Here is a 57,671-nt window from a genome sequence, read left to right on the forward strand (position 1 = left end):
GACGAACTTGCCGGTCTGGGGCCGCTCTTTCGCGTCCCATTCATACTCGCCCATCCTGAACTGCTGCGTGACGGGTTTGTCCGCGAACTTTTCAATCCCGTCCGGCCCGAACACCCGCCACGGGACCGAGATCACATCGGCGTCTTCGCCCGACCCGGCAACCAGATCCTGAACCGACCCGTCGCCCATGTGGATGTTGAGGTATTCATCCACGTCACAGACAAACACCCATTTCGCATCCATCACGATATCATAGCGTCGGCTGGCCTGCCGCAACGCACTGCGGTGGATGCCAGCCTTGCGCACGATGGTGTTATGCTGTGTGACCAGCCCCATCTCTTGCAGGCGCAGCAGGATATCCACCGTCGTGTCGGTACAATCATTGGTGCAGACGAGGATATGATCAAAGCCCAGCGTCTTATAATGCGCGACCCAATCAAGGATATAGGGGCCTTCGTTCTTCATGGTCGAGACAACCGTGTAGGTGTCTGTGCTCATCTTAGCCTCATACCAGCGGGTCATTCGTTGCCCGCCATTGTTTCTGTTTAAGAAAAAGTACCGCATCATCGCCTTATGGCGCAAGCAGCATGGCCACGCCGCCACGGATGATGGAAAAACTGACGCAAAAGTCACGCAGGCTACCCAAATGGGATTTCATTGCGTAGGCTGACCTTAATCGACGCACACTAACAAGACGTTGACGTGATTGAGGACATGCAGATGCCACGCACCCGCGAGGTTGGAACGCTTTGGATCGGGGGGCCGCTTTCCTGGATGGAGCAGTTGTGCCTCAAGTCCTTTGTGGACAAGGGCCAGAAGATCACCCTGTTCAGTTACGAGGATATTCCCAACGTGCCGGACGGTGTGATGCGCCGCGACGGGCGCGAGGTGATCGATACCGACGATTTTATCAAGTACGAGCAAAAGAACAGCTTTGCGCTTTTTGCCGATTGGTTCCGTCTGCACATGATCCACCAGAACCCCGGCATGATCTGGGTGGATACGGATGTCTATTGCCACCGCCCGATGGACTATGACAGCGATTACGTGTTCGGCTACGAACTGCCCGGTGAACACCGGGTCAACAACGCGGTTCTTGGCCTGCCCGCTGACAGCCCGGCCCTGAAGCAGATGCTGGACTTCACGTCAGACCGCTTTTCCATCGCACCGTTCCTGCCGAAAAAGCGCCGTGAAGAGATGCGCAAGAAGGCGGAGCGCGGCAAGCCTGTGCACATCACCGAACAGCCGTGGGGCGTGTGGGGGCCGATGATGGTCACGCATTACGTGCATGCGCTTGGGCTGGAAGAGCATGTGCAGCCGCTCAATGCGTTCTACCCGATCACGTTCCGCGAGCGGTTCAAGTTCATGCGCCAAGCGGACATTGCCGAGGGGCTGATCACCGATGAGACCACCGCCCTGCACCTCTGGGCATCGAACAAAAAGCAGCTGGGCACGCTGCATAACGGATTACCGCCCAAGGGATCGTACCTTGAAAAGCTGGTGCAGGAACACGGCATTACCCCGGCGCTGGCCCCGATCAAGGCGCGGGGGAAGCAAACCTTTGATGGGGCGCTGATTGATGAGGTTGATTTGGAGGAGGTCAGCACTGTCGCCGATCTGACCGGACAGGCGCGCAGTTTCGTGCTGGCGCTGCACCACAAGTTCGACTGCGACATTCATCTGGTGAACACAAACCGCCGCGCCAAGTTCAAGGGCGAGGACATGCCTTGGCTGGCGGACTACATCACCTTTCTGACGGACAACGAGGTTGATCCAGACCGCATCAAGGTCATCCGCTCTGAAAAGGATTTGCGGTCGGTTGATGTGCTCTGCAATCTGAACGGCTTTGGCGATCAGTGGAAAACGCAGTTTCTTGAGCCGTTCTTGCAATGCTGCGTGCATTCCGACACCCGCGTGTTCATGGATGTGCGCAAAGGCTCTGGCGCGTTTCCGTTTCTCAAGGCGTATGGCAGCAATACCAAGCTGTCCGAGCGTGAAGATGACGGTAAACCTGTCACCCGCATCCGCGTGGAACCGAACCCGCCAGAGCCTGTGCAGGATGACAGTTGGGACGACATCGCGCTGCAGCTTGCGGGCAAGGACGGCTGGTATCGGCCCGGCACAAACGGGCACAGCTTCCTCTACGTGCCGCGCGACCCCGATACGTTGGTGGTGACGTTCGACAACCTCGACATCGCCATGACCAAACGCAAAGATCGCCGCCCGTGGGGGTATTCCTTCATCAAGGATCAGGATTGGTCGATGCTGGGTGTGCTTGCGGGCGGCTGGACCTGGTATCGGGAGCAATGGGTCTATGACCAGTTCGATGATCTAAAGAAAAGCGGGTTCTTCAAGCAGTTCAAACGCGTGGTCTTTTACGGCGCGTCAATGGGCGGCTACGCGGCCTGCGCGTTTTCACCTGCCGCACCGGGATGTGACGTCGTGGCGATTTCGCCCCAATCGACGGTGGACAAAACCGTTGTACCTTGGGAAACGCGCTACAAGGTTGTGTGGGACCGGGACTTCACCGGGAAATACGGCGATGCGGCGAAGGTCAGCAAGGCGGCGCACCGGGTGTCGATCCTGTTTGACCCGTATGAGCCGCTTGATGCCCAACACGCCGCGCGGTTCACGGGCAAGAACGTGCAACACCTGCGCGCTCCGCTTTTGGGGCATCGCCTTGGCAGTTCCTTGAACCAGATGGGCATCCTTAGCCCGATCATCCTTGGTGCGCTGAATGGCACGCTGACAAGCGAAGACTATTACCAGATGCTGCGCCAGCGCCGCAGCTTCCCACGCTATCAGCGAGAGCTGTTCAAACGCGCGGTGGACAAAGGCCATACCGATCTGGCCAAATCACTAGGGACCTATATTCTGGAACAAAATCCCAATCGTGCTGTGCGTTTGGGGATGAAAGAGCTGGGTTAGCAAACCAACCGTAATATTCTGATAAGACCTTACCTGAACCTTAACGCGTCCTGCGCAGCAGAAGCCATTCCGGTGTTCGATCCGGTCCGTCCTGAACAAAGCCTGCCTTCTCCAACACCCGGACCGACGCGGCATTGCCTTGTTTAACACGCGCGATCAGGGCATTCAGGTCCGGATGATCCGACAGGCAATGCTGCGCAAAGCGTTGAACGGCGGCGCTGGCTATGCCCTGGCCCCAATACGCCCGGCCAATCCAATAGCTGATCTCGGCCGTGTGATGGCTTTCTTCGTTTCTACCAAATTCCACCCGCACCTGACCAACCGGCACATCCTTTAGCAGGATTGCGTAAACCCGATGATGAGGACTGTTATTCGCAATCTCGATCAATGACTTGGCCAAATCTGGCGAGAGCGGATCAGGATAGGATTCTGGCATATGCGCCCAGATATGCGGATCATCCAACAATTCTACAAAACGCGCGATATCAGATGCCGTCCACGCGCGGAGGTTTAGATCATCTGCGTCGTTTGAGTGTTCTGCACGCTGATCATGAACGCCGGAATGGGCCAGATCATCCTGAACCTGTGCCGTGACCCAACCGCTTTGCAGCGGATCAAAGGCAATTGGAATATTCTTCGACCGGCAATATGCGATCCCTTCGGGACAAAGAACGCCGTCCGACCGGGGTCTTGTGACAGTCAGCGGCGTACCGGACGGCAGAATGTGGATGTTGTGATCAAAAACATGCGACATGCAGAACCCCGATTTACCTTTTTCAAATGGGGACGCAAATTTAAGATACAAGGCAAATGCACATTAAAATCTGGAAACAGATTATTCATTGTGCCTTAAAATGTCCGAGCCAGCCTTGCGTCATGCAAAGCTGGCTCATCAAAACTCTTTTCATGAAATGATCTGTTATTTGACTTTTTCAGGCTCTGGCTGATCGACTGCGGGTTCTGGATCGGCCGCTGCCTCCACAACTGGATCTGTGTGGGGATCTGGTTCAATGACCTCGCCATCCTCGGCAGCGGGGGCCTCGGGGGACGTGTCTTCAAGCGATCCAACGATCAGTGGAAGCATCTCGGCACCTGCGGGCAGAACGGTTTCGCTTTGCGGCGGTGTCTTCCAGCTCAGCGTGTCAAAGCTGTTGCAGGTGCTACAGATTGGCACCCATTCGGTGTGAATCGTATTGCAGTTCTCGCACACCCATTGCGGACCACGCGGCGCGGTCAATGCACGCGCCAGCCAACCCCGGACGACAGCGTCAGACGCACCTTCCCCGCGTTCAATCGCAGCAGCGATTGCAAGCACGCGTGTGTCCGGATCTGTTTCCGCCAGAGTGCCCAGGGACCGGCGCGCTTCGGGGAAATCTTCTGCAGCAAGGTTCAGCTCGGCCAAAAGCAGTTTGGTCTCGCGATGCTCGGGCCGTATCGCAGTCAGTTGGCGAAACCGTTTGAGACGGTCTTGCGCATTTTCATTGGGTGCAATTTCAGCGAACGCAGCCGCCAAATCAGGATGGGGTTGAGCTTGCCACGCCTTCTTGAGCAAACGAACCGCATATTTGGGCCGCCCTTGCGCGATGTGGCTGCGTGCCGCCATGGCCGCCGCCGGGATCAGGTCGGGCGACGATTTATTCGCCGAAATAGCGGCTTCCTGAGCCTCTATCGTCTTGCCTTCATCCAGAACGTCTTTTGCTTCTGACAGCGCAAGAATGGCATCCCGACGTTTGTGCACATCACGCGGCAATGCCCCATGCTTGAGCTTTGCATTCAACGTTTTCCGCGCCCCCGACCAATCGGCAGATTGGGCCTGAAGCCGCAAAAGTGTGTCCTGGACCTCTTCATGCTTTGGTTTGATCGCGAATGCGCGTTCCGCCAGTTTCAAAGCGGTTGTGGTGTCGCCCGCCTCGAGCTTTTGTTTCATCAATCCGCGCACACCCACAAAACGGGTGGAGTCGTTCTGCACGAGGCGCTTATAAACCTCCTCGGCTTTCTTCTGATCTCCGGTCATTTCGGCCGCTTGCGCCGTGATCAAATCGGTCAATTCGGGCTTGTGCAGGTATTTTTCAGCTTTGGTCGCCTTCGCCATGGCCAACCGGCCTTCGCCAGACGCCAGCGCCATCAACCCCTCGCTTAATGCCTGGAACCCCTTGCGTTCGCGATTGCGATCAAAGTAGCGCGATATGGCTGTTTCGTCCCCGTTGATGAACCTGAGCGTCGCGATGAGCAGTGAAAACAGTTTGAGAAAAATCCAAACAGCAAGAATTGCCAGCAAAGCTGCGATAACCGATTGAAGCGGCCCAAGTGTGAATTCAACGCCGCCGGCGGTGATCTGAATGCCACCGCTGCTTTCGATCAGGTAGCCCGCACCAAGTGTCAGGGCCGCGACGATAACAACAAACAGAACGATCTTAAAAAGAGACCAAAGCATCAGACGCCCCCCTAATTATTGAAGTAGCTGCTGGACAAGCGCGTCCGCGGCTGTTTTCGCCTCAAGGCGTGTTTGTGCGCTGGCCTGCCAATCCGCAAGTGCGCTTTGCGCCACCTCGGGCAGCGCAGAGATTTCGTCCAGCGCCGTGCCAAGATCACCCGACCGGACGGCTGCTTCCGCGCGTGACAAGACGGCATCGGGGTCGTTTCCCTCTCGTGGGGCAACGGATCGCGCACCAAGCTGGTTTGCAAAGAACGTCGCAACGCGGTTTGCGCCTTCGGCCGCTTCGGTTTCTACCTCACGCGCTGCTGAAAGTGCCGATCGCGCCGCATCAGGAAAGCGTTCAACAAGCGTATTTTGTGTTGCAATCCCGTCATCGGCCTGCACTGACAAGGCCTCTGGCACATCAACGCCATTTTCGGACAGCACAGAAATCGCATTTGCGTATCCGGCCCCGGTTTCCAGCGCGGTTGTCACCTCGGCCAAGGCGGCACGAGACGCTGCGAGCCGTGCCTGTTCTTCGGCGTTGTCTTCGGCCTGAACGGCCTCCTCTGCCATCTGTGCAACTTCGGCGCGTTGCGCTTCTACCTCTGACTGAAGATCCGCCAACGCACGTTCATAAGCGGCAATCGCTTCGGGCGAGACTGCCTGTTCCATGGGCTGTCGTTCAAGCGCATCAATCCGTTCGACCATGCCATCAAGACGCGCAGACAGATCAGAAGCCGTCGATTGCACCACGGTGATTTGCTCTTCCAGCGGCGTCAGGTCCACAGTTGGAATTTCAACGTTTTCAAGAGCATCGACACGGGCAGAGATATCACTCAGCGCAGTATCCTGCGATGCCACGGCATCGCGCATTTCCGTTTCAAACCCATCCTCGGCGGCCTCAAATGGCCACAGATCCTGTGAAATATACGCGGCTGTGCCATATCCCAGGGCGGCAGCAACAACACCACCGATCACCATAGACCCGAACCCGCCTTTGCGTTCGACAGTGGTTTCGCGGATCACTTGTGGCTGCACGTCGTCTTCGCGCGGCTCGACTGGGATTTCGGGATCGTCAATTGTGGTGTCGACTGACTCCGCCTCTGTGATCAACCGTTCGGCCTCTTCTTCGGTCAGGTGATCCTCCGGCGTGTCGTGTTCGGGTGAAGTTTCGCCCTCAGACACACCGTCATCTGTCGCCGTGCCATCAATTGTCTCGGGACGGTCCGTATCGGTTTCGGCGTCATTGCCGGTCACTGTATCGGTTTCGGCAGCGGCAAGGGTATCTTCGCCTTCAAGCGCCTCAATGCTGTCCGGGTCATCAAGGCGCTCTGAATGTTCGACCGTATCATCCGTCATATCAGACGGAACAGTTTCGGCATCAGTGTCAGCTTTTGCAACCAAATCCGTTTGATCCAGCGTTTGAGCCGCGTCGTCGTTTGGCTCTGATGGCGCGCTGGGGGTCTGATCGTCGGAAGCGTTCACCACGTCTTCGGCCCCGACCTTACTTTCGGCCTGTTCTTTTTGTGTTTTGTCCGTGCTTTTGCGTTTCGCCACCGCTTATTCCTTCGAATCTGTCAAGTCTACAAGACACGACTGTCAACTATACCTTACAGCCGACGCTTGGATCGCTCAAGCGTCACGGCCTCTGTGATTATTTCTTCCACCAATCGCACCATCTCCTTGCGGCTGGGTGCTTTGGCAACCCACGTCCTTATGCCTGCGGTTTTGGGCAACGCATCGGCCACCGCCGGGCTGATCGCTGCAAACCACATTGCGCCAAGCTGCTCCGATTCGCTACTAAGCTGACGCGCTGTCCTGGGTGAGAATACCGGGGCTATGATGGGTCTGTCTTGCGACAAAGCTTCCTTGGTTGTTGCCGAGAATGTTTCAAGTCTTTGTTCATATAGAACAGCCTCCTGCGTTTTCACGCCAGCTTTTGTCAGCCTTTGTGCCAACGGCTGGATCGCGACCTCGCCGCGCAAATGCATTAACGGGCCTTCGAAATTCTGTTCGACAACCAGATCAAAAAGAAGGTCTGCGGTTCCACCCGCCACATAAACCGAAAATCCAAGGGCCCGCGCGGCGCTGGCTGTTTCTTCGCCAACTGCGATTACAGGAACATTCAGGATTGGCCCGCCCAAAGATTGATAGGCGTCTACCCCATTGGCTGAGGTGAAAATCAGACCTTTGATGCCATCCAGATTTGGCAACGGCCCGGTCACATGAATCGACAAAAGCGGATTGATCAATGGGTCAACCGACGCACGGCACTGACCGGACAGAGCGTCCCAAAAGATGTGTGACGACGCCGTCGGGCGCGTCAAAAGTAAGAGCGGGCGCATCGCAGCCATACCGTCCCGGTTGTTGTGAGCAGCACCCAAGGGTGGTAACTGGTCCTTTGCATGGGCGCAACGGGAAGTCTGATGAAACAGAACCTCGCAGTTCTAGGGCTGGAAAGCAGCTGTGACGACACGGCAGCAGCCATTGTGCGCAATGGTGTGATCCTGTCCTCTGTCGTTGCTGACCAGACCGAATTGCACGCGGCCTTTGGCGGTGTGGTTCCCGAAATAGCGGCACGCGCGCATGCGGAAAAGCTTGATCTGTGTATTGAACAGGCGCTTGACGCGGCAGAGCTGGGGCTGAGTGACATTGATGCAATTGCGGTGACAGCCGGGCCAGGGCTGATCGGCGGTGTGCTGTCTGGTGTGATGATGGCCAAGGGGCTAAGCGCGGCAACCGGAAAACCTCTGATTGGAGTCAATCACCTGGCCGGACATGCACTGACGCCGCGCCTGACAGATGGGTTGGGCTATCCCTATCTGATCCTTTTGGTGTCTGGCGGTCATTGCCAGTTTTTACGGGTCGATGGCCCGACAACATTCGCGCGTTTGGGGAGCACAATTGACGACGCGCCCGGAGAAGCTTTTGACAAAACCGCACGCTTGTTGGGGCTGTCGCAACCGGGCGGTCCGTCTGTAGAGCGCCGCGCGAAAGAGGGAAGCGAAACACGCTTTTCATTTCCTCGCCCGCTTTTGGATCGGCCTGGATGTGATCTGTCATTTTCGGGATTGAAAACCGCTTTGCTGCGTCAAAGGGACAAACTGATCCTTGATCAGGGCGGCTTGCATGAACACGACATCAACGATTTATGCGCCGGTTTTCAAGCTGCGGTGCGCGATGTGCTGGTTGAGAAATCCCGCCGGGCCCTAACGGCATCGGACCGGATCACCGGATTTGCCGTAGCCGGCGGCGTTGCGGCAAACAGCTCGCTCAGAGACGCTTTGCACGACCTGTCCAGCCAGCATGACCTGCGGTTTGTGGCACCACCGCTGGCGCTCTGCACGGATAATGCCGCGATGATCGCCCATGCCGGTGCAGAAAAATTCGCGGTAGAGGGGGCAGACGACCTTACGCTGTCCGCGCGCCCAAGATGGCCCCTGGACACCAATGCACCCGCCGCGTTGGGCAGTGGCAAGAAAGGTGCCAAGGCATGATCGGGGTCATGGGTGCCGGCGCATTCGGAACCGCTCTTGCCATTGCATTGGCGCAGACCGGAACGCCGGTCCTGCTTTGGGCACGATCTCCAGACCATGCCCGCGCCATGGCACAACAGCAAAAAAACGACAGGTATTTACCAGACACCGCTTTTCCAGATCACCTGTCCGTCACGAACAGCATCGACGACTTGACACACAGCCGGGCGCTTTTGATTGCCGTGCCGCTTCAACAGCTGCGTGGGGCACTTGCCGTTGGCCCATTACCCGACGCGCCGCTGGTGGCCTGTTGCAAAGGGATCGAACTGTCCACAGGTTTGGGCCCGACACGCGTCATTGCCGACTCTGCACCCAATGCGACAACCGCCATTCTAACCGGTCCCAGCTTTGCCGCAGATATTGCCATCGGCAGGCCAACGGCGTTGACACTGGCGTGTGCTGAGCCTGACGTTGGGATGGTTTTGCAAGACCTGCTCACAACGCCCACACTTCGACTGTACCGGACAACCGACACGGTTGGGGCTGAACTGGGCGGGGCGTTAAAGAACGTGATCGCAATTGCATGTGGTGCGGTTGTCGGCGCTGGTTTGGGTGACAGCGCACGGGCGGCCACGCTCACACGCGGGTTTGCGGAAATGCAGCGGATTGGCGCGGCGTTTGGTGCACAGCCCGAAACCTTGAACGGGCTGTCCGGGCTGGGCGATCTTGCCCTGACTTGCACCTCTGATCTGTCTCGCAATTATCGGCTTGGCCTGTCGCTTGGTCGCGGTGACCGTTTCAATCCGAACATCACCGTCGAAGGCGCGGCAACAGCGCGCGCAATGCTGGCGCTTGCGGAAAAACACGGCCTGGATGTGCCGATCACAGAAATGGTGACACATCTTCTTGACGGTTCAACAACAATTCCCGACGCCATTCACACGCTCATGACACGCCCATTAAAGGAAGAATAAATGCTCGTTGCTCTGATTGCCCGCGACAAGGATGGGGCCCTGGAAATCCGCAAAGCAAACCGGGATGCGCATCTGGCCTACGTCAAATCGACCGGTATCGTGGAACAAGCCGGACCGCTTTTGGGGACCGATGACCAAATGATCGGCTCCTTGATCGTGCTTGAGGTCAAAGACCTTGCCGAAGCGCAAAATTGGGCCAAACATGATCCCTATGCCAAAGCCGATCTGTTTCAGAGTGTTGAACTGATCCCATGGAAGCGGGTTATTGAAAAATGAAGTATTGGCTTTTCAAATCTGAACCCTCTGCCTGGTCATGGGACCAGCAAGTCGCCAAAGGCGATGATGGCGAAGAATGGGATGGCGTGCGCAACTATCAGGCGCGCAACTTCATGCGCGAGATGGCGATCGGAGACAGGGGGTTCTTTTACCACTCGCAAAAAGAGAAATCGATTGTTGGGATTGTCGAAGTCATTGCCGAGGCGCATCCCGACAGCACAACCGATGACGACCGCTGGGAATGCGTCGATATCAAAGCCGTGAAAGCTGTGAAACAGCCCGTGTCACTGGACCAGATCAAAGCTGACGAACGGCTTGCCGACATGGTCTTGGTCAACAATTCGCGCTTGTCGGTTCAACCGGTCACAGAAGACGAATGGCGGATTGTCTGCAGTTTGGCCGGGTTGACGGAATAATGGGGCTGGCGTCACAGTGTACGAAACGGACCAATTGTGCTGCTAATCATCGGCGAGGACCTTGATGTCGTTTATATCCGTTGCCATGGCCAGCCTTGCCGCATTGGTTTTCGGCGCAATCTGGTACAGCATTTTCGCGAAATCGTGGAGTGCAGCGTCTGACGTCACTTTGGATGAAAACGGCAAGCCCACGAACTGGAAAAGGCCGCTTCCTTATATCATCGGTATCCTGTGCGCAGTGATTGTTGCGGCAACCATGCACTATGCGTTCAATATGCTGGACATTGTCACACCGCGCAAAGGCTTTACCTCGGGTCTTGGCATAGGAGCGTGTTTTGCAGCGCCCTGGATTGCCACGAATTACGGGCTTGCCGGCAAGCCACTGACACTTATCGTCATAGACGGGGGGTATGCGATCCTTGGAAGTGCAATCATAGGCACCGTTCTGACATTGATCTAAACTGCGTCGCGATAAACCGGAGGGCTCCGGCAAGTGCCGAAACCCTCCGTCCCCGCGCTCCCAAGTCACCACGCGCGTCAACTGATCTGGTTTCGGCCGTCCTAGCCGTCATCAATTGTATACAAGACGTTGCGCTGATCACCAAATGGCAAATGCGGATAAATTGACTCAAAAGAAAAAGGCGTCCGGAAATGGACGCCTTGTCTCGTGTTTCAAATGGCACTTAGCCGTAAACCGCTTCTTTGCCAAAGTGCTTTGTTAACATATAGTAAACGACAGCGCGGTACTTGTTGCGCTCGGATTTGCCATATGTCTCAAGTACCGAATGAATTGCATCCATAAGCTCAGGCCCATCAGCGAGGCCCAGCTTTTTCATCAAGAAATTGGTCTTAACGGTCTCCAATTCTGAGGCCTGTGATCCAGCGACTGTAGACGCATCCGCATTGTAGATCGCAGGTCCGCAGCCGATGGTTACTTTCGTCAGCAAATCCATGTCAGGCGTCATGCCGCATTTGTTTTTTAGATCATCCGCATATTGCGCGATCAAATCGTCTCTCTTGCCCATCACTGTCTCCCTTTGATTATTTTGGCATCCCCAGAGGTCCGGCCCCTAAAGCACGCGAAAGGTGGCAAAAACGCATGGTTCAGGCAACGAAAAATCACGTTTTGCAGTCTATCAGCGTATTTTCCCGCCAAAGGAGTTCCCAAAGCCACGCGTTGCTTGTCCCTCCAGACAAGCCCCACCTGCTCTGACACCGCGCAACTCTAAGGCGGTGTAGTCGTCCCGCTTGTGACAAATTCTAAAGGCCGAATGGCGTGTCGAGCACACCGACAACCTGCAACAGGAATGCGCCATCCGTCGGGTTCAAAGCATCCTGATAATGATCATCAATGGCAAGAACGGCATCGTCGATACTGATATCAGAACCATCGAACAAAGACATGATCAACGACGCGTGGTCCACGTCCGACATACCGCGATGGACTGCGAAATACGCGCCGATATCAACCTTGTCCTCAAGGTACTTTCTGTCTGCCAATCTCTGGTCTGCAAAGGCCGCATCATCGTCAACATCCGACTCTGACGTGACCCCTTCCAGAACCTTCAGAATAAACTGATCCCGAGACACGGTTTCTTTTTCTAGGGCATCAACCCAAAACTCAAAACCAGCCTGATCCGGCGTGCGGCCCAGAACATTGTTGTAAACCGCTGTTGCAAACGCAGAGTGAGACATGTCTGCCGAATAGGTCGCGCGGCTTTCTTCCTGATCAGCGAAAGATAACGCAATGGCGTCCAGCGACATCCCGTCGGCGCGTGCCGTACTCCAGAAATTCAAGCCGATAGCGTCGGGCGCGCGGTTGAAATAAGCGATATAAAGCTCGACCAGTGACTCAAGCTCTGCTGTGTCCAGGCGGGCCGCCCCGCCGATTGTCGCAAGATCCAACGGCCCCGAGAAAGCTTCTATTTCCGTTCCGAAATCAATCAATTCGACAGACTCCAGCACAACCATACCGTCTGCACCAAGTGCATGGTTGTCTACCAAAACCTGATCGGATTCGATGATCACAGTATAGTTTGACTGATTTCCCGCAAAAAAGGCGGTGTCTAAATCGTCGTCACCCCTGATCTGCGTCACACCCGGAGCGGCGATCAACGTATCAGAGCCCGACGTCCCGATAAGACTGTTTTCGTTCGATGCATCGTCAGAAATCGATGGCGCATATTGATCAGAATTCGGCCCGTTCAGGGACGTTGAGATCACGCTGGGCTTTGTGTTGCTTGTGACCGATTTGCTGTTGCCAAGCAGATCTTCATAAAAATACACGACGCTCAATTCTGCATCCAGATCTGCCCATGCCACATCATAGCTTTGCCCGGTCGCCCCGGGAATCGCCTCGCCATCACGCAACCATTGAAACGCGACAGTGCTGGGATTGATGCCATTGTCGTCAAATACGCCATTGGGGCGCGCGGTCAGCGTTTCACCAACTACAGCCTCACCAAGAACCGCGAAAGGATTGAACGGCTGGTCATCTTCAGGCTTCAGAGTTCCAGCGGGCGGGACGGCTGGTTCGGGATCGCTGATCAGAACCTCCAATGTCCCGCCCAGATCCATATAGCTGTATTGAATGCTTAGAGTGTGCCCAACATCCACGGTACTGACGTCATAGGTCCGGCCCGTTTCTCCTATGATCGGCTCTCCATCACGAAGCCATTGAAACGCGGCAGTTGTATGGTCAATCCCGTCCGCGTCACCGATTGCGTTGGGGCGCGCAATCAAGGTTTCCCCGACATACGCCTCGCCGAGAATCGTGACAGGTCCCTTTGGCGTATTGTTTTGGACATCAACCGTTTCCATGCCGTCGTCTTTCTTCATTCACTCAAGCGGCTTTCCGCAGGGGTCGTTCCGTGCAAAGCGGCATACACAACAGGTATCGCGTCTTTTCAGCGCGACACGTATTTGCCACACCACGCAGCGCAGTTTGCGATACAAGTCCAGAAAGCACCGTTTACTGCTCGGTTTGGGATAAGCCCCACACTCTTGCTTCAGCGCCCGCACTAACATTTCACACGTTCGCCGCAACCACGCCATCCATCAGGTCGGCGATTTTTGGCCGGTTGTGGCATTGTGAACAAGCCAACTGGGCATCTGCGCGCAGCCGATAGGCCAAATCTGCCTGACACCGCAGGGTGGCACGACGCGTTTGGCTGATGTTTACAGGGCTAAATGGCGTTCCCGACAGCTAGTTAAGAAGACCCAAACTCGTTGCGACCGCTGGATCATAACTGGGCTCCCGGCCCGTCTTTTTCGTAAAACTGGCCGTGGCGGACTTCATCGCGTCCTGTAAGGGAAAGCCAGGGCCGACATAGGTCACGTCAAGGCGGGACGGCTTGGAGTGAACCCGGCGAAATACCGTCACATCAGGTTTTTTGTCGAACCAAAACCGGTCGACATGGTCAGCGCGATATTTCCAGGCTTCGGCAATCACCTTATCCTGCAATGCCTTACTCGTAACGGTTTTGGTCACAAAGGGTGAGCCATGTCGCGTCATCTGCGTTTTTCCCGTATCAAAGACAAGCTGGTTCTGTCCGGGACCACGCCGCGACCCCAGATACAAAGCCATGATGGTGCGGCACAGCTGTCCGTACCCTTTGTCGACGCGCTTTGAGAGTTCATTCTTGTCGGTCTCGATAAATCGGTTCTCCGATACGAACAGGCGGATAAAAACATCAAGATCAGCAGGCTTTTCAAAGGGGAGCTTAGAGAATTTTCCAAAAACCGTGTCGATTATATTCTGGCCATAGGTTGTGGACTTGAACACCATCGACGCATCATCAATCGCGTTAAACAGATCGTCTTTGATCGTTTTGTACTTTGCATCAAGCATGCTTTGGTGGCTTGCAATATAGGCGTCATACGCTTTGTCGAAACCTGCCGCTGCCTGGCTCATAATAAATACAGGTGGCGCAAACTTTGCGTTGGATGAGACCTCGGCAATCAGCTTGCCAGGACTTGACGCGGGACAGAACGAGGTAACCGCATCCTTACCAGTTGAAAGCAGGCTTGCCTTTTTGAGAAAGGTGTCACTGTCGATGTCAGGATCAGACATTCCATCCAAGGCAGCTTTCATATTCTCGCGCCAGATCGTGATGATAAAATCAAGCTGATCGCCAATTTGTTTGCGGGTCGCATAATGGGCCATAATAATACTCCTTAAAAATATAAAGGAGCCTAAGCCTCAATGGCGCGCCGAACAAGCATAACACGACACGAGCCACCAGTTGGTCCCGCTCGTGCCGTTTGTGGATGTCGTTTTTCTCTGCCTTGACCCTTAAATCGGAACAGGACAAGGCAGATTCAAAGTCAGTAGCGATAATGCTCTGGTTTGAACGGACCTTCAGGTGTCACACCGATATAGGATGCCTGATCCGATGACAGTTGTGTCAATTTCACTCCGATCCGGTCCAGATGCAAACGGGCCACCTTCTCGTCCAGATGCTTGGGCAGGATGTAGACCTGATTGTCGTAGTTCTTGCCGTTCTTCCAAAGCTCGATCTGGGCCAGCACCTGATTGGTAAAGCTGGCCGACATCACAAAGGATGGGTGGCCAGTCGCATTGCCAAGGTTCAACAAACGGCCTTCGGACAACAGGATGATCCGGTTGCCCGAAGGCATTTCGATCATGTCCACCTGTTCCTTGATGTTGGTCCATTTGTGGTTCTTGAGGGACGCCACCTGAATTTCGTTATCGAAGTGGCCGATGTTGCCGACGATGGCCATGTCCTTCATCTCGCGCATGTGTTCGATGCGGATCACGTCCTTGTTGCCGGTGGTGGTTATGAAAATGTCCGCTGATGACACCACGTCTTCGAGCAGGACAACCTCGAACCCGTCCATTGCCGCCTGAAGCGCGCAGATCGGGTCGGCTTCGGTCACTTTCACGCGCGCACCTGCGCCGGCGAGGGACGCGGCAGAGCCTTTGCCCACATCGCCATAGCCGCAGACAACAGCCACCTTGCCCGCCATCATCGTGTCGGTCGCGCGGCGGATTCCGTCAACGAGGCTTTCTTTGCAGCCATATTTGTTGTCGAATTTCGACTTGGTGACAGAGTCGTTCACGTTGATCGCCGGGAAGGGAAGTTGGCCGTTCTTGTGCAATTCATAAAGGCGATGCACGCCGGTGGTGGTTTCCTCGGACACGCCTTTGATGGCGTCGCGGGTCTTGGTGAACCAGCCGGGGGTTTCGGCCATGCGTTTGGCGATCTGCTTCTTGATGACTTCTTCCTCTTCGGATTGCGGCACCGGGATGATGTCTTCCCCTGCCTCAGCACGCGCGCCGAGCAGAACGTAGAGTGTCGCGTCGCCGCCATCGTCCAGGATCATGTTGGCACCTTCGGGGAACATGAAGGACTGGTCTAGGTAGTCCCAGTGTTCCTCGAGCGTCTGACCCTTGATGGCAAAGACCGGCACGCCTGCTTCGGCAATCGCGGCTGCCGCGTGATCCTGCGTGGAGAAGATGTTGCACGACGCCCAGCGCACATCCGCGCCCAGCGCGGTAAGCGTTTCGATCAGAACCGCCGTCTGGATCGTCATGTGCAGGGAACCGACAATGCGCGCCCCGGATAGTGGTTTGCTTTCGCCATACTCTTCCCGCAGCGCCATCAGGCCCGGCATTTCGGTTTCGGCGATGTCCAGTTCCTTGCGGCCGAACCCGGCCAGTGCAATGTCTTTGACGATGTAATCTTTGGCCATTTGTGGCGCTCCTGAATGTCGTACTGTGTTGCGCGAGGAGGTAGCACGGGGTTGCGCTTGCGGCAATGCGGTGCAGATTGCGCATAACAGCGGATGAGGCGAGAATGGCAAAAGCCCCAAGAGCGTGGCAGCGGATGTTATCCGGACGGCGGTTGGATCTGTTGGACCCGACGCCAGTGGACATTGAAATCGAAGACATTGCCCATGGCCTAGCCTTTGTGGCGCGGTGGAATGGGCAGACATTTGGCGATTACGCCTATTCTGTCGCGGAACATTCTTTATTGGTAGAAACGCTGTTCACACGCCTGTCCTCCAAGGCCACCGCGGCAGAGCGGTTGACAGCTCTTTTGCATGACGCACCCGAATACGTGATCGGGGATATGATCTCGCCTGTGAAAGCCGCGGTCGGACCAGGTTATGGCGCGCTTGATGATCGGTTAACGGCGGCGGTGCATATCCGCTTTGGCTTGCCAGCGGTGACGCCGATCAAACTGAAAAAACAGATCAAAAAAGCGGATCGGATCAGCGCCTGGATGGAAGCCACCCAGATCGCCGGGTTCACGCGCGACGAGGCGGACAGGTTTTTTGGAGCGCCTGATCTGGATTTGATTGCGGATTTGCGGATTGTCCTGCGACCGCCTGTTGAGGTGCGACAGGAGTTTACAGCGCGGCACGCGTGTCTTTTGGGACAGATGTAAGTCGGACCGACCGTCCGACCTACCGAGGAGACCGTTTTGCCAATATGCGCTGCAATGTTCGACGGTGCATATTGAGCCGACGCGCCGTTTCAGACACGTTGCGATCACAAAGTTCGTAAACGCGCTGAATATGTTCCCAACGGACACGATCCGCGCTCATCGGGTTCTCAGGAGGCGGTGGTAAATCATCCCCTTTGACCAACAGAGCGTTTGTTATATCAGTCGCGTCAGCAGGCTTGGACAGGTAATCCGTCGCACCGATTTTGACAGCGGCCACCGCTGTGGCGATGGCCCCGTATCCGGTTAAAACCACCACACGGCTGTCCGGGCGTTTTTCCCGGATCACCTCGACAACGTCCAAGCCGTTACCGTCTTCAAGTCGAAGATCCACAACCGCATAAGCAGGCGGTCGCGCGGTTGCTATGGCCGATCCGGCGGTAACTGACGGGGCTGTCTCGACATCAAAGCCACGTTTCTCCATGGCTTTGGCCAGCCGACGCAGAAATGGTTCATCATCGTCAACTAGAAGCAGGCTCTTGTCTTCGCCCAAATCTTCCGCTGTGCGCTCGCTCACGTGGTTCCCTCCGGTTGCGATTGAATTAACGCACTATTACTGGGGAATTTTTCAACATCAACGATCAAATGATGTGCCGCTAGACTGCATTTACAAAGCACGCGGTCCGATCAGCAACATCCTGCGGACTAAGATCGCGGCGGAAGAACTCGACAAACCCATCCTCTGGCATCACCAGATAGCTGAATGTCGAATGGTCGACGAGGTAGTAATCATCGTCTCCCGGCTGACGGCGATAATAGGTGCGATAAGCCTGGCTGGCAGCGCGTACCTGCTCTTCAGAGCCGGTCAGTCCAATCATGTCTTCGTGCAGATTTTCTGCGAAATCCCCAACAACTTCGGGCGTGTCGCGGTTTGGATCAACCGAGATGAACACAGGCGTCACATCCAGCCCACGCTCTTTCAGAATATCAACCGCCTCTGCGTTTCGAACCGTATCAAGAGGGCATACATCGGGGCAGAATGTATAACCGAAATACACCAATGACGGTTTTGTGATCACGTCCTGGTCGGTCACGGTCTGCCCTTCGGAATTCACCAAAGTGAACGGCCCGCCAATTGTGTCGGTGCCACCAGCCACTTGTGTCGACCGGCACGACGCATATTTGTCACCGCCCGATGATCCCGGCGCAAGCACATACCAAAGCCCGCCAATCACTGCGGTAACAACCACCACTGCTGAAATTGCTGCCAATCGTACCATTTTGCCCTCTCTGTTGTCGCAAAAACAAAGCACTTCTCATCAGGTGAGTCATGATTATGCTCGGCATCACTTGAGGTAAGGATTTTCAAACCCGAGACAAGCGGCGAAAGGGCGCAGATGACGCAATCCGATTTCGGACTTTTTCACGAGCGCCAGCGCGGCAGCTTTATACGGTTGCGCACAATGATCTGGTTGCGCTGGTTTGCGATTGTCGGCCAACTGACCGCGATCACACTCGCGCAGCGACTGTACAATCTGCAGTTAGAGCTGGGGCTGTGCTATCTGGCGGTCGGCGTGTCGATTGTCGGCAATCTGATTGCGATCTTCGTGTTCCCCGAAAACAAACGCTTGAACGAAGCCGAGAATTTCATGATGGTTTTGTTCGACCTGCTGCAATTGTGTTTCCTGATCTACCTGACCGGTGGGCTACATAACCCATTCACCATTCTGATCCTCGGCCCGGTCATCGTCTCGGCCACAATCATGACCCTGCGCTCAACGATCATTATCGGAGCAACCGCGCTAACGCTGGTGTCTTTGATGGTGTTTTTCCACCTGCCATTGCGTACGGAACAGGGGTTCATTCTTCGGATTGCAGATGTGTTTGTCTTTGGCCAATGGATCGCCATCGCCATCGCCGTTGTCTTTCTGTCACTTTATGCGCGCCAGATCACCGAAGAGATGACATCCATGTCGGACGCGGTTGTTGCCACGCAAATGGCGCTTGGCAGAACACAAATGCTGAACAATCTGGGAGGCGTCGTTGCCGCTGCCGCGCACGAGCTGGGCACGCCTTTGGCGACAATAAAACTGGCCAGCGCAGAGCTGATCGAGGATCTGGAGGACAGACCGGAACTGCAAGAAGATGCCCGGTTGATCCGGGAACAGGCTGACCGATGCAGAGACATACTCAGGTCAATGGGGCGCGCTGGCAAAGAAGATCTGCAAATCCGCACAGCGCCCTTGATCGAAGTTATTCGCGAAGCGGCTGAACCGCATCTGGACCGGGGAAAAGATGTTCTGATTGAAGGGTTTGCAGCCGATGCCACGGATATACTGCCTCCTCCAACATTGCGTCGGCCCGAAATCATCCATGGATTGCGAAACCTGATCCAGAACGCGGTTGATTTTGCGCGGGCAACGGTGTGGGTCGAAGCGACCTGGAATGAGAAGTCGGTGACCGTTCGGATTATGGATGATGGACCGGGCTACCCGACAAATCTTTTGGGCCGGATCGGTGATCCGTTTGTGCGCAATCGCCGGACCGAACGCGACCGGACCGCCCGCCCTGAATACGAGGGAATGGGGTTGGGTCTTTTTATTGCCAAGACCCTGCTTGAACGATCCGGTGCAGAGTTGAGTTTTGCCAATGGCGGCGAACGCGCGAATGGCAAAGGCAAACGTCGAGGAGCGGTGGTTGAAGTTGTTTGGCCAAACGATGCGATCATCCCACCAACTCGGCCGAAAGGCGAAGGGATCGGGGAAAACCAGCCTTTCGATTTATAGTCCGTTCCCGCTTCAACCTTAACGAACCGTTAATCATCTCGCTGTTCAATAGGACAGATGTGGAACAGCGCGGTGCGATATGGATATCTGGGTATTTGTTTCTGTGGTGATCGGACTTGCATGTGCCGGGGTCGCAACCACCGTTCTGATGCGCCGTAACGCGGTCGGACAGCCGCCTGAAGCCAGTACGCCGGACACCTCCATCGCTTTGCTGTTTCGCGACGACCAGCTTATCGATGCCGACAACGCAATCTGGCCGTTATTGCCAGACAGCGAAGGCAAACCAACATGGCAGGACGTCGCCCAAGCCTTGCAAAAAACAGTTCCGGCATTTCCCAAGACAGCCGTCGCGCCCGTTGGAGAAGCGGGCGAGTCTGGCGTCACGGTACAGGTGACGCAAGTTGAGGATGTCACCCGTGTGACACTGATCCCGAAAGACGCCCAACCGAAAAACTGGTTCAAAACGCGACAGGCCGAAGTCGCTTTGGCGCATATTTCGCCTGCTCTGGACCTCGCCCCTAACGCGATTTGGTTCGGCGATCCAGACGGCACCGTTCAATGGAGCAACGCAACCTTCAAAGCGTTGGAACAGGATTATGCCGGCTCAAAACCACTTGCGGCGCATATCACGGATCTTATTCAGCCGCCGACAGCGCGTGGCACCAAACGGATTTCCCTGAAATCAAAACACACCCGCGATGATCGTTGGTTCGACGTATCCATCCACAAAACAGCCGAGGGTGACTTGCATTTTGCCTCCGCAGTCGATGCTGTGGTGAAAGCCGAAGAAGCCCAGCGCAACTTTGTGCAGACCCTGTCGAAGACCTTTGCCAACCTGACAACCGGTCTGGCGATTTTCAACCGCGACCGCCGGCTCGCCTTGTTCAACCCTGCTTTGATCGATCTCAGCGGACTGTCAGCCGAATTTCTAAGTGGGCGGCCAAATCTATTCGAATTCTTCGACAAACTGCGCGAACAGCAGATCATGCCCGAACCTAAAAACTATGATGATTGGCGCGAACGCATGGCAAAGCTGGTTGCGGCTGCAAGTGATGACCGGTTCCGCGAGACATGGACTCTGTCTGACGGTCAAACCTATGATGTGACTGGACGCCCCTATCCGGACGGTGCGATTGCGTTTTTGTTTAACGATATCACCGCAGAAGTCTCTCTCACACGGGGATTCCGAACCGAGCTGGAAACGATGCAATCCCTGATTGATACCCTGGATGACGCGGTGGCGGTGTTTAACCAGCAAGGCATCCTGACGGTGTGCAATGCCGCCTACAAAGAGGCTTGGAAGGTTGATCCGGATACCAGCATCACTGACGCGAATATTCTGGATGCAACGCAGGACTGGAAAGCCGCCTTTCACCCCAACCCGATTTGGCCGGAAATCCGGGATTTTGTCACACGCACAACCGAACGCGCCAGCTGGGACACCGACCTGCGTTCCAGAGATGGGCGTGACGTGACCTGCCGCATTGATCCAATGTGCTACGGGGCCACGCTGATCCGTTTTAGCATCGGTCATAAGCGCCAGGCACAAAACGACGAAAAAGATCGTTTGGAGATCGTTTCCGCCTGAACCGGCAACTTCCAATCTTGCGACCCGCGTTGCGGCAAGTCATCATGGCGGCATGACTACCCATCGCGCGGCGTTCGCCTCACATTCCCCTGACGCCACGGCGCATCTGGCCACCTCTCTTGGGGCCGTTCTGAAAGCGGGCGATTGTCTTCTTCTGTCCGGGGGCATTGGTGCTGGCAAAAGCCATTTCGCCCGCGCATTGATCCAATCGCGCCTTTCAGAACCCGAGGATGTCCCGTCGCCGACATTCACACTGGTACAGACCTATGATTTGCCCGAATGCGAGCTGTGGCATGCTGATCTGTATCGCCTTGGCGCGCCGGATCAGATTATCGAACTGGGGTTGTTGGACGCGTTTGAAACGGCCATCACCCTGATCGAATGGCCGGATCGCCTGCAAGATTTGACACCAAGCCATGCGCTCCACCTGGATATCCAGGATTCAAATCATGATGACACACGGCAGATCACCCTGACATGGACTGATCCAAAATGGTCGGATGTGATGGCACGGGTGGTGACATGACGGATTTCACAACATTCCTCGCCGAACACGGGTGGGATACAGCACAACAAGAACCATTGGCCGGTGATGCCTCAGCCCGGCGATACATCCGGCTCTCTAAAGGCAGAAAACGCGCCCTGTTGATGGTTGATCCACAAGGTGACACAGCACGGTTTGCAGCTATGTCCCGGCATCTTCAGGCGGTAGGGCTATCGGCCCCGTCGATAATGGCTCAAACCGGACAATTGATGCTGATCGAAGACTTTGGCGATGCCCAATTCGCCCAAGTGATCGGCAATGACCCCGGTATGGAAAACCAGCTATACCGCGCCGCAACGGATGTCCTGTGCCATCTTGAGCAATGCGCGCTGCCGGACGAGATCCCGGAACTGGGGTCCCAAATTCTGGGCGACATGATCGAACCCGCATTCACCCATTACCTGCCCGCCATGGGAGGAACGCCCGGTCAGAGCTTTGTTGAAATCCGGAAATGTCTGTCGGAACGGCTGGCCGCCCATCTGCCCGGCACCAATGTCATGGTTCTTCGCGATTATCATGCAGAGAACATGATCTGGCTGCCCGATCGGGATGGCATCAGACGTGTTGGTCTTCTTGATTTTCAGGACGCGGTGATCGGGCCGCCGGTGTATGACCTTGTGTCCATGCTTCAGGATGCCCGGCGCGACGTGTCGGATGATTGCCGCCATGCAACGTTCACCCATTACCTGGAACGAACAGGCCGCTCTGAAACCCGCGTAGCGGCACTCTTCCATCTTTTGGGCATCCAGCGGAACCTGCGCATTCTTGGCGTTTTTGCCCGATTGGCAGTGGAACGCGGAAAACCGGGATACCTGGCCCTAATTCCAAGGGTCTGGGCCCATATCCAGACCAGCCTGGACGCCCCGGTTGCCAAACCCCTGAAAGGCCTGATCACCGACAGCTTTCCACCCCCAACGCCAGATCGGCTTAACACTTTGAGGCAACAATGCCTGACGCCGTAATGTTGTTTGCTGCCGGGTTCGGCACGCGAATGGGCCGCTTGACCGCTGATCAACCCAAGCCGCTCATCAAGGTGGCGGGGCAACCCTTGATTGACCATGCAATGAAATGGGTGAATGACTTTGACCCTCGGACCGTCGTGGTAAATGCGCATTACAAATCGGACCAGATAATTCACCATTTCGCACAAAGCCCGGTTCAGGTCAGGGTCGAATTCCCTGATATCCTGGACACCGGCGGTGGCCTCAAGGCCGCGCTGCCTATGTTGGACGCCGAAACGGTGTTCACGCTGAACAGCGACGCGGTATGGCAAGGGCCAAACCCGCTGAAATTACTTCAAGACGCCTGGACAGATGACATGCAGGCCTTGCTGCTGTGCGTCCCGAAGGCACAGGTGATTGGGCATATCGGCACGGGGGATTTCGACATGTCCAGCGATGGCCATGCGGTTTGGGGAACCACAATGATCTATTCCGGAGCCCAGATCCTTCGGACAGATCTCGTGTCTGATAAGGACAAAACCGTGTTTTCCTTAAAAGAAATCTGGGACGATCTTGTCGGACAGAATGCATTACACGCCATTTCGTATCCCGGGCAATGGTGTGATGTTGGGCATCCCGAAGGCATAGCGCTGGCTGAAGACATGTTAAGGACATCCCATGTTTGATCCCAGCGATGCACCGCGTATTTTCGCGCTTCCACCGGGCGCAGATTTTGCACAACAACTGGTGTTGGGCCTCAAGCACCGTCTGCAAGATGCCCCGCCCGAAGCGATGGCTCGGGTCGAGCTGGTTTTGAACACCCGGCGGATGCAGCGGCGCGTCGAAACCGTTTTCGATTCCCTCGGTGCCGGTTTCTTGCCCCGCATCCGGTTGATCACCGACCTTGGTGACCCATTGGACAGGGCGGTGTTGCCAGACCCCGTACCCGCCCTGAGACGACAGCTCGAACTGGCAGAGCTGGTTGGACGGTTGATTGATGCCGACCCAAGTTTGGCCCCCCGTTCCGCAACTTACGATCTGGCGCAAAGCCTTGGCGCGTTGCTGGACGAAATGCAAGCCGAGGGCGTCACGCCGGACGATATCGCAAATCTTGATGTCACCGATCAATCCGGCCATTGGGAACGCGCGCAGCGCTTCCTCGGGATCATCACGCATTACTTTGACCCCGCAACCGACGCACCAGACATTGCGACGATCAATCGAACGGTTCTCAGGTCAAAACTGGCGCGTTGGGTCGATCACCCACCAAACCATCCGATTGTCATTGCCGGATCTACAGGATCACGCGGCTCTGCGTTTCAACTGATGTGCGCCGCGGCACGGTTACCGCAAGGTGCGGTGATCCTGCCGGGGTTTGATTTTGACACGCCCACCCACGTTTGGTCTGTGCTGCGCAACAATGCCCGCAACACAGACGCAATGCAGGGCGAAGACCATCCGCAGTTTCGATTTGCACGACTGATGGAACGATTGCAGATCGGGCCGGATCAGGTTTCGTCTTGGACCGACACGGCAGCACCGAACCCCGCAAGGAACGCCCTTGTCTCGTTGTCCCTGCGCCCCGCACCTGTGACGGATCAATGGTTAAGCGACGGGCCGAATTTGCCGCCGTTGACCGACGCAATACAGTCTCTGACCTTGCTCGAAGCGCCTTCACCACGCGATGAGGCCCGAGCCATTGCACTGCGTCTGCGCCAAGCGGCAGAAGACGGCACAACAGCCGCCTTGATCACCCCAGATCGCATGTTGACCCGTCGTGTGAGCGCATTGCTGGACCGGTGGGGCATCCTGCCGGATGACAGCGCGGGAACACCCGCCCAGCTGACCGCTCCGGGTCGATTGTTACGTCACATCGCGCAATTGCGGGTCAACGGACCAACTGCGGACGCGCTTTTGACACTGCTCAAACACCCATTATGTCATTCAGGCGCGGATCGTGGACAACACCTTCTTTGGACATCCGAGCTTGAACTTTTCATCAGAAACAAAGGCGTGCCCTATCCCGATTTACAACAGTTGATGGCATGGAAAAAGGCGGATGAGGCAGCGGACTGGCTGGCGTGGATTGACGCCTGCCTTCTGCGTCCTGCCATCACCGGAAGGTTGTCATTGTCGGATCAGGTCACCCAGCATATCGCCCAAGCTGAAGCGATTTGCGCCGGTGCCAGCAGCACCGATGCATCCGAGCTTTGGGCCAAGGACGCTGGCAAAACCTGCCGCAAAGCGTTCGATGCGATTGTCCAAAATGCCTATTTCGGCGGTGCCATGACGGCCCGCGATTACGCGGATCTTGTCGATGGGGTTCTGCGATCAGAAGAGGTGCGAGACCGCGATGCGCCGCATCCGCATATCCTGATCTGGGGCACAATCGAGGCACGTGTCATGGGGGCTGATCTGGTGATCCTTGGCGGGTTGAACGAACATTCCTGGCCGGATGCTCCGCCTCCCGATCCGTGGCTCAACCGGCGCATGCGCCAGCAGGTGGGTTTACTCTTGCCAGAGCGACGGATCGGCCTGTCGGCCCATGACTTCCAGCAGGCGGTTGGTGCCAACGAGGTCTGGCTTACCCGAGCCGAGCGATCCGAAGATGCCGAAACAGTCCCGTCCCGGTGGCTTAACCGTCTGACCAACCTGTTGAAAGGATTGCCCAGAACCGGTGGACCAGACGCGCTTGCCGAAATCAGAGATCGTGGCCAAAAATGGCTCCGGCTTGGGCGCGTGTTGGAAACCCCCATCGCAACCGACCCTGCCGCGCGCCCGTCACCGATTCCCCCGGTAAGCGCCCGACCAACAGAATTGTCGGTCACCAATATCGAGAAACTGATCCGCGATCCTTATGCCATTTACGCCTCCAAGGTGCTGCGCTTGCGGCCTTTGCATCCCATTCAGCACGCGCCCAATGCCATGAAACGCGGGACAGTTATTCACAAGGTATTTGAGGAATTCGTCTCTGATACCGCTGAAAAGGCCGATCTCATCAGCACAGAGAAACTGGTCGCGATTGCCGAAGATGTTCTGACTTCCGAGGTCGCGTGGCCGACAGACCGGATTCAATGGCGTGTTCGGATCGAAAAAATCGCCGAGTGGTTCGTCCAGAACGAACGCGCCCGACGTGCGATGGCGCGGCCTGTTCTGTTCGAAAAAACCGGCGCAATGGACATATCTACCCCGCCCTTCAGGATTACCGCAAAAGCAGACAGAATTGATCTGAACAGCCGGGGCGAAGCGTTGGTCTATGACTACAAAACCGGAACCGCGCCGACCAAGGATCAACAGATGTTGTTTGACGTGCAGCTGCTTGTGACAGCCGCACTCATCTGCGAGGGCGGGTTTCCCCAGATTTCACCGCGCGGGGTGGCTGACGCACGTTACATATCGTTGACCGGAGAGGGCAAAGAGGTGCCAGCACCTCTCGAAGAATGCCCGCCAGAGCGCATATTGGCAATGTTGACCACCCTGATTGATGCCTATCGCGACCCAAACACAGGGTATACCGCACGCAACAAGATGCACAAAGATGTCTTTGGATCAGACTATGATCAACTGTCGCGTTTCGGCGAATGGGATGCATCGGACGCTGCGCAGAAAGTTATTCTCTCATGATCCGAAATGATGCGACAGAAGCCCAGGTTCGGGCGGCCGATCCAGGTAAATCGACCTGGCTGGGCGCAAATGCGGGATCTGGAAAAACCCGCGTTCTGACGGACCGTGTGGCCCGTCTTTTGTTGGGCGATACCCGCCCGGAACGCATTTTGTGCCTGACCTTCACCAATGCCGCTGCAAGCGAGATGCAAAACCGTTTGTTCAAGCGGCTGGGGGAATGGGCAATGCTGGATGACGCTGCGCTGACCAAACAGCTTTTGGAACTTGGAGAACATCAGGATCATCTGACCTCTGACTTTCTATCGCGCGCGCGCACCTTGTTTGCGCGCGCCATCGAAACGCCCGGTGGGCTGCGGATTCAAACAATTCACGCCTTTTGCGCGTCTATCTTGCGTCGTTTTCCGCTGGAAGCTGGGATCAGCCCGCAATTCAAAGAAATCGACGACCGCGCGGCTCAGCTTTTACGAGAGCAAATTCTGGATGACATGGCGCAGGGGCCAGAGGCCAATTTGATCGCCGATATCGCGCGCATCGCGTCCAACAATCCGCTACAGGAATTGGCCGACGCGATTGTCGGGCATAGGAACGGGTTCGCACCATCGCTGACACATGCCGAATTGCTAGAACGGTACGGATTGCCGGGAAATGCATCACGCGACGATGTGGTGAACAGCGTTTTTTTGGGCAGTGAAATCGCTCTTTTGGCAGAGTTTGTGCCACATCTATTGGCCAGCGGTCCGATGGATCAAAAATTGGGGCGTGCCCTCCAAAAGGTGACGGCCCCGGATTTACAGGCCCTGAGAACACTGGAATCGGTGCTTCTCAAAGCGGATGGCGTTGCAAAAATAGGGTCTATTCCGACGAAAAAACTGCGTGAAGGCGTTCTTTCGCCGCTGATGGCACGCTTTGAAGATCTGATTGGCAGGGTCGAATCCGCGCGTGAAACGCGCCTGGCGTTGGACGCTGTCGCACGCGACGCCACGCTGCACCGTTTCGCCGACGCCTTTCTTGGACGCTACGAGAGCACGAAACAGACACTTGGCTGGTTGGATTTTGATGATCTTATCACCCGGACAAGACAGCTTTTGACAGACAGCCAACAGGCGCAATGGGTGCTCTATCGTCTTGATGGGGGTATTGATCACATTTTGGTCGACGAAGCCCAGGACACCAGCCCTGCGCAATGGGAAGTGATCAACCGACTCGCCCAGGAATTCACCTCAGGCGACGGCGCGCGTGCAGATATTCAGCGCACGATTTTTGTGGTTGGAGATAAAAAACAGTCGATTTATTCGTTCCAGGGCGCAGATCCGCAAGAATTCGATCATATGCGCCTGGCGTTTCAGGATCAGATGAAGACGACACCCGCGCCATTGCAGGACGGGCAGTTAAGCTATTCGTTTCGATCCTCGGTTCCGATTTTACGATTGGTGGATACCTTGTTTCGGGGGCGCGACAAAGCCGGGTTTTTGCCGGATCAGACCCACATTTCCTTCCATGATACCCTTCCGGGCCGCGTCGATCTGTGGCCCTTGCTGGAACCCGCCACACATGACGATGACGACATGCCGTGGGACTCTCCGGTCGATCGGGTAAGCCCGACACACCATAATGTAGTACTGGCCAGCAGGGTTGCGGGTTTTATCCATCGGACACTGACGGATGGAACGGCCCTGCCTGTCGGAAAAGCCGACGACGGGTCAATTCAGACCCGCCGCGTTCATGCTGGCGATTTTCTTATTCTGGTGCGCAGTCGCGGGGCGCTGTTTCACGAAATCCTGAAAGCCTGCAAATCACGTGGGCTTCCGATTGCAGGCGCAGACAAGCTCAAGGTTATGGCGGAACTGGCGGTCCGGGACTTGCGCGCGCTGCTTGCCTTTCTGGCCACCCCAGAAGACAGCCTTTCGCTTGCCGCAGCCTTGCGATCCCCGCTGTTTGGCCTGGATGAACAGGCCATTTTTGACCTCGCCCACCGGCGCAAATCTCCGCATCTTTGGGAAGAGTTGCGCAAGCAAAGAGACACATATCCCGCCATTCTTGAGGTTCTCGAAGACCTCCGCGCCCGACTGGACTTTCTGCGACCCTACGACCTTTTGGAACGGATTCTCATCCGGCATCAGGGACGGCAAAAACTGATCGGGCGGTTGGGTGAAGAGGCCGAAGACGGTATCGACGCCTTGCTCAATCAGGCCTTGGCCTATGAACAAACCGACATTCCCAGCCTGACCGGGTTTCTGCACTGGATGGAAACGGACGATATCGAAATCAAGCGAAGCGTAGACAGTGCCGGGGCACGGATTCGGGTAATGACGATCCATGGGGCAAAAGGATTGGAAGCGCCGATTGTCATCGTGCCGGACACCCACAAAAAGGCGTCTCAGTCCAGCAAGGAAACCTTTGTCCTGGCCGACGGTCACGCCCATTGGCGCGGGTCAGATAAAACACGCGCGGCCTATCAACGCAACGCATTGGACCGAGCGCGCCAAGCCGAAGAAGAGGAAAAAGACCGCCTGCTTTATGTGGCTCTGACACGTGCGGAACGTTGGCTTGTTGTCGCGGCAGCAGGGGCACCGGACAAACGCGCAGAAAGCTGGCATGACCGTATTTCGGCAACGTTAGAGACAGTTGGCGGCGTGTCCACATCTTTTGAATTCGAGGATTCCGGGCCAAAACTGGGCCAGCGGCTGGACCATCTGACATGGCCTGATCCGGATAAAGCGGCTGCGGGACCCGACGCGACAGACACGCCAGCGTTGCCCGATATCTTCGGGACATCAGCGCCCGTTGCAAAGCCTCCGGTCGAGATCTTAAGCCCCTCTGATCTTGGCGGTGCCAAGGCGCTGTCCGGCGCCGATGGTGATTTAACCGAAATGGCCAAAGACCGCGGTACGATGATCCATCTGTTGCTCGAAACGCTCCCTGCTGTCCCCCCAAACGACCAACGATCACTTGCAGAGCGGCTGATGGGATCTCACCCATCGGCCGCAGACCTGATTGAAGAGGCTCTGACCGTACTTTCATGCCCAGAGCTGTCACATATCTTTGATCCCCAGGCGCTGGCCGAAACCCCCGTTACAGCCCGTCTTACCGAACTGGGGGAAAAATCGGTCCACGGTATCATCGACCGATTGATCGTCACCCCAAAGAAAATCACGGCAGTCGATTTCAAAACCAATCGCATCGTCCCAAATACCCCAAGCAAGACGCCTGAGGGCCTGCTTCGCCAAATGGGGGCCTATCACGCAATACTCACCAAGATTTACCCCGACCGGGCAATTGAAACCGGGATTTTGTGGACCCGCCCTGCCACCTACATGATGCTGCCGTCGTCTCTGACGACCCAAGCTCTCTTGAGAGCCAGCCACCTTGACGCCCCGACTTCGGATACTTAGTCTCTTGCTCCGACCCAATCATGCGCACAGCCGCAAGGAGAGACCAGATGTCCACCGTCGCCGTAACTGACGAAACTTTCGACAGCGAAGTTAAGAATTCCAGCGTACCCGTTGTGGTAGATTTCTGGGCCGAATGGTGCGGCCCGTGCAAGCAAATTGGCCCGGCTCTGGAAGAGCTGGCGGCAGAATATGGCGATGCAGTCAAGATCGCCAAGGTTGACGTTGACACCAACCCCAACACAGCCCAAGCCATGGGCGTGCGGGGCATCCCGTCCCTTTTCATTTTCAAGGACGGTCAGGTGGTTTCCAACAAAACCGGTGCCGCGCCAAAGGCGGCTCTTAAAGGCTGGATCGACGAAAGTATCTGAGATTAAATGGTTTTGTGACAAACGCCCGGTGTCTTTCGCCGGGCGTTTTGCGTTGCGGGGCTTGTGCCAGTGAAAGGTTCGGCCCATATCCACACCAAACAGGCAAAGGACTTGGCATGGCTGACACAGAGTTTCCCGGCTGGCACGGCACCACAATCATTGGCGTTCGCAAGGGTGGCAAGGTTGTGATTGCAGGAGACGGCCAAGTCAGTCTTGGTCAAACGGTCATCAAGGGTACCGCCCGAAAAGTTAGGCGTATTTCACCGGGTGGTTACGATATTGTCGCCGGATTTGCAGGCTCAACCGCCGATGCGTTTACCTTGCTTGAACGGCTGGAGGCCAAGCTCGAGAACACGCCCGGACAATTGCAGCGTGCAAGTGTGGAACTGGCCAAGGATTGGCGCACCGACAAGTACCTGCAGAAACTGGAAGCGATGCTCATCGTGACAGATGGATCAGAGCTATATGTCATCACCGGTGCCGGCGATGTGCTTGAGCCGGAACATGATGTGACGGCGATCGGATCGGGCGGCAACTACGCGCTGGCCGCAGGTCGCGCCCTGATGGATACAGACAAGGACGCCGAAACCGTCGCGCGCGAAGCGATGGCGATTGCAGCGGATATCTGCGTTTACACCAACGGCAATCTGACGGTCGAGGCAATCAGCGCCTAAACGCTGCCTTCCGCTGCCTGAAAGGATCACTCTATGACCGACCTCACCCCCCGCGAAATCGTGTCCGAACTGGATCGGTTTATCATTGGACAAAAAGACGCCAAACGCGCCGTTGCCGTGGCCTTGCGCAATCGTTGGCGGCGCAAGCAATTGACCGATGATCTGCGGGACGAAGTGTACCCGAAAAACATCCTGATGATCGGCCCGACCGGCGTTGGCAAAACCGAAATCAGCCGCCGCTTGGCAAAATTGGCCAAGGCCCCATTTCTCAAGGTTGAGGCCACCAAGTTTACCGAAGTGGGCTATGTCGGGCGCGACGTAGAACAGATTGTCCGCGATTTGGTGGATGCGGCCATCGCTATGACCCGTGACCAAATGCGCGAAGACGTAAAATCCAAAGCTCACGAAGCCGCCGAAGAACGCGTGATCGAAGCCATTGCAGGCGAAGGCGCGCGCGATGCAACCCGAGAGATGTTCCGCAAAAAACTTCAGGACGGGCTTCTGGACGACACCGTGATCGAACTTGAATTGCAAGACACCTCAAGCCCCTTCCCGATGATGGACATCCCCGGACAACCCAATATGGGTGGTGGTGCGGGTATGATGAACTTGGGCGACCTCTTCGGCAAAGCCTTTGCTGGAAGGACCACGCGCAAACGCATGACGGTGGCAGAAAGCTACGATACTCTGATTGCGGAAGAAGCAGACAAGCTTCTGGACGACGAACAGATCAAGGAAAAGGCGCTTGAGTCGGTTGAACAGAACGGCATCGTCTTTCTGGATGAAATCGACAAGGTCGCAGCCCGCCAGGAAACGCGCGGCGGCGATGTGAGCCGCGAAGGTGTGCAGCGTGATCTGTTGCCGCTGATCGAAGGCACCACCGTCAGCACCAAACACGGCCCGGTGAAAACCGATCACATCCTCTTCATCGCCTCCGGTGCCTTTCACATTGCCAAACCGTCAGATCTATTGCCCGAATTGCAAGGCCGTCTGCCAATCCGGGTAAACCTGCGGGCGCTAACCGAAGAGGATTTCGTGCGCATCCTAACGGAAACCGACAACGCGCTGACCCTGCAATACACCGCGTTGATGGCCACCGAAGAGGTCAATGTCACGTTCACGAAAGAGGGCATTGCCGCCCTTGCCAAAATCGCGGCGGATGTAAACCAGTCGGTGGAAAACATCGGCGCGCGCAGGCTCTATACGGTGATGGAACGGGTGTTCGAAGACCTGAGCTTTGACGCGCCGGATCAACCGGGAACATCCGTCATTGTGGACGCCGCATTCGTGGAAAAGCACTTAGGCGAGTTGACCAAGTCGAGCGATCTGAGCCGCTACGTGCTCTGATCCGTCTTCTTGCTAAAAATATCCCCGCCGGAGGCATCAGCGACTTCCACCAGCGGAGATGCTTGTTTACGTTGGCACCGACACCGCCAAGAGGCGCAGCATGAAACGGTCCCGCATCAATGACATTTTGCGCGAAGGTGACGCATTTATCCGATCCTTCGGATACAGATTACCGCCCTTTGCATATCTCTCCCCACGGGCCCTGAAGGCAAGCAATCATGCCCAGATAAAGGCCCGTCGCATGGGATGGGACATCACCGATTACGGGGCCGAAAAGTTCGATGATATGGGGCTGTTTCTGTTCACAACCCGCAACGGATTGAACAGCGATTTGGGCAAGAAAAGCGCCATGCTCTATGCCGAAAAAATCATGATCTCGCGCGTCAAACAGCTGAGCCCGATGCACCGTCATAACCTCAAGGTTGAGGATATCATCAACCGGGGTGGCGGAACGCTGGTGATCGAGCTGTTTATGGCCGATTCTGCCGGTCACATTGACCGCGATGCCGATGTGTCCGTGATGGTTGACGGCATCCACCGAACACTTCCTGCCGGCGAACATTTAGCTCTTGATCCGGGTGAATCAGTGACTCTTTTTCCAAACAACTGGCACGCATTCTGGGCGGATGGTGGCGATGTTTTGATTGGCGAAGTGTCGACAGTGAATGATGATCTGACTGATAACATCTTTGAACAGCCGATTGGCCGGTTTTCGAATATCGAAGAAGATGAAGACCCGCTGTACCTCTTGGTTTCGGATTACGACATCCACCTGTCACCTTAGCGTTGATCCGGTCGGGCAGTTTTGCCCGACCCAACCTTCAAAGTGCACCGTTCCGGCTAAACAGCCCACCACCGCTCTGCCATGCGGCCGTTGTCCATCTGCCAAAGATTTCCAACCGTCTCTGGTGTGGCAACCTTGTTGGTCAACGCCTGAACGTAGTTGGCAAACATTGGCAGGATCACGCCACCATCATCGCGCAGGATCTGCTGCATCTCGTAATACATCTCGCGACGCTTGTCGCTGTCCAGCTCTGCACGGGCTTCGACCAGTAGGTTCTGGAACCGTTCGCTGTCATCATTACCCCACTGCGTGTCATTCCAGGGTGCGCCCTCTTCATATGACAAAGAGAACATCCAGTCTTCGGTCGCACGGCCTGACCAGTAGCAGGCACACCATGGCTTTTTAAGCCACACATTCGACCAGTAACCATCCGCAGGTTCTTGCACCACGTTGATGTTCACGCCTCCGGCCTTGGCGGACGCCTGATACAATTGTGCGGCGTCCACCGCACCTTCGAACGCCGCGTTAGATGTGGACAGGTCCACATCAAGCGATGACAGACCAGCTTCTTTCAAATGGAATTTGGCGCGATCTGGATCGTAGGCAAGCTGCTCCATATCACCATGATAATACTGGTTCGCAGGGCCAATGGGCGTATCATTTCCAACCTGGCCATGGCCCAGAAGGATTTTGTCGACCATCTCCTGACGGTTGATGCCATATTTCAATGCGCGGCGCACATTCACATCGTTAAACGGCGCGACATTGGTCAACATCGGGAAAGTGTATTGCTGGTTTCCCGTCACTTCTTGAATATTGATCATCGGATTGGCGCGCAAAAGCGGCTCGGTCTTGAAATCAATGCGATTGACCGCGTCGACCTGGCCCGTCATCAAAGCGTTCATCCGGGCGGTATTGTCGTTAATGGCGATATACTCCACCTCGTCGAACCAGCCAGCTTCGCCATCCTTGTAATGGCTGTCCACGCGGCTTGCGACCATACGCACGCCCGGTTCAAAGCTTTCGGCCCTGTAAAGGCCCGTGCCGATCCCTTTGGCAATGGCTTCCTCGATCTGCCCGGCAGGATAGATCAATAGATGGTAATCCGACATAAGGTAGGGAAAATCGGCATTGCCCGTTTTCAATGTCATCTGAACCTGGTGGTCCGTCAGCTTTTTCATGTCGGCAATCGTGTCCACAATCGGCTGGGCCGCCGATTTAGAGCCTTCCGCGACATGAATCTGCAAAGACTCAATCACATCGTCCGCGCCAAAAGGCTTTCCGTTGTGAAATGTCACACCTTTGCGCAGGTCGAAGGTCCAGACCTTGGCGTCCGGAGAGGCTTCCCAATTGGTTGCCAATTCCCCGGCCAGCGAACCGTCGGCGCTGACCTCTGTCAGACTGTCGAACACGGTGCCTTGTGCGCTGGCGATCATGAACAAATCAGAATGGGTGCGACCATCCCAGCTGTCTGAGGTGTTGGCCCCTGAAAGCCCGGCAACCAGGCGCCCACCGCGTTTGGCATCGGCGCGCACGGATAGGCCGCTCGCGGCCAACACGGCAGCTGCCGTGCCGGTTTTCAGCAATCCACGTCTGTTCATTCTAGTCATTTTGATAGTCTCCCTTTTGGCGTGCTGGGCTTTTCAGCCCTGCTCTCTGTTTGATCAGAGAAGCGATTCTCATGATATTTTATCAGCAGCGGCGTCACCGATGTTATCAACTCCACGTTTATCCAGCAGATTTGTGAGCCAATCAGGGTCCATCTCCGGAACCGAACTTAACAACAGGTCGGTATAGGGGTGGTGTGGTGGCACAAACATGTCGTGCTTTGTCCCCTGTTCGACAACCCGCCCTTCTTTCATTACCACAACTTCATCGGCAATGGCTTTGACCGTCGCAAGGTCGTGCGTAATGAACATATAACTTAGCTTCAAGCTGTCTTGAAGTCGCGCCAAAAGCCTAAGAATGCCTTCGGCGACCAACTGGTCAAGCGCGCTGGTCACTTCATCACAGATAATAAACTTTGGCTCGGCTGCAAGGGCACGGGCAATGCCAATGCGTTGTTTTTGACCGCCAGACAATTCACCGGGCAGACGGTCAATATATTGCGCGGCTGGCATCTCGATCTCTTCTAAAAGCTCCTCGACGCGCCTGCGCTTCTGCTTGCCGGTCAGTCCCATGTAAAATTGCACAGGGCGACCGATTATATCGCCAATCTTTGAACGCGGGTTCAGTGCGGTATCGGCCATTTGATAAATCATCTGCGCCTGACGCAGCTGATCTTTGCTGCGCTGCTTATAGCCGGCTGGCAGTGTTTCACCTGCGAATTGGATCACACCCTGGGTGGGTGCCAGCAAGCCGGTAATGCACCGCGCCGCGGTGGATTTGCCAGATCCGGATTCACCGACAACAGCAACCGTACGCCCTTCGTGGATGTCAAAACTAATGTCATGCAGCACCGGAATCTTGCCATAAGACGCCGATACGTTCTGGACAGAGACAACAGGGGTCGCGCCGCTATGCACTGCGGGTTTTTGCGGCCGCTCAAAGGCTCGAACGGCCCAAAGGCTTTTGGTGTACTCTTCTTTCGGGTCCGTCAGCATGGTGCGTGTGTCCGCCTCTTCCACCTCATCCCCTTTAAGCAGAACTTTGATCCTGTCCGCCATCTGCGCAACAACCGCAAGGTCATGCGTGATATAGATCGCGGCAGTATCGAACTGTTCGACAATATCGCGGATTGCGGCAAGCACCTCGATCTGGGTGGTCACGTCCAGAGCGGTCGTCGGTTCATCGAAAATGATCAGATCAGGACGACAAGACATCGCCATCGCAGTCATCGCGCGCTGAAGCTGACCACCCGACACCTGATGGGGATAACGGAACCCGATTTCTTCGGGATTTGGCAGACGCAAACGACGGTACAGCTCGATTCCGTCTTCAATGCTTTCGGCGCGGCTCATCACGCCATGTTGCACAGGGCCTTCTGTGTGCTGATCAATCAGCTTGTGTGCCGGATTGAAACTGGCCGCCGCCGATTGGGCGACATAGGCGATGCGCTTGCCCAGCAGGTTGCGCTTTTGCGACGACGAGGCAGATAGCAGGTCGATCCCGTCAAATTTCACCGATCCGCCGGAAATACGCACGCCATCACGGGTGAACCCCATGGCGGCCAACCCCAATGTCGACTTGCCTGCGCCGGATTCACCGATCAGGCCAAGAACCTCGCCTTTGTTCAGATCAAGACTGATGCCTTTGATGATCGGCATCCAGGTTTCATCACTCCGTCCCTCGATGAAGATATCGCGGATTTCGACCAGCGCGTTCATTCTTTCAATCCCGAGCTTTTCTGAAGCATCCAGTCTACAATAAAGTTCACCCCAACAGTCAGCAGAGCAATGGCTCCCGCCGCCAAGATGGGCAATGCCGCAGTCAACGGTGAAAAGGCAGCAAAGTTGATAAACTGCGCGCTATCTCGGACCATCGTTCCCCAATCTGCCAGCGGTGGCTGAATGCCAACACCCAGAAAACTTAGTGATGCGATGGTCAGAAACACAAAGCAGAAGCGCAAACCGAATTCTGCCAGCAACGGCGCAGTTGCATTGGGCAGGATTTCCCGGAAAATCAGGTAGCCCAACCCTTCACCTCGCAGTTTGGCCGCCTCGATATAGTCCATGACAACAATGTTCAGGCCCACCGCACGCGCAAGGCGGAAGACACGTGTGCTGTCGATCACCGCAATGATGATCACCATGTAAACGGTCAGCAACCATCGTTCTGACCCAGCCCAAGCGCTTGCAATGGTCATCAACAACAAGGCAAAGATAAGCGACGGAATGGCCATCAGAACGTCAACCGCGCGGCTCAGAACCTGATCAAGCCATCCCTGCAGCGTTGCCGCCAGAAAACCCAGTGTCCCACCCAGGAAAAACGCCAGACAGGTGGTCACAAACGCAATCCCAACCGTGTTTTGCGCGCCATAGATCAACCGGCTCAGCAGGTCGCGGCCGATCTGATCTGTGCCAAGCGGATGCATAGGGTCGCCGCCGCTCGCCTCGTTTCCACCCGGAAGCACATTCACACGCGCAAAAATCTCGTCTTGGCCGAATGGGGCCAACAAAGGCGCAAAGATTGCCGTAAACGCGTATAACAGGACAACCAGCACACCAAAGCTTGCCGTTAACGGCATTTGGCGAAAGAGCTTCTTGGTCCCTTCTGTTCCAACTGTCCGGCCAAGCAATCGAAACAGATACGCCGCAATGACCGAGACGATGAAAAAATGAACCGCCCACCGAAAGAAAACCACGCCTGCATTCGGCGTACCCGCATCAGTGACCGTGGGTTGGAAATAGTACCACACCGAAAATAGGAACAGGCTTGCCGCAAACACATATCCAAACGCGACGGCGAACGGCATGTCGCGAAAGGTTGGCGCATTTCCCGTCGCCTTCTGGCCGACAAACCGCAACAGCCAACCGCCCAGCGCAAGTCCCACCAGCAAAAGACCCAGGGTCAAAAGCGTATTCATTTCGGATGCCTCAGACGTGGGTTCGACAGGATCGACATGATATCGGCCGTCAGGTTGAGCAGAATATACGCCGCTGCAAAGATCAGGCAGCAGGCCTGAACAACCGGGATATCCCGAATTTTGACACTATCCACAAACAGTTGACCGATACCCGGATACACAAACACCACTTCAACAACCACAACCCCGGTGATCAGATACGCAAGGTTTAATGCGATTACATTTATGATCGGTGCCAGCGCGTTCGGCAGGGCGTGTTTCACAATCACCCGCATCGGCGACATGCCTTTAAGCCGCGCCATTTCGATATAGGGCGACGCCAAAAGGTTAATGATCGCAGCGCGGGTCATACGCATCATGTGCGCCGTGACCACCAGTGTCAGGGTCAGCGCCGGCAGCAGCGTTTTTTCCAGACGCTCGCCAAAGGACATCCCGTCAAAGATGTTCGACAGCGACGGCAGTAACGGATTCAAAACAGCCAGAAACAGGATCAGCACATAGGCCAGAAAGAACTCTGGCGACGAGATCGAGGATAATGTCGTGACATTGGTGGCGCGGTCAAAGGCAGAGTTGCGATAGAGCGCGGCAAGAATTCCCAAAGTAATCGCAAACGGCACAGCAATCACTGCGGTAACCGTGGCAAGAAACATCGTATTCGCAAAGCGCGGCGCGATTTGTTGTGCGACGGTTGTGCTGACGCCGCTGTCAGCCCCCACAAAGCTTGCAAAATTGGCTTGCGCAAACGAATTGCCCAGATCACCCTGCAAGGCCCCGCCAAGCCATTGAAAATACCGGGTGATCGGTGGCTGATCGAGACCCAGGTCCTTGCGGATCGCCTCAACCGCTTCGGGTGTCGCGCCTTGACCAAGAATGGCTTGAGCAAAGTCGCCCGGCAGCATGTTGACAGCAGTGAAAATCACAACGGAAACGACAAAGAGGGTCAGCAAGCCAAGCGCCAAGCGCTGCAATATGATGCGGATAACGGAATTCAAATTTTCGGCTTAATCGTTGTTCCCGGATTGGCCCTTAGGTTAGCAAGCAACGGGAATGTGTAAACCGGAAATACCTGTTTTCTGTTAAGCCTCTGAAATTGTGTCCATAATCCTTACCAACTCGGCACTTATCCCGGGTTCTGACAAGGCATGGCCGGCGTTCCGGATCATGCGAAGATCACATTCGGGCCAAACCCGCGCCAATTCCCACGCCCGGACAGGCGGGCAAATCATGTCGTAGCGACCTTGCACAATCGACCCCGGTATCCCCGCAAGACGATCCATGTTCTTGAAAATCCACCCATCTTCTTCAAGAAAACCGTTGTTGATGAAGTAATGGTTTTCAAGCCGCGCAAAGGCCCGCGCATAATCGCCGGGGGACTCTCCGCCTGATCCGCTTGAATACACCGACGCAAGCGCGTTTTCCCAAGCCGACCATGCACGGGCATAGCGCGTCTCTGTTCGCAGATCTCCGGAAAACAAACGGCGATGATATGCCGAAATCAGGTCGTCCCGTTCATCTTCGGGAATGATATCGACAAACCGAGCCCAGGTTTCCGGCCAGAATTGCCCGGCCCCGCCGCCATAGAACCAATCCAGCTCGGCTTTGGTCATGGTAAACACACCGCGCAGCACAAGGTGGCTCACCCGATCAGGGTGCGAAATACCATAGATCAGCGCCAGGGTGGCCCCCCAGCTTCCGCCAAAGACGATGAATTGCTCGATGCCCAGTGTTTCACGGATCAATTCGATGTCTCGCACCAGATCCCAGGTGGTGTTGTTGGCAACGCTGGCATGCGGTCGCGACCGCCCACAGCCGCGTTGATCAAACAAGACCACACGAAATACCTGCGGATCAAAATAGCGACGCATTGATGGGCTACACCCACCGCCCGGACCTCCATGAAGAACAATCACGGGTATCCCGGTGTCAGAGCCGCATTGTTCGACATAGACCATATGGCCATCACCAACGGACAGCATACGTTGATCATAGGGATCAATCGGCGGGTAGAGATATTGCACTGCGCGCTTTTGGCTCGGGTATTTGTCCATACGCAATCTATATTGCTCCAAGAATGAAAAAGACCATGGGGAAACGTCGCATGTCCGGTGTCACAACTGTTGATCCGTCAGAAATCGCAAAATTCGAGGCCATGGCCGCCGAATGGTGGGATCCAAACGGCAAGTTCAAGCCGCTGCATATGCTGAACCCGTGTCGGTTGGATTATATCACAACACAAATCGCAGAAGAGTTCGACCGGGATCTGAACGCAGCGACACCGTTCTCCGGATTGCGCATTCTTGACATCGGATGCGGCGGCGGGCTGCTGTGCGAACCGATGGCCCGCCTTGGTGCCACAGTGGTTGGCGTCGACGCGGCAGAGCGTAACATCCCCGTGGCAAGAACCCATGCCGAACACTCGGGTCTGGACATCGACTATCGTCACACCACCGCCGAAGCGATGGCGGCCGACAACGAACAATTTGACGCTGTTTTGAATATGGAGGTTGTGGAACACGTCGCCGATCCTCTGGCCTATCTGACCGCCTGCCAGCAATTGCTCAAACCCGGCGGGCTGCACATTTGTTCAACGATCAATCGCAATCCCAAAAGCTTTGCGATGGCGATAGTGGGCGCGGAATATGTGATGCGCTGGCTGCCCAAGGGCACGCATGAGTGGAACAAGTTCATCACCCCGGATGAACTCTTTGATCTGATGCGCCAAGCCGGTCTGGACCCGGTTGATCGAAAGGGATTTCAATTCAATCCGATCACTTGGAAATGGCGGTTGTCGGATCGTGACCTCAGCGTGAATTATGTCACTGCAGCGCTCAAGCCTGCTTAATCTGAACCCGCAGATTCAAGTTTCACCCGCAATTCCCGCAACACGGGGATTGCCGCGCGCACTTTGGTGTCGCCCAATTCGGTCACCATCTCGTTGATCAGAGGTGTGATCGCCGCAATCGCCGCATCGCGCGCAGCAAGACCTGCAGGGCTGATTGACACTTGTTTACGTCGGGCATCGTCCCAATCGGGGCGAATGTGAACATATCCAGCCGCTTCGAGTTTTCCCAAGGTGTTGGTCATCGCCCCCCGTGTCACATGAAAAGACTTCGCCAGCTGCGCGGGTGTCCGTTCCGATGTGCCACGGGCCAGCTGATTCAGAACGGAAAAATGCGAAATCTCCATTTTATTGGGCAATACACGGGTCAGCCTGTTCCGCAAAAGTTGATCTGCGGTCAGCAATTCGCTGAAAAGCGAAATGGCAAGGGGGCTGCTGTCACTCATGCGGGTCCGCCAAAATCTCTATCATGCTGTAAAGACGGAATTTTCTTACGCGCATTCTCTACATCTGACATGTCGACGTCAACATAATGCGCACCAAAGCGCTGTCCTGCGTCGATAAGCACCTCTCCCCAAGGTGAGATGGCCAAAGAGTGACCATGTGTTGTACGCGACCGGCCTTTGCTGCTGGGGTGCTGACCCATTTGCGCCGGGGCCAGAACATACGATCCCGTCTCGATCGCGCGTGCCCGCAACAAGGGTTCCCAATGCATCGGACCCGTCGCGTGTGAAAAAGCGGCAGGAACGGTCAGAATCCCCGCACCGGCCTGCGCCAGTTTGCGATAAAGATAGGCAAACCGGACATCATAGCAGATGCTCAACCCAACGGTTCCAAAGGATGTTTGGGCTACCACAGCTGTGTCACCCGGTTTGAACCCCGCGGATTCCCGATAGGTTTCGGTCTCTGATACCGCGACATCGAACATGTGAATCTTGTCGTAACGGGCAGCAATTGACCCATCCGGTGCAATCAGGAAAGACCGGTTCAGAAATCGCGCCTCGGGCGGGTCGGCTTTCAGTGCCAAAGACCCAATCAACAGCCAAACACCAAGCCGAGCGGCATCGTCCCGCAACGCCGAAAGCGTCGGATCGTCCTGTTCCCTGTGGAGAACCGTACGCTGGTGTGATCGGCTATTGCTTAGGCAGTTGGTGACTTCGGGCGTCAAAATGAATTCCGCACCTTCAGCCGCCGCATCGCGCACAAGGTCGGACGTGACCCGCAGATTGTTTTGCGGATCATCCGACGATGTCAATTGAAGCAACGCCGCCCGCATGTGGCTCAGGCCGCCAGCAAAGGATCAAGCTTTCCAGCCCGCTCCAAGGCGTAAAGCTCGTCACAGCCACCGACATGGGTGTCTCCGACGAAAATCTGCGGCACCGTTCGTTTGCCATTCGCGCGCTGAATCATCTCTGGCTTGCGCTTTGGATTGGCAAGAACGTCGATTTCAGTGAAGGTCGCGCCCTTCTGCGTCAACAACCGCTTTGCCGCATGACAGAAACCACAAAGTGGCGAAGTGTAAATTTCGATATTTTGCATGGCAGATCCCTTAACATGATTGTCTGGGATTTAGGCTGCCTTTGCAACGCGTGCCAGAACCATGACACAAATCTCGCGGCTCTGTGCAGAATGACAGGCCAATGAACAGGCCCCCAGCGTTGCGCCCGATGTCATGACATCATCAATCAAAAGAATGGGCCGGTCTTTCAGCAATGCCGATCTTTTTGGATTGGGCACGATAGAATCCGACAGTTCCGCAAACCGGTCAGCACGGTTTTTTCCGTCCAGCGATGCAGTCCGCCGTATGCGCAGCAACCCATCGGGACAATACACCAGCTTACGACGCGCGGCAATCGCTTGGGCCAGCAAGGCCGACTGATTGTACTTGCGCTTCAACAGACGTGTCAGATGCAGCGGGACGGGGATCACAACGGTATCCGGAGCCAGTGGATTTGCGCCCGCACCGATCATCCAATCGGCGGCGGTTTTGACAATATCGTGCCGATCCCCGTGCTTCAGGGCCAAGACAAGCTTTCTGCCAACGCCCTCGTACCGAAGCGGAGCGCGTCCGCGCACCCAGGGCCTGCCAACACGCATGCAATCATCACATTGCACACGATCCTCGGATGTCCCCGGAAGGGGCACACCACAAAGATCACAGACCAGCCCCGTGATAAACGGCGTTTCCGCGAAACACGCCGCGCAAAGACCGTGATCCTGTTCAACAAGGCCCCCGCACGCAAGACAGCGCGGCGGATAAACCATACGCAAGGCCATTTGCAATCCAGCCTGCAGCACCCTATCTGCGCCTCATGTCTGATACTCCTCAACTGACCGATCGCAACGCGCTGACGGCGCACCGTGCTCGCGCGGCCAAAGACCCTGCGCTGTTTCTGCACGAAGAAGCGATGGCTGATATCGAGGATCGTCTGTCGCTGGTTAACAAAACGTTTAGCAACCCGGCGATCATCTCTCCTTTTCCACAGATGTGGCAGGCGCGCTTTCCCGATGCCCGTTTTATTCAGGACGATGACATCCTGGATCTTGTCGAAGACAAACATGATCTGGTGATACACAGTCTTGCCCTGCATTGGGCGAATGATCCTGTCGGGCAGTTGATCCAGTGTCGCCGGGCGTTGCAGGCCGATGGGCTTTTGTTGGTCGTTACATTGGGCGGGCAAACCCTGCATGAATTGCGCGCCGCGTTGGGGCAGGCAGAGGTGGATGTCACCGGTGGTCTGTCCCCACGGGTTGCGCCGATGGGCGAAATCCGCGATCTTGGCGCATTGCTGCAGCGCGCCGGGCTGGCTTTGCCCGTCGCAGACAGCGCAATGTTGACCACAACCTACGAAACACCCTTGCATCTGATGCGCGATCTTCGCGCGATGGGGGAAACCAATGCGCTTTCCGGGCGTCTACGCACCGCGATGAGGCGCGATCTGCTGATGCGCACCGTTGAAACCTATATCGACACCTATGGGCGCGACGATGGCCGAATCCCTGCCACGTTTGAACTGATCACGCTGACAGGATGGGCACCGGATGCGTCACAGCCAAAGCCATTGCGCCCGGGATCAGCCTCACAAAGGCTGGCAGATGCATTGAAAACCGTCGAAACGCCTCTCAAAGATTGACCTGACCGGGATAGAGCTTAGGTAGCCCGAAAGATTGTTTAAGGACGAAGGCCTGATGTTGGACGCCACAAAAACCGCGCAACGCCCGACCCACGCACCAACCGAGCATCCAAAGGTGCCGGCGGCACGGGTGGGTATCCTGTTGGCCAACCTGGGAACGCCGGATGATTACACGTACTGGCCAATGCGTCGGTATCTGAACGAGTTTCTGTCAGACCGGCGTGTCATCGACTACAGCCCATGGCTGTGGCAGCCGCTTTTGCAACTGATCATTCTGACGAAACGTCCGTTTAGTTCGGGCGAAGCGTACAAGTCGATCTGGAACGAAGAACAAGGCGAAAGCCCGTTGATGACGATCACCAAGGACCAGACGGCCAAAGTTACCGAAGCGATGAAAAACCGCTATGGCGATCAGGTGATGGTTGATTTCTGCATGCGCTACGGCAATCCGTCGACGAAATCCAAGGTCCGCGAGATGGTCGAGGCAGGATGCCGCAAGATCCTCTTTTTCCCGCTCTATCCGCACTATGCCGGAGCCACGTCGGCCACCGCCAATGATCAATTATTCCGCGCGCTGATGGAAGAAAAATGGCAACCAACAGTTCGCACGGTCGACCCGTATTTTGAACATCCGCTCTATATCGAAGCATTGGCGCAGTCGATCGAGACAGCTTATTCCAAGATGGAAAAGCGCCCGGATATCCTGGTGTGTTCGTACCACGGGGTGCCAAAGCGCTATCTGATGGAAGGCGATCCGTATCACTGCCAGTGCCAAAAGACGACGCGCCTGTTGAAAGAGCGGCTTGGCTGGGATGATTCCGAAATTGTGACGACCTTCCAGTCAAAATTCGGCCCTGAAGAATGGCTCAAGCCTTACACCGTCGAAGAAGTAGCGCGGCTTGCAGAGGAAGACGGGAAAAAGAACATCGCTGTCTGTGCGCCTGCCTTTTCAGCGGACTGTATCGAGACGCTGGAAGAGATCAATGAAGAGATCAAGGAAAGCTTTGAAGAGGCCGGCGGCGAGCATTTCACCTATATTCCGTGCCTGAACGACGATCCGGCGCATATCACTGCGCTGTCTGCCGTCATCGAAGAGAACCTGAACGGGTGGCTTGATTAAACGAAGCGGCCGGTTGCAATAAAAAAGGCGGTGCCAGAAGCACCGCCTTTTTCAATTTCTTAACCCAAATTGGATTAGTCAGCAGCTGCAGCAGCCAGAAGGACGATAAGGACCAACGGGATGATCAGACCTGCGGAAGAGGAGCTTGCCGCTGCTTCTTCAACAACGACGACTGGCTCCATCACCACATCATTTTTTGCGTAAGAACCGGCCATTGCTGTCGAAGCAGCACCAGCAAACGCAGCGGCGAGAACGAGTTTCTTCATGTTAACCTCCAGATAATTAGCGTGTCGGTCCACCATAAGGTATGACGCAACAAGCACCCAAGACTTACCTCGTAGGGCTTTGTAAGCAGCTTATGAAGGCAATTGCAAACCTATCCTATCAAACGACTTTCCGGCGTTGCCGCTATGTCGTCAAATAAGCAACACCTGTGTGCCCACTTTTGCCAGCTCGTACAGTTCTTCGATATGTTCGTTGTAAAGGCCGATGCAGCCATTCGAAGAACGCCGTCCGATCTTGCGGGTGTCGTGCGTGCCGTGAATACGATAATACGTCCAGCTTAGGTGCAAGGACCGTGTGCCAAGCGGGTTATCCGGACCCGGAGGTACATAATCTGGCCATTCTGGATTGCGCTTTTTCATCGCCGGAGTTGGACGCCAATCCGGTTCCGGGTCTTTGAGGGTCACGCGCGTGCGACCGCGGCGTGTCAGATCTTCGCTAAGCGGCACCGAAGACGGGTACAAGCGATAGTCACCGCTTTCCATCCAGTAGTGCAAAGCGCGCGAATCGATATCAACCAAGATTGCTCCGTCTTTCAGGTTGCTGAAATACGGCCGCCAGTCGAGCGAGCGGAAACTTGATATGTTCCGGCGCACGATCTGCGACAAATCGCGCTCGATCTCGACTGTTGACGCATCGTTCACGTCTTGCGCGACAGCCGGTGTGGCGATTGCCGCAGCCGATCCTGCCAGAAACGCGCGGCGATTAACGGAGAAACGCGTAGATTTTGCCATGTCGTTGGCCTCTTGATTACGAAAACAGGGTCTTTAGGGTCTCAATGAACATATGACCGGAATGCCTCACTCGCAATTCAAAGGAATGTCAGACCGGCGAATCTTGGCCTTGTGTGTTTGATCCCACGCACCTGTGCGGCTAAGCGAAATATGAACCAGGATTTAGGTGACTGATCATGAAGCGTTCGACATTTCTTTTGGGGGCAGCGGCCTTGGCATTAACAGCCTGTGCCGGGGCACCTGTCACACCGACGCTTGGTCCGGATGGAAAGCCACTTCCGCGCCTGTACCGGATTCGCGCAGGCGATACCGGACGCATTCAGTTTCGGATGCTCGACGCGCTGAACGCGTTGCGTCAGGCATCCGGCGCGCCCGCTCTTGAACTGAATGCGCGGTTGAATGCAGCAGCCGCAACACACGCCCGCGACATGAGCGTTCAGAACCGCCCCTGGCATTTCGGGTCTGACGGGTCTTCCCCGATCACCCGTATCCAACGCGCAGGGTATTCTGGCCGCTTGGTGGGCGAAGCCATTTCCGAAACCTACGAAACAGAGCTGGAAACGCTTGGCGCATGGATGGAAACGCCCACGACGCGTGCTGTTCTGCTTGACCCGACGGGTCGGGATATGGGGTTTTCCTGGTTCCAGGAACCCAATGGAAAAATCTGGTGGAACCTGATCGTCGGCGCACCGGGTGAAACCGGGTTTATCCCGGTCAACGCGCCGTCCTGATCCGTGATTTCCCTAAAAATTTGACCTGATTCAAGGGTTGATCGTGATCGGCGTGCCATTGCGCACCATCGAATAAATCTCGCGCATCTCGCGATTTGTGACCGCGATACAGCCCCACGTCCAATCCCGACCACCCTTGCGATTCTTCCATGGTCGCCCATGGATAAAGATGTCGCCGCCGGGCGATTTTCCCATGGTACTGGCAATCTCTATGTCGCGCGGCCGGGGATAATCTATACCAATCGATAAATAAAAACTGCTGTTTGGATTGCGCCGGTCAATAAGATACTCGCCTTCCGGCGTGCGCCCGTCACCCTCGACCTGTTTGTGACCGACCGGCGCAAAGCCAAGACCGATATCATAGGATTTCAGCACTGCATCATGGTGCAGAAGATGCATTTTGCGTTCGCCCTTTTGAACCACCACGCGGGTGACCTCGGGGCCATCGTAGGTTGGGAACTTGCCGCAGGCCGTCAGCCCGACGAGAAGTGCCAGAAGACACAGAATTCGAAACATTGATTACACACTGCCTGTGTTCGTTTTCGTTTGCCGATATTATTTTGAAAACAGTTTACACGAGTTTAGCAAGAATTGGAAAAACGAAAACGTGAACTCAGCGCTCATTCAGCCGTTTTTCGATCGCTTCAAGCCTGTGCAACACCTCGTCACGGTAGGCATCCGTCTTTTCGTTTGATTCTTCCGCATGTGCGTCTTGCATGGAATTCACGATCAAACCGACCAAAAGGTTCACCACGGCAAAGGTGGTAACCATGATAAACGGCACGAAAAACGCCCAGGCCCAGGGATAAACCTCCATCACCGGACGCACGATCCCCATAGACCAGGATTCCAGGGTCATGATCTGAAACAGCGAATAAGCCGATAGACCAAGCCCACCGAACCAGTCGGGGAATGTCGCTCCGAACAGTTTTGTCGCCATCACCGCGCCGATATAGAAAATCAACGCCATCAACAAAAACACGCTGCCCATCCCCGGCAACGCGGTGATAAACCCTTCGACCACCCGGCGCAGCCGCGGTGTGGCCGATATGACCCGCAGTACCCGGAGAATTCGCAGCGCCCGCAACACCGAGAACCCCTGCGTGGCTGGCACCAGGGCGATCCCCACGATCACGAAATCAAAAAGGTTCCACCCACTTCGGAAAAACCGCCAACCCTGCGCAAACAGTTTCAGACCAATTTCAACGACAAAAATTGCAAGGCACAGCTGATCCAGGAATATGATCAGCGGACCCGCCAAGGCCATCGCGGCGTCAGAGGTTTCCATACCCAGAAGCACGGCGTTGAACACAATCACGCCAATGATAAAATTCGTCACCCACGGCTGTTCCAGAAATGACGCTACCTTGTTTCGCATTCGCCTGCCTCTTTACTTGTTACGACGGAGCAGCGCCGCCACCTCGACATGGGTGGACCATCTAAATTGATCAACCACCGTTACCCATTCAAGATCATAGCCCGCCCGCAAAAGAGTGGCGGTATCCCGCGCGAATGTGGTGGGGTGACACGAAACATGCGCAATTTGCGACACGGTGCTTTTCGCCAGTTCGGCAATTTGCGCAGCCGCTCCGGCGCGGGGCGGGTCAATGATTGCGGAATCGAACCTGTTCAGCTCGTTCGGGATAAGGGGATTGCGAAAAAGGTCGCGTGCCTCGTGAGTGATCCGTTTCAGGCCTTCGGTGTTGCGCCATGCATGATCAAGCGAATTCACCATGTCGCGGTCACCTTCGACGGCATGAACGGGTGCAAACTCGGCCATCGGCAAGGCAAATGTTCCGCATCCTGAAAACAGGTCAACAACGGCTTTGGGCCGTGGCAGAGCCTGTTTTACACTTTGAACCAACGCGGATTCACCCTCTTTGGTGGCTTGCAGAAACGCACCAGGCGGTGGTGTCACCTCGGCTTTGCCCAGTCGCACAACAGGCGACCGCCGCTGCAATACGATTTCGCCATCCCACGAGATCCGGGCAAGATCATATGCCCGCGCAAGATCAGACAACGCCTGATGCAGCGTAAGGTCCATGTCCTTACCGCCCGTGACAGCGATATCAAGGCCAAGCTCGGATCGCGTGACGAGGACCGACAATTCGCCCTTACGGGATGCGCCCAGCACGCCCAGCGTTTCGACCATTGGTAGCGCTGCTGTCAGATCGGGATGCACCAGCTGACAGTGTGGCACCGAAATGATCGTATCGGAGGCTTTCATGTGAAACCCGGCCAAAGCGCCCTTCTTTGTGCGGCGGACGGAAAAAGTTGCACGACGGCGCGATTGGGGCGCTGACGTGACCGGCGCGTCGAGGTCAATCGAAATTCCCTGACCCGCCAGCGCATGCCGGACGACATCACGCTTCCATTCGGAAGCAAATCTGTCAGAGACATGCTGAAGCTGGCATCCGCCACAAGATTTGGCATGGGAGCAGGGCGGCTTCACGCGATCCTCGGATGGGGTAACGATCCGAATGTTGCGAAGACGGTCCCCATCAAGGTCACCCGTCACGGTTTCACCGGGCAATGCGCCGCGTGCATAAATCGGGCCTGTGGCAATACCATCGCCATGCTGGCCGAGCCGTTCAATAAGATAGGTGGTCATGCGACGCGACATGACCGGAAAAATTCCTGCCGTCCAGATCAGACTTGAACGTCATCCGTCAAAGAGTGTCGATGCGCCGCGATTATTCCGCAGCCTGCGCAGAAATAAAGCCACCCGATTGCCGATCCCAATAGCGCGCATAGAGCCCATCTTGCGCCAGCAGCGCATCATGCGTGCCCATTTCGGCGATGCGGCCCTGGTCCATCACGATGATCCTGTCCATACGCGCAATAGTCGACAGACGGTGCGCAATGGCCAGGACGGTCTTGCCCTCCATCACACGCTCCAATGCGGCCTGAATCTGCGCCTCGACTTCGGAGTCCAGTGCGCTGGTCGCCTCGTCCAGTATCAGGATCGGGGCATCTTTCAGAATGGCGCGGGCCAACGCGATGCGTTGACGTTGACCGCCGGACAGTTTGACACCGCGTTCCCCAAGATGCGCATCATATCCTGTGCGCCCGCGATGATCTTCCAGATCCTGAATGAAATCATGCGCCTCGGCTTTGCGGGCAGCTTCGACAACCTCGGCCTCTGACGCGTCCGGTCGCCCATACCGGATATTGTCCATCGCAGACCTGTTGAACATGGCCGTTTCCTGCGTGACCATTCCAATCTGATGCCGCAGGCTGTCCTGGGTCACTTTGGAGATGTCCTGCCCGTCAATGGAAATCACGCCTTTTTCGGTGTCATAGAGCCGTAACAAAAGCGACACCAATGTCGATTTCCCGGCACCCGATGCGCCGACAATGGCCAGCTTTTCGCGCGGATGTATGGTCAGAGAAATGTCGTCAACGCCACCGGTTTGACGACCATAAGCAAACCCGACGCCGTCCAGATGAATACGTCCCTCAGTGACAGACAGTTCCCGCGCGTTCCTGGCGTCGACCAGGGTCTGATCCGGTGTCAGCGTGCGCATTCCATCCTCGACCTCTCCGACATTGGCGTAAAGACTCATCAAAGTGAAACTGACCCACCCTGTCATCTGCGCCAGCCGCAGGCTGATTGCGCCCGTTGCTGCGATATCTCCTGCCGAAATCAGACCCAGCGACCAGTACCACAACGCGCCGCCAATCAGCAGAATGGGCAGGATACCGGCCAAAGCCATCAGCCAGAACCGGAACGACACAGACACAGCGCTGAATTCAAGAAAACGGTGTCGGTATTCGCCCATCGCGCCCAGCGCCGCTGTGTCTTCGTAGCCTTGTCGACCGAACAATTTAACCGTCTTGATATTGGTCACAGTGTCCACAACCTGCCCCGTCACCATCGCACGCGCAGAGGCGCGCGCCTTGGATCGGGCCCGGATGCGCGGCATGAAGAACCGGATCAGGAAACCATATGCCACCATCCAGACCGTCAGTCCCAGAGCAATGCGCCAATCAACGGTGCCCAGCAAGACAACCGCACCGACAACCGACGCAAGCGCAAACAACACCGTGTGCACAACTTCGGTCACAACATCGTTCAATGCGCGGGCGGTCTGCATTTCCTTTTGGGCAATTCGGCCAGCAAAATCATCGTCGAAGAACGTCACCGACTGTCCAAGCGTATAGCGATGTATCCGCGACAGGGTCAGGTTCATGACATTTGGTTGCATCATGATGTTCTGCGAATAGGCATTCGCCCAAAGCAAAGCCGGGCGCAGCACAAGGAAAAACCCAAGCGACATAAGCAACAGAGGAGCGCCTTCGCTAAAAACCGCATCAGGGCCAGAGTTCAGCGCAGAATCGATGACCATCCCCAGCAGAATGGCTGCAACCACTTCGGTCACACCGCCCATGACCGACAACACCCCCGTCAGCCAAAGCACAGGTGTGCTGCCCTTTAGCGCCCAGCCAAAAAATGCGCCCAGTGTTTTGGGCGGTGGCCCGTCTGCCTCGGCAAATGGATCAATGTAGAACAGTTTCACTCTGCAGCCTCGGTATCAGTCTTTGTGGTCATGTCTGCGTCAGGGTCTGTGGCGATAAATCCGCCAGATTGACGCGCCCAGAAAGCTGCATATAGCCCTTTCTGCGCCAAAAGCGCGTCATGGGTGCCATCTTCGACGATCTTGCCCTTATCCATGACAAGAATTCGGTCCATATGCGCGATTGTCGACAAACGGTGCGCGATAGCGATTACGGTTTTGCCTTCCATCATGCCATACAACGTATCCTGAATCGCCGCTTCGACCTCGGAATCAAGAGCGCTTGTGGCCTCGTCCAGCAGAAGAATCGGCGCATCCTTCAGGATGACGCGCGCCAGGGTCACACGCTGGCGCTGGCCGCCGGACAGTTTGACACCTCGTTCGCCCACCTGCGCATCATATCCCACCCGGCCCTGCGGATCGGTCAAGTCCTTGATGAACTCATGCGCCTGAGCTTGTTCGGTCGCCGCGATAACCTCCTGTTCCGATGCCGCCGGACGGCCATACAGGATGTTGTCGCGCACCGACCGGTGCAGCAGCGAACTGTCCTGTTGCACCATGCCAATGGCCAATCGCAGGCTGTCTTGTGTGACCTTGGTGATGTCCTGACCATCAATCAGAATACGGCCGCGTTCCGGGTCATAAAACCGCAGCAGCAGTTTGACCAAGGTGGATTTGCCCGCACCGGATCGCCCGATCAGACCCACTTTTTCACCCGGAGCGATTGTCAGATCAATAGCATCCAACCCACCCGACTCGCGCCCGTAATGGTGTGTTAGAGACTGAATTTCAATCTTGCCCCGATCAAGCCGAAGCGGCTTGGCATCCGGCGCATCGACCAGTGAAATGGGCTGCGCAATGGTCTGCATCCCCTCAGACACAACGCCCAGCTGGCGGAAAAACGATGTCAGCGCCCACATAATCCATCCGGTCATCGCATTCAGCCGCAAGGTCAATGCAGTGGCCGCCGCCACGACGCCAACGCTGGCCTGGCCTTGCATCCATAGCCAGAATGCCCAGCCGACAACAGCGACGATCAAAAGACCGTTCAGCGTGACAAGCACCACATCCATGATGGTGAAAAGCCGCATTTCGTATTGAAAAGTCTTGCGCGTTTTTTCGATCGCGTCGCGGGCATACGCCAGTTCGTGATCATCATGGGCAAACATTTTGACCGAATGGATATTGGTGTAGCTGTCCACAACGCGGCCCGTCACCTCGGATCGCGCGTCAGACGCGGCCTCAGAGGCAGGGCCGACGCGTTTCACGGTCCAGACCACAAGCGCGCTATACAAAAACAGCCACCCGATCAACGGAATCGCCAGCCGCGGATCGGCTTGACCCAGCAGGATCAACGCACCGACGACATAGGCGATGGAAAACGTGAGCGCGTCAAAGATCTGAAACACCGCTTCTCCGGCGGCCGGAGGTGTCTGCATGATCCGGTTGGCAATGCGGCCGGCAAAATCGTTTTCGAACCAGCCAACCGATTGCCGCAACACATGTTTATGCGCGCGCCACCGGATCAAGGTTCCAAAATTCGGCAGGATGGTGTTGTTCAGCAAAAGCACATCCAATGCCTGCAACGCGGGGCGGATGAACAAGATGAACACAGCCAGCGCAATCAACCAGATGCCATAGCTGTCCCACACCTGCGCGGGATCGCCGGCAAGGATGTCAACAACCCATCCCATTGCCCAAATCAAGCCAATCTCGATAGAGGCAACCACCACAGACATCAGCGCCGCGTAGCCAAACACCCGCTTAAACGGCTTGGAATAGTCCAGCATGAACGGAAGCAGCTTTGTTGGCGGCGTGTCCGTCTCGTCATACCGTCCATACGGATCGACCATGTTTTCAAAAAAACGGAACACAGGCGTGTCTCCTTGGGTGCAAAACGGCAAGCAACACGCGTTCAAAGTGAAAGCGCCCGCAGTAAGATATAGTGTTGTGTTCGGTGTTGTCCGTCGTGACAGGCGCACATTAGCTGCGCGTCGCCCAAAAGGGAAATGGATCAGCGCAAAAGCTCTTCTTTCGTCAGGGTCAATCCCGATGCAATCCAGCGCGCTTCGATTTCCCTTAGCTTTTCGCCCAATGCCGACCCGGAAAATTCGGGCATCAAATGCGAGGCTTTGACCGGACATTTTGCCGATGCAGCATCGGCAGCAACATCAAGGCAAACCGGATCAAGCGGTGTTTCCAGCAAAGCAGAGCGCAGCAAGATCACGCTTGTCGCCACATCAGCCCCGTATCGGTATCCCAACTCTGCCGCTGTTTCAGACCCAGAGATAAGGCTCTGATACTGGGTAAGTTGCCGTTGTGATGTCTTTGACAGCCGCAGCGACGCGCCATCGAAAACGCCCAAACACGCCAACCGCCGCATCGGATCGGGTGCGATGCCATGCTCCTGCTCAAGATGCACTAATGGCGCAAGACCGCGCATATCGCTGCCGGGCAGGATTGCAATCAATACGCCGGTTTGCGCCATCGACCCAACAGCAGGGGCCGGATCATGGGCCGACAACAGCTTGACCAATTCCGCCCCGACCCTCTCGCGGGAGAGCGTGGTCAACCCGTCTAGGTTTGCCGAAATCGCAGCAAGCGCATCGGAATCGAACCCAAGGTCAGGATCACCATACCAAGCGGCAAACCGGAAGAACCGCAGAATACGCAAGAAATCTTCGGTGATCCGGGCGGTGGCATCCCCAATAAACCGCACGCGCCGCGCCTGCAGGTCAGGCAAACCATCCAGCGGGTCAAGAACCTGGCCCGACGCATCGGCATAAAGCGCATTCATCGTGAAATCACGACGCCGCGCGTCTTCTGTCATATCTGTGGAAAACTGCACGATGGCATGACGCCCATCCGTTTCGGTGTCGGCCCGGAACGTGGTAACCTCGTACCCTGTGCCACCTGACACCAACGTCACCGTGCCGTGGTCAATGCCGGTCGGGACCGATTTGATACCAGCCTCTTTTGCCAAAGCCTGAACCGTTTCGGGTGTGGCGTCGGTGGCAATGTCCACATCGGTGACAGGCACACCCAGCACGGTGTTGCGCACACATCCGCCAACGGCAAACGCCTGATGTCCCGTCGCAGTCAGCGCCGAAAACACCGCTTGTGTTGCCTCTGCGCCAAGCCAGTCTCCAGACACTTTCATACGGCCTCCATGCGCTCTGCCAGTCCACGCAGAATACGCGCTGTCGCGCCCCAGATGTAATAAGGACCGAACGGAACCGTATAATAGTGCCGCCGTGTTCCCCGCCACCTCCGGAACTGGATGGTGAAATCCTCCATCCGGGTGACATTTTCAAAAGGCACCGTAAAAACTTCATCCACCTCGCCCGGCTCTGGCAAAACGTCAAATGCGCTGTCAATCCAACCGACAACAGGCGTCACCATAAAGCCCGTTACGGTCTCGTGCGGAGGAAGCGTTCCAAGGACTTCGACAGCTTGTTGAGGCAACCCCACCTCTTCATTTGCTTCGCGCAAGGCTGCTGCAATAACGTCAGAATCAGTGTCATCCTGTTTGCCACCGGGAAACGCAATCTGCCCCGGATGGTGCTTTAGGCGGGATGATCGTTTCGTCAACAACATCCGCGCCCCAGCCCCATGCCGCAACACAGGCACCAATACACCGGCAGGGCGCAGTTTACGCCCTTCCGGCAAGATCACATCTGGGTTCAGATCAAAATCAGAGGACGATCCGCTGGTTGATGCCAAGGCAGAGAAAAGACGTTCACGTTCATTCACCCGACACCTCTTTTGCCTCGAACCCCACGCTTGCCGGATCAAGGTCGTAATGCGCGCCGCAGAATTGGCAATCTGCCGTGACACGGCCCTCCTCGGTGGTCATTTTTTCAATGTCCCGCGCCGAATAGATCGAAAGACTTTGGCGCACACGATCCTCGGAACAGGTACACCCGAAGCGCACCGGCAAGGCATCAAAGACACGCGGGTCTTCTTCGTGAAACAACCGCACAAGCAGATCCGTCGTTGGCAGGGATGGGCCGATCAGTTCCATATCCTCGACTGTGGCCAAGTGAAAATTCACACGAGTCCAGTTTTCGCCTTCGTCATCGCTCAAAAGATCCTCGGCAAGCAACAGCCCTTTTTCACCAGAACCCCCGCCAGAGACACTTGGCGATGCTTTGGGCATATGCTGGATCATAATACCCCCGGCACGCCAATGCTGCGCCACGCCCGGTTCGGTCGATTGGCCAAAGCTCAGGGCGAATTTCGTCGGGATCTGTTCGGACTGCGCGAAATACGCTTCGGCACAAGACGCCAGCGTTTTCCCCGCCAAAGGCGTGATGCCCTGATAGGGCTGCATCCCTTCGCCCTGATCCATCAGAATGGCAAAGTAGCCTTCTCCGATCTGATCCATCGGCGCGCCATCCGTGATCTTGTCCGGATCAAAGCTGGCATAGGCCCGGATGCGCGCCGGCTCTCCTTCCGCCTCGGGTGCATAGAAATCTGTCGCTATCATGCGCACAGCACCTTTGGACTGAACCTGAAGCGACAGCTTCCAACGCAATTTGATTGTCTGGCCGATCAACGCGGTCAAAAGCGCCATTTCGGCGACCAACGCCTCGACCGCAGGTGGGTAGTTATGTTGTTTCAAAATACCGCTCAGCACCCCATCAAGACGGGTAACACGGCCACGAATGTCCGCGCGATCAAGCTGAAATGGCAGGACAGTGTCGTCCCAGGCGAGTTTCGATCCAAGTGTCATGGGGTTTCCTTGCTTGCCGCCCTCCGGCATACCCGCGTCTATATAAGAGTCCTTAGAGCAGGTCCAAGGGTCAGAAAGGGATTGCAGCAATGCGCAGGTTTGGTGAACCTCCGGAATCGGGTCGCTCATACAGGTTGAGAACCGGGGCTTACGCAATCTTACCCGGCGCAAGTGGCCTTCTTTTGACGCATCAGGATGCCCCCGAACCAGAAATCCAATTGCCGGGGGGCGGTGTTGATCCCGGGGAATCCCCGGTCCAGGCGTTGATCCGCGAAGTGTACGAAGAAACCGGGTGGCGGATTGCACGCCCGATGCGTTTGGGGGCCTATCGTCGTTTCACCTATATGCCAGAATACGATCTGTGGGCCGAGAAAATGTGCCTGATTTATATGGCTTTGCCCGTGAGGTGTTATGGACCACCCTTAGAACCCGGACATACCGCACTTTGGATGTCAGCCGAAGAGGCCCTGTCACACTTGGCCAATAGCGGCGATCGGGATTTCGTTGACCGCTTTTCATCATACGCCACCATATTCCAAAAGCGCCGCTGAGATGTCATCATCGAAGTCCTGCGCAAACCGGGTTTTGGCTTGCAATGCCTCGTAGAGACCATCAAGAAAGTCCGGACCGGACCGATCCGCCGCAACCGATTTCACAATTTCAAGAAATCCATCCTCATCCAGCATCCTACCATCCGGCAGCATCGCTTCGGTAAACCCGTCGGAATACAGCAACACTTTGTCGCCAGGATGCAGCTTAACGGTATGATCTTCGTATTCCGCGTCTTCTATCAGGCCGATGGGCAAGCCCCCATCCCCCAGAAAAGCCACCTCACCAGTCGCGCGAAGCAACAGCGGCGGCGGATGGCCTGCCTGCACGAACCGGGTGCGCCCGGATTGCGCGTCGACCTGAACATACGCCATCGTCAGATATTCGGTAACACCCTTCTGCCCCACCATCCGGGCGTTCAGGCGGGACGCCACGCATTTGGGTGGCAGGAATCCATCCTGCGCCCCACACCGGCGCAAAGCGAGGTTTTCGTCAGGGTATTTTGACGTCAGATACCCGGCGACCCGAGCGGTAATCATCGCAGATGCGATACCGTGCCCAGAGACATCCAGATTGAACAAGCCAAAATCACCACACGCGTCCCCGAACATCCCGGCAAGATCCCCGCCAACATGGCCACATGAATGCAGCATGACACTGACCTGGCTTTTGCCATAGCGCACCGATCGGGTCGGCATCAGCGATTGCTGCAACACGCGCGCTTGTTGAAGGTCTTTGTTGATCGACGCGTGAACGGTTTGCAGCTCGGACAATGTTTTGGCGATAACGCCGTTTTTCGCTTGCAGCTCTTGCTCCATCGACAAAATGCGCGCCCCTGCCAGGATACGCGCACGCAGTTCATCCCCGTGAACCGGTTTGGTCAGAAAATCATCGGCACCGGATTCAAGCCCTGACGCGACCGCCGCTTTTTCGGATTTTGACGTGAGCAAGATAAAATACCCATATCTGTCACGCTTCATCCGGCGGAACGCTTTGCAAAACTCGACACCGCTCATGCCGGGCATCATCCAATCCGAAATGATCAAGTCCGGATAGAAGCTTTCACATAATGTCAGACCCTTTTCGGCATCTTCCGCCTCTGCCACCTCGAACCCCCAGCGTTCGAGCATCAGAGTCAGAATGCGTCGCTGTGCACGACTGTCGTCCACAACAAGAACGCGACGAAGGCAGTCGGACTGCACTTTGGGGAACGCGGATTGCGCGTTCCGTAACATACCCATTTCACCAACCCACACGTTGGCCCCCGCAAGCGGCTTACGGTCGAGACCTTAACAAGACATGAAACCTATAATTGTCACGAATAACCCAAACATCGTTGCGTTTTCTTCATAATCAGCCGGTAACAAGAACCGCGGAGGATTGTGTGATGATCGACTGGGTTCGTGTATCGGAACTGCGCAGCGAAATCGGTGCAGATGATTTTGAAGAGGTGGCAAACCTGTTCCTGACGGAAGTGGAAGACACGCTTTTGCGTCTCGACGCGGCGGCGGGGAACAACGCCGAAATGCAGGCCTTGATGCATTTTCTGAAGGGGTCT

Annotated in this window: 55 protein-coding genes and 1 pseudogene (2 of these 56 cut by a window edge); 24 read left to right on the forward strand and 32 right to left on the reverse strand. The window is 55.9% G+C overall.

Going from position 1 to position 57,671, the window contains the following annotated elements:
• Positions 1-498 carry the 5' portion of a glycosyltransferase family 2 protein gene (locus ACG74X_RS03035; protein ID WP_411232634.1) on the reverse strand. The gene continues 471 nt to the left of window position 1, outside the view, so the window shows 498 of its 969 coding nt (coding positions 1-498); it begins with the start codon at positions 496-498; its stop codon lies beyond the left edge, outside the window.
• Between the two features lie 222 nt (positions 499-720).
• Here ACG74X_RS03035 and ACG74X_RS03040 point away from each other — a divergent pair, with 222 nt between their 5' ends.
• Positions 721-2,928, forward strand: coding sequence for a hypothetical protein (locus tag ACG74X_RS03040; protein ID WP_411232636.1), 2,208 nt, complete (start codon positions 721-723; stop codon positions 2,926-2,928).
• Positions 2,929-2,968: 40 nt separating this feature from the next.
• Here ACG74X_RS03040 and ACG74X_RS03045 read toward each other — a convergent pair whose 3' ends face one another.
• The 4 genes from ACG74X_RS03045 to ACG74X_RS03060 form a co-directional block, all read right to left on the reverse strand.
• Positions 2,969-3,682 (reverse strand): GNAT family N-acetyltransferase, encoded by a 714-nt coding sequence (locus tag ACG74X_RS03045; RefSeq protein ID WP_411232638.1) that lies wholly within the window; start codon positions 3,680-3,682, stop codon positions 2,969-2,971.
• A 165-nt stretch (positions 3,683-3,847) separates the two neighbouring features.
• Complete coding sequence (locus ACG74X_RS03050; protein ID WP_411232640.1) at positions 3,848-5,362, reverse strand: heme biosynthesis protein HemY; 1,515 nt, start codon at positions 5,360-5,362, stop codon at positions 3,848-3,850.
• 15 nt (positions 5,363-5,377) lie between these two features.
• Positions 5,378-6,904, reverse strand: a complete 1,527-nt coding sequence (locus ACG74X_RS03055) for a hypothetical protein (RefSeq protein ID WP_411232641.1) — start codon at positions 6,902-6,904, stop codon at positions 5,378-5,380.
• Positions 6,905-6,957: 53 nt separating this feature from the next.
• On the reverse strand, positions 6,958-7,692 hold the full coding sequence (locus ACG74X_RS03060) for a uroporphyrinogen-III synthase (protein WP_411232642.1): 735 nt from the start codon (positions 7,690-7,692) through the stop codon (positions 6,958-6,960).
• Between the two features lie 81 nt (positions 7,693-7,773).
• On the opposite strand from ACG74X_RS03060, the gene tsaD reads away from it, so the two are divergent.
• From tsaD to ACG74X_RS03085, 5 genes are all read left to right on the forward strand, one after another.
• Positions 7,774-8,844 carry a tRNA (adenosine(37)-N6)-threonylcarbamoyltransferase complex transferase subunit TsaD gene (tsaD, locus tag ACG74X_RS03065; protein ID WP_411232644.1) on the forward strand — a complete coding sequence of 357 codons (1,071 nt, stop codon included), beginning with the start codon at positions 7,774-7,776 and terminating at the stop codon, positions 8,842-8,844.
• Positions 8,841-9,797 (forward strand): NAD(P)H-dependent glycerol-3-phosphate dehydrogenase, encoded by a 957-nt coding sequence (locus ACG74X_RS03070; RefSeq protein WP_411232645.1) that lies wholly within the window; start codon positions 8,841-8,843, stop codon positions 9,795-9,797. The genes tsaD and ACG74X_RS03070 overlap by 4 nt, the downstream gene beginning before the upstream one ends.
• Positions 9,798-10,073 carry a YciI family protein gene (locus ACG74X_RS03075; RefSeq protein ID WP_411232646.1) on the forward strand — a complete coding sequence of 92 codons (276 nt, stop codon included), beginning with the start codon at positions 9,798-9,800 and terminating at the stop codon, positions 10,071-10,073. It begins immediately after the preceding gene.
• The gene (locus tag ACG74X_RS03080; protein ID WP_411232647.1) at positions 10,070-10,489 is read left to right on the forward strand and encodes an EVE domain-containing protein; all 420 of its coding nucleotides are present in this window, start codon (positions 10,070-10,072) and stop codon (positions 10,487-10,489) included. Before ACG74X_RS03075 ends, ACG74X_RS03080 begins: the two co-directional genes overlap by 4 nt.
• A 64-nt stretch (positions 10,490-10,553) precedes the next feature.
• Positions 10,554-10,949: a DUF1761 domain-containing protein gene (locus tag ACG74X_RS03085; protein ID WP_411232648.1), complete on the forward strand. Its 396-nt coding sequence runs from the start codon at positions 10,554-10,556 to the stop codon at positions 10,947-10,949.
• A gap of 223 nt (positions 10,950-11,172) precedes the next feature.
• Here ACG74X_RS03085 and ACG74X_RS03090 read toward each other — a convergent pair whose 3' ends face one another.
• The 4 genes from ACG74X_RS03090 to ahcY form a co-directional block, all read right to left on the reverse strand.
• Positions 11,173-11,514: a DUF2853 family protein gene (locus ACG74X_RS03090; protein WP_411232649.1), complete on the reverse strand. Its 342-nt coding sequence runs from the start codon at positions 11,512-11,514 to the stop codon at positions 11,173-11,175.
• Positions 11,515-11,749: 235 nt separating this feature from the next.
• Positions 11,750-13,327, reverse strand: coding sequence for a DUF4214 domain-containing protein (locus ACG74X_RS03095; protein WP_411232650.1), 1,578 nt, complete (start codon positions 13,325-13,327; stop codon positions 11,750-11,752).
• Between the two features lie 367 nt (positions 13,328-13,694).
• On the reverse strand, positions 13,695-14,654 hold the full coding sequence (locus ACG74X_RS03100) for a hypothetical protein (protein ID WP_411232651.1): 960 nt from the start codon (positions 14,652-14,654) through the stop codon (positions 13,695-13,697).
• A gap of 161 nt (positions 14,655-14,815) precedes the next feature.
• Complete coding sequence (gene ahcY / locus ACG74X_RS03105) at positions 14,816-16,204, reverse strand: adenosylhomocysteinase (RefSeq protein WP_411232653.1); 1,389 nt, start codon at positions 16,202-16,204, stop codon at positions 14,816-14,818.
• 104 nt (positions 16,205-16,308) lie between these two features.
• On the opposite strand from ahcY, the gene ACG74X_RS03110 reads away from it, so the two are divergent.
• On the forward strand, positions 16,309-16,902 hold the full coding sequence (locus ACG74X_RS03110; protein ID WP_411232654.1) for a hypothetical protein: 594 nt from the start codon (positions 16,309-16,311) through the stop codon (positions 16,900-16,902).
• Positions 16,903-16,921: 19 nt separating this feature from the next.
• On the opposite strand, the gene ACG74X_RS03115 is transcribed toward ACG74X_RS03110, so the two are convergent.
• Together ACG74X_RS03115 and ACG74X_RS03120 are read right to left on the reverse strand one after the other, a co-directional pair.
• Positions 16,922-17,476: an ActR/PrrA/RegA family redox response regulator transcription factor gene (locus ACG74X_RS03115; protein ID WP_411232655.1), complete on the reverse strand. Its 555-nt coding sequence runs from the start codon at positions 17,474-17,476 to the stop codon at positions 16,922-16,924.
• Between the two features lie 79 nt (positions 17,477-17,555).
• A complete protein-coding gene (locus ACG74X_RS03120; RefSeq protein ID WP_411232656.1) occupies positions 17,556-18,179 on the reverse strand; it encodes an SCO family protein in 624 nt (207 codons plus the stop codon).
• A gap of 117 nt (positions 18,180-18,296) precedes the next feature.
• Here ACG74X_RS03120 and regB point away from each other — a divergent pair, with 117 nt between their 5' ends.
• From regB to ACG74X_RS03175, 11 genes are all read left to right on the forward strand, one after another.
• Positions 18,297-19,685, forward strand: coding sequence for a sensor histidine kinase RegB (gene regB / locus ACG74X_RS03125; RefSeq protein WP_411232657.1), 1,389 nt, complete (start codon positions 18,297-18,299; stop codon positions 19,683-19,685).
• Between the two features lie 79 nt (positions 19,686-19,764).
• Positions 19,765-21,273 carry a PAS-domain containing protein gene (locus ACG74X_RS03130; RefSeq protein WP_411232658.1) on the forward strand — a complete coding sequence of 503 codons (1,509 nt, stop codon included), beginning with the start codon at positions 19,765-19,767 and terminating at the stop codon, positions 21,271-21,273.
• A gap of 52 nt (positions 21,274-21,325) precedes the next feature.
• Positions 21,326-21,799: a tRNA (adenosine(37)-N6)-threonylcarbamoyltransferase complex ATPase subunit type 1 TsaE gene (gene tsaE / locus ACG74X_RS03135; protein WP_411232659.1), complete on the forward strand. Its 474-nt coding sequence runs from the start codon at positions 21,326-21,328 to the stop codon at positions 21,797-21,799.
• The gene (locus ACG74X_RS03140; RefSeq protein WP_411232660.1) at positions 21,796-22,779 is read left to right on the forward strand and encodes an aminoglycoside phosphotransferase family protein; all 984 of its coding nucleotides are present in this window, start codon (positions 21,796-21,798) and stop codon (positions 22,777-22,779) included. Before tsaE ends, ACG74X_RS03140 begins: the two co-directional genes overlap by 4 nt.
• Positions 22,764-23,444 carry a nucleotidyltransferase family protein gene (locus tag ACG74X_RS03145; protein ID WP_411232661.1) on the forward strand — a complete coding sequence of 227 codons (681 nt, stop codon included), beginning with the start codon at positions 22,764-22,766 and terminating at the stop codon, positions 23,442-23,444. The genes ACG74X_RS03140 and ACG74X_RS03145 overlap by 16 nt, the downstream gene beginning before the upstream one ends.
• Positions 23,437-26,382, forward strand: a complete 2,946-nt coding sequence (gene addB / locus ACG74X_RS03150; protein ID WP_411232662.1) for a double-strand break repair protein AddB — start codon at positions 23,437-23,439, stop codon at positions 26,380-26,382. The genes ACG74X_RS03145 and addB overlap by 8 nt, the downstream gene beginning before the upstream one ends.
• Complete coding sequence (gene addA / locus ACG74X_RS03155) at positions 26,379-29,774, forward strand: double-strand break repair helicase AddA (protein WP_411232664.1); 3,396 nt, start codon at positions 26,379-26,381, stop codon at positions 29,772-29,774. The genes addB and addA overlap by 4 nt, the downstream gene beginning before the upstream one ends.
• Positions 29,775-29,821: 47 nt before the next feature.
• The gene (gene trxA / locus ACG74X_RS03160) at positions 29,822-30,142 is read left to right on the forward strand and encodes a thioredoxin (protein WP_411232666.1); all 321 of its coding nucleotides are present in this window, start codon (positions 29,822-29,824) and stop codon (positions 30,140-30,142) included.
• 116 nt (positions 30,143-30,258) lie between these two features.
• A complete protein-coding gene (gene hslV, locus ACG74X_RS03165; RefSeq protein WP_411232667.1) occupies positions 30,259-30,816 on the forward strand; it encodes an ATP-dependent protease subunit HslV in 558 nt (185 codons plus the stop codon).
• A 33-nt stretch (positions 30,817-30,849) separates the two neighbouring features.
• Complete coding sequence (gene hslU, locus ACG74X_RS03170) at positions 30,850-32,163, forward strand: ATP-dependent protease ATPase subunit HslU (protein WP_411232668.1); 1,314 nt, start codon at positions 30,850-30,852, stop codon at positions 32,161-32,163.
• Positions 32,164-32,263: 100 nt separating this feature from the next.
• Positions 32,264-32,947 (forward strand): D-lyxose/D-mannose family sugar isomerase, encoded by a 684-nt coding sequence (locus tag ACG74X_RS03175; protein ID WP_411232669.1) that lies wholly within the window; start codon positions 32,264-32,266, stop codon positions 32,945-32,947.
• Between the two features lie 56 nt (positions 32,948-33,003).
• Here ACG74X_RS03175 and ACG74X_RS03180 read toward each other — a convergent pair whose 3' ends face one another.
• From ACG74X_RS03180 to pip, 5 genes are all read right to left on the reverse strand, one after another.
• On the reverse strand, positions 33,004-34,557 hold the full coding sequence (locus ACG74X_RS03180; protein ID WP_411232671.1) for an ABC transporter substrate-binding protein: 1,554 nt from the start codon (positions 34,555-34,557) through the stop codon (positions 33,004-33,006).
• 69 nt (positions 34,558-34,626) lie between these two features.
• Positions 34,627-36,273, reverse strand: coding sequence for an ABC transporter ATP-binding protein (locus tag ACG74X_RS03185; RefSeq protein WP_411232673.1), 1,647 nt, complete (start codon positions 36,271-36,273; stop codon positions 34,627-34,629).
• Complete coding sequence (locus ACG74X_RS03190; RefSeq protein WP_411232675.1) at positions 36,270-37,472, reverse strand: ABC transporter permease; 1,203 nt, start codon at positions 37,470-37,472, stop codon at positions 36,270-36,272. The genes ACG74X_RS03185 and ACG74X_RS03190 overlap by 4 nt, the downstream gene beginning before the upstream one ends.
• Complete coding sequence (locus tag ACG74X_RS03195; protein ID WP_411232676.1) at positions 37,469-38,464, reverse strand: ABC transporter permease; 996 nt, start codon at positions 38,462-38,464, stop codon at positions 37,469-37,471. Before ACG74X_RS03195 ends, ACG74X_RS03190 begins: the two co-directional genes overlap by 4 nt.
• Positions 38,465-38,548: 84 nt before the next feature.
• Positions 38,549-39,520: a prolyl aminopeptidase gene (pip, locus tag ACG74X_RS03200; RefSeq protein WP_411232677.1), complete on the reverse strand. Its 972-nt coding sequence runs from the start codon at positions 39,518-39,520 to the stop codon at positions 38,549-38,551.
• 23 nt (positions 39,521-39,543) lie between these two features.
• Between pip and ubiG the strand changes: the two genes are divergently transcribed.
• Positions 39,544-40,314, forward strand: coding sequence for a bifunctional 2-polyprenyl-6-hydroxyphenol methylase/3-demethylubiquinol 3-O-methyltransferase UbiG (gene ubiG / locus ACG74X_RS03205; protein ID WP_411232678.1), 771 nt, complete (start codon positions 39,544-39,546; stop codon positions 40,312-40,314).
• On the opposite strand, the gene ACG74X_RS03210 is transcribed toward ubiG, so the two are convergent.
• The 5 genes and pseudogenes from ACG74X_RS03210 to ACG74X_RS03230 all read right to left on the reverse strand — a co-directional run.
• Positions 40,311-40,757, reverse strand: a complete 447-nt coding sequence (locus ACG74X_RS03210) for a MarR family winged helix-turn-helix transcriptional regulator (protein ID WP_411232680.1) — start codon at positions 40,755-40,757, stop codon at positions 40,311-40,313. The genes ubiG and ACG74X_RS03210 overlap by 4 nt on opposite strands.
• Positions 40,754-41,587: a carbon-nitrogen hydrolase family protein gene (locus ACG74X_RS03215; RefSeq protein ID WP_411232682.1), complete on the reverse strand. Its 834-nt coding sequence runs from the start codon at positions 41,585-41,587 to the stop codon at positions 40,754-40,756. Before ACG74X_RS03215 ends, ACG74X_RS03210 begins: the two co-directional genes overlap by 4 nt.
• A gap of 5 nt (positions 41,588-41,592) precedes the next feature.
• Entirely contained in the window at positions 41,593-41,850 is a 258-nt protein-coding gene (gene grxC / locus ACG74X_RS03220) for a glutaredoxin 3 (protein WP_411232684.1), read from the reverse strand.
• Positions 41,851-41,880: 30 nt separating this feature from the next.
• Positions 41,881-42,336, reverse strand: coding sequence for a ComF family protein (locus ACG74X_RS03225; RefSeq protein WP_411232887.1), 456 nt, complete (start codon positions 42,334-42,336; stop codon positions 41,881-41,883).
• 81 nt (positions 42,337-42,417) lie between these two features.
• Positions 42,418-42,588 (reverse strand): annotated as a pseudogene (locus ACG74X_RS03230) (double zinc ribbon domain-containing protein); the annotation flags it as partial.
• Positions 42,589-42,623: 35 nt separating this feature from the next.
• On the opposite strand from ACG74X_RS03230, the gene ACG74X_RS03235 reads away from it, so the two are divergent.
• On the forward strand, positions 42,624-43,445 hold the full coding sequence (locus ACG74X_RS03235; RefSeq protein ID WP_411232686.1) for an SAM-dependent methyltransferase: 822 nt from the start codon (positions 42,624-42,626) through the stop codon (positions 43,443-43,445).
• 55 nt (positions 43,446-43,500) lie between these two features.
• A complete protein-coding gene (gene hemH, locus ACG74X_RS03240) occupies positions 43,501-44,565 on the forward strand; it encodes a ferrochelatase (RefSeq protein ID WP_411232688.1) in 1,065 nt (354 codons plus the stop codon).
• A gap of 74 nt (positions 44,566-44,639) precedes the next feature.
• Here hemH and ACG74X_RS03245 read toward each other — a convergent pair whose 3' ends face one another.
• Positions 44,640-44,831 carry a ferrochelatase gene (locus ACG74X_RS03245; protein WP_411232690.1) on the reverse strand — a complete coding sequence of 64 codons (192 nt, stop codon included), beginning with the start codon at positions 44,829-44,831 and terminating at the stop codon, positions 44,640-44,642.
• Between the two features lie 150 nt (positions 44,832-44,981).
• Positions 44,982-45,581, reverse strand: a complete 600-nt coding sequence (locus tag ACG74X_RS03250; protein WP_411232691.1) for a L,D-transpeptidase — start codon at positions 45,579-45,581, stop codon at positions 44,982-44,984.
• A 176-nt stretch (positions 45,582-45,757) separates the two neighbouring features.
• Between ACG74X_RS03250 and ACG74X_RS03255 the strand changes: the two genes are divergently transcribed.
• A complete protein-coding gene (locus ACG74X_RS03255; RefSeq protein ID WP_411232693.1) occupies positions 45,758-46,312 on the forward strand; it encodes a CAP domain-containing protein in 555 nt (184 codons plus the stop codon).
• Positions 46,313-46,342: 30 nt separating this feature from the next.
• Here the strand turns inward: ACG74X_RS03255 and ACG74X_RS03260 are convergent, their stop codons facing one another.
• From ACG74X_RS03260 to ACG74X_RS03295, 8 genes are all read right to left on the reverse strand, one after another.
• Entirely contained in the window at positions 46,343-46,828 is a 486-nt protein-coding gene (locus tag ACG74X_RS03260) for a L,D-transpeptidase family protein (RefSeq protein ID WP_411232695.1), read from the reverse strand.
• Between the two features lie 97 nt (positions 46,829-46,925).
• Complete coding sequence (locus ACG74X_RS03265) at positions 46,926-47,690, reverse strand: ion transporter (RefSeq protein ID WP_411232696.1); 765 nt, start codon at positions 47,688-47,690, stop codon at positions 46,926-46,928.
• A 12-nt stretch (positions 47,691-47,702) separates the two neighbouring features.
• A complete protein-coding gene (locus ACG74X_RS03270; RefSeq protein WP_411232697.1) occupies positions 47,703-48,923 on the reverse strand; it encodes a class I SAM-dependent RNA methyltransferase in 1,221 nt (406 codons plus the stop codon).
• A gap of 82 nt (positions 48,924-49,005) precedes the next feature.
• Positions 49,006-50,832: an ABC transporter ATP-binding protein gene (locus tag ACG74X_RS03275; protein ID WP_411232699.1), complete on the reverse strand. Its 1,827-nt coding sequence runs from the start codon at positions 50,830-50,832 to the stop codon at positions 49,006-49,008.
• Entirely contained in the window at positions 50,829-52,703 is a 1,875-nt protein-coding gene (locus tag ACG74X_RS03280) for an ABC transporter ATP-binding protein (RefSeq protein WP_411232701.1), read from the reverse strand. Before ACG74X_RS03280 ends, ACG74X_RS03275 begins: the two co-directional genes overlap by 4 nt.
• 140 nt (positions 52,704-52,843) lie before the next feature.
• The gene (locus ACG74X_RS03285; protein ID WP_411232703.1) at positions 52,844-53,989 is read right to left on the reverse strand and encodes a CCA tRNA nucleotidyltransferase; all 1,146 of its coding nucleotides are present in this window, start codon (positions 53,987-53,989) and stop codon (positions 52,844-52,846) included.
• Positions 53,986-54,582, reverse strand: a complete 597-nt coding sequence (locus ACG74X_RS03290; RefSeq protein ID WP_411232705.1) for a CoA pyrophosphatase — start codon at positions 54,580-54,582, stop codon at positions 53,986-53,988. Before ACG74X_RS03290 ends, ACG74X_RS03285 begins: the two co-directional genes overlap by 4 nt.
• Entirely contained in the window at positions 54,575-55,564 is a 990-nt protein-coding gene (locus ACG74X_RS03295; RefSeq protein ID WP_411232707.1) for an Hsp33 family molecular chaperone HslO, read from the reverse strand. The genes ACG74X_RS03290 and ACG74X_RS03295 overlap by 8 nt, the downstream gene beginning before the upstream one ends.
• Positions 55,565-55,653: 89 nt before the next feature.
• Between ACG74X_RS03295 and ACG74X_RS03300 the strand changes: the two genes are divergently transcribed.
• Complete coding sequence (locus tag ACG74X_RS03300) at positions 55,654-56,115, forward strand: NUDIX domain-containing protein (protein ID WP_411232709.1); 462 nt, start codon at positions 55,654-55,656, stop codon at positions 56,113-56,115.
• Here ACG74X_RS03300 and ACG74X_RS03305 read toward each other — a convergent pair.
• Positions 56,083-57,348 (reverse strand): PP2C family protein-serine/threonine phosphatase, encoded by a 1,266-nt coding sequence (locus ACG74X_RS03305; RefSeq protein WP_411232711.1) that lies wholly within the window; start codon positions 57,346-57,348, stop codon positions 56,083-56,085. The two genes, ACG74X_RS03300 and ACG74X_RS03305, sit on opposite strands and share 33 nt — an antisense overlap.
• Positions 57,349-57,500: 152 nt before the next feature.
• On the opposite strand from ACG74X_RS03305, the gene ACG74X_RS03310 reads away from it, so the two are divergent.
• Positions 57,501-57,671: the 5' portion of an Hpt domain-containing protein gene (locus tag ACG74X_RS03310; RefSeq protein ID WP_411232713.1), read on the forward strand. 162 nt of this gene lie beyond the right edge of the window; the window shows 171 of its 333 coding nt (coding positions 1-171); it begins with the start codon at positions 57,501-57,503; its stop codon lies off the right edge, out of view.

Origin of the sequence: Marivita sp. S0852 (genome assembly GCF_046591575.1) — a bacterium.
In the GTDB taxonomy this organism is placed as follows: Bacteria; Pseudomonadota; Alphaproteobacteria; order Rhodobacterales; family Rhodobacteraceae; genus Marivita.

Bases quoted from the DNA above. Each gene is read 5' to 3' on its own strand.
- ACG74X_RS03295 (WP_411232707.1), bottom strand. From the start codon at position 55,564: ATGACACTTGGATCGAAACTCGCCTGGGACGACACTGTCCTGCCATTT.
- regB (WP_411232657.1), top strand. From the start codon at position 18,297: ATGACGCAATCCGATTTCGGACTTTTTCACGAGCGCCAGCGCGGCAGC.
- hslV (WP_411232667.1), top strand. From the start codon at position 30,259: ATGGCTGACACAGAGTTTCCCGGCTGGCACGGCACCACAATCATTGGC.
- ACG74X_RS03270 (WP_411232697.1), bottom strand. From the start codon at position 48,923: ATGACCACCTATCTTATTGAACGGCTCGGCCAGCATGGCGATGGTATT.
- ACG74X_RS03100 (WP_411232651.1), bottom strand. From the start codon at position 14,654: ATGGCCCATTATGCGACCCGCAAACAAATTGGCGATCAGCTTGATTTT.
- hemH (WP_411232688.1), top strand. From the start codon at position 43,501: ATGTTGGACGCCACAAAAACCGCGCAACGCCCGACCCACGCACCAACC.
- ACG74X_RS03180 (WP_411232671.1), bottom strand. From the start codon at position 34,557: ATGACTAGAATGAACAGACGTGGATTGCTGAAAACCGGCACGGCAGCT.
- grxC (WP_411232684.1), bottom strand. From the start codon at position 41,850: ATGCAAAATATCGAAATTTACACTTCGCCACTTTGTGGTTTCTGTCAT.
- ACG74X_RS03095 (WP_411232650.1), bottom strand. From the start codon at position 13,327: ATGAAGAAAGACGACGGCATGGAAACGGTTGATGTCCAAAACAATACG.
- ACG74X_RS03305 (WP_411232711.1), bottom strand. From the start codon at position 57,348: ATGTTACGGAACGCGCAATCCGCGTTCCCCAAAGTGCAGTCCGACTGC.
- ACG74X_RS03175 (WP_411232669.1), top strand. From the start codon at position 32,264: ATGAAACGGTCCCGCATCAATGACATTTTGCGCGAAGGTGACGCATTT.
- ACG74X_RS03215 (WP_411232682.1), bottom strand. From the start codon at position 41,587: ATGCGGGCGGCGTTGCTTCAATTGACATCGTCGGATGATCCGCAAAAC.
- ACG74X_RS03080 (WP_411232647.1), top strand. From the start codon at position 10,070: ATGAAGTATTGGCTTTTCAAATCTGAACCCTCTGCCTGGTCATGGGAC.
- ACG74X_RS03260 (WP_411232695.1), bottom strand. From the start codon at position 46,828: ATGTTTCGAATTCTGTGTCTTCTGGCACTTCTCGTCGGGCTGACGGCC.
- ACG74X_RS03130 (WP_411232658.1), top strand. From the start codon at position 19,765: ATGGATATCTGGGTATTTGTTTCTGTGGTGATCGGACTTGCATGTGCC.
- ACG74X_RS03040 (WP_411232636.1), top strand. From the start codon at position 721: ATGCCACGCACCCGCGAGGTTGGAACGCTTTGGATCGGGGGGCCGCTT.
- ACG74X_RS03300 (WP_411232709.1), top strand. From the start codon at position 55,654: ATGCGCAGGTTTGGTGAACCTCCGGAATCGGGTCGCTCATACAGGTTG.
- ubiG (WP_411232678.1), top strand. From the start codon at position 39,544: ATGAAAAAGACCATGGGGAAACGTCGCATGTCCGGTGTCACAACTGTT.
- ACG74X_RS03070 (WP_411232645.1), top strand. From the start codon at position 8,841: ATGATCGGGGTCATGGGTGCCGGCGCATTCGGAACCGCTCTTGCCATT.
- trxA (WP_411232666.1), top strand. From the start codon at position 29,822: ATGTCCACCGTCGCCGTAACTGACGAAACTTTCGACAGCGAAGTTAAG.
- ACG74X_RS03120 (WP_411232656.1), bottom strand. From the start codon at position 18,179: ATGGTACGATTGGCAGCAATTTCAGCAGTGGTGGTTGTTACCGCAGTG.
- tsaE (WP_411232659.1), top strand. From the start codon at position 21,326: ATGACTACCCATCGCGCGGCGTTCGCCTCACATTCCCCTGACGCCACG.
- ACG74X_RS03075 (WP_411232646.1), top strand. From the start codon at position 9,798: ATGCTCGTTGCTCTGATTGCCCGCGACAAGGATGGGGCCCTGGAAATC.
- pip (WP_411232677.1), bottom strand. From the start codon at position 39,520: ATGGACAAATACCCGAGCCAAAAGCGCGCAGTGCAATATCTCTACCCG.
- ACG74X_RS03140 (WP_411232660.1), top strand. From the start codon at position 21,796: ATGACGGATTTCACAACATTCCTCGCCGAACACGGGTGGGATACAGCA.
- ACG74X_RS03210 (WP_411232680.1), bottom strand. From the start codon at position 40,757: ATGAGTGACAGCAGCCCCCTTGCCATTTCGCTTTTCAGCGAATTGCTG.
- ahcY (WP_411232653.1), bottom strand. From the start codon at position 16,204: ATGGCCAAAGATTACATCGTCAAAGACATTGCACTGGCCGGGTTCGGC.
- ACG74X_RS03235 (WP_411232686.1), top strand. From the start codon at position 42,624: ATGTCTGATACTCCTCAACTGACCGATCGCAACGCGCTGACGGCGCAC.
- ACG74X_RS03110 (WP_411232654.1), top strand. From the start codon at position 16,309: ATGGCAAAAGCCCCAAGAGCGTGGCAGCGGATGTTATCCGGACGGCGG.
- ACG74X_RS03265 (WP_411232696.1), bottom strand. From the start codon at position 47,690: ATGCGAAACAAGGTAGCGTCATTTCTGGAACAGCCGTGGGTGACGAAT.
- hslU (WP_411232668.1), top strand. From the start codon at position 30,850: ATGACCGACCTCACCCCCCGCGAAATCGTGTCCGAACTGGATCGGTTT.
- ACG74X_RS03285 (WP_411232703.1), bottom strand. From the start codon at position 53,989: ATGAAAGTGTCTGGAGACTGGCTTGGCGCAGAGGCAACACAAGCGGTG.
- ACG74X_RS03245 (WP_411232690.1), bottom strand. From the start codon at position 44,831: ATGAAGAAACTCGTTCTCGCCGCTGCGTTTGCTGGTGCTGCTTCGACA.
- addA (WP_411232664.1), top strand. From the start codon at position 26,379: ATGATCCGAAATGATGCGACAGAAGCCCAGGTTCGGGCGGCCGATCCA.
- ACG74X_RS03090 (WP_411232649.1), bottom strand. From the start codon at position 11,514: ATGGGCAAGAGAGACGATTTGATCGCGCAATATGCGGATGATCTAAAA.
- ACG74X_RS03060 (WP_411232642.1), bottom strand. From the start codon at position 7,692: ATGCGCCCGCTCTTACTTTTGACGCGCCCGACGGCGTCGTCACACATC.
- addB (WP_411232662.1), top strand. From the start codon at position 23,437: ATGTTTGATCCCAGCGATGCACCGCGTATTTTCGCGCTTCCACCGGGC.
- ACG74X_RS03145 (WP_411232661.1), top strand. From the start codon at position 22,764: ATGCCTGACGCCGTAATGTTGTTTGCTGCCGGGTTCGGCACGCGAATG.
- ACG74X_RS03255 (WP_411232693.1), top strand. From the start codon at position 45,758: ATGAAGCGTTCGACATTTCTTTTGGGGGCAGCGGCCTTGGCATTAACA.
- ACG74X_RS03085 (WP_411232648.1), top strand. From the start codon at position 10,554: ATGTCGTTTATATCCGTTGCCATGGCCAGCCTTGCCGCATTGGTTTTC.
- ACG74X_RS03185 (WP_411232673.1), bottom strand. From the start codon at position 36,273: ATGAACGCGCTGGTCGAAATCCGCGATATCTTCATCGAGGGACGGAGT.
- ACG74X_RS03250 (WP_411232691.1), bottom strand. From the start codon at position 45,581: ATGGCAAAATCTACGCGTTTCTCCGTTAATCGCCGCGCGTTTCTGGCA.
- ACG74X_RS03190 (WP_411232675.1), bottom strand. From the start codon at position 37,472: ATGAATACGCTTTTGACCCTGGGTCTTTTGCTGGTGGGACTTGCGCTG.
- ACG74X_RS03050 (WP_411232640.1), bottom strand. From the start codon at position 5,362: ATGCTTTGGTCTCTTTTTAAGATCGTTCTGTTTGTTGTTATCGTCGCG.
- ACG74X_RS03045 (WP_411232638.1), bottom strand. From the start codon at position 3,682: ATGTCGCATGTTTTTGATCACAACATCCACATTCTGCCGTCCGGTACG.
- tsaD (WP_411232644.1), top strand. From the start codon at position 7,774: ATGAAACAGAACCTCGCAGTTCTAGGGCTGGAAAGCAGCTGTGACGAC.